The organism is Alteromonas aestuariivivens, from assembly GCF_003367475.1.
Lineage (GTDB): Bacteria > Pseudomonadota > Gammaproteobacteria > Enterobacterales > Alteromonadaceae > Alteromonas > Alteromonas aestuariivivens.
This window is the reverse complement of sequence record NZ_QRHA01000011.1, coordinates 1-57671: the sequence shown is the minus strand read 5'-3', so window position 1 is coordinate 57671 and position 57671 is coordinate 1. Positions and strand designations below refer to the sequence as shown.

The 57671-nt window shown below is 50.5% G+C and carries 57 protein-coding genes and 1 tRNA gene (1 of these 58 running past the window's edge); 29 read left to right on the top strand and 29 right to left on the bottom strand.

From position 1 onward, the window contains the following. The 3 genes from DXV75_RS14290 to DXV75_RS14280 all read left to right on the top strand — a co-directional run. Window positions 1-783, top strand: the final stretch of a protein-coding gene (locus tag DXV75_RS14290; RefSeq protein WP_115594107.1) for an HDOD domain-containing protein. It extends 894 nt beyond the left edge of the window; only the last 783 of its 1677 coding nucleotides appear in the window; the start codon falls outside the window, past its left edge; its stop codon occupies window positions 781-783. 216 nt (window positions 784-999) lie between these two features. Continuing rightward, window positions 1000-2007 (top strand): isocitrate dehydrogenase, encoded by a 1008-nt coding sequence (locus DXV75_RS14285; protein WP_115594106.1) that lies wholly within the window; start codon window positions 1000-1002, stop codon window positions 2005-2007. A 134-nt stretch (window positions 2008-2141) separates the two neighbouring features. Next, window positions 2142-2459 carry a ComEA family DNA-binding protein gene (locus DXV75_RS14280; protein ID WP_115594105.1) on the top strand — a complete coding sequence of 106 codons (318 nt, stop codon included), beginning with the start codon at window positions 2142-2144 and terminating at the stop codon, window positions 2457-2459. Between the two features lie 57 nt (window positions 2460-2516). On the opposite strand, the gene galU is transcribed toward DXV75_RS14280, so the two are convergent. The 5 genes from galU to wecA all read right to left on the bottom strand — a co-directional run bounded on the left by galU (window position 2517) and on the right by wecA (window position 7737). Further along, window positions 2517-3410 carry a UTP--glucose-1-phosphate uridylyltransferase GalU gene (galU, locus tag DXV75_RS14275; RefSeq protein ID WP_115594104.1) on the bottom strand — a complete coding sequence of 298 codons (894 nt, stop codon included), beginning with the start codon at window positions 3408-3410 and terminating at the stop codon, window positions 2517-2519. Window positions 3411-3414: 4 nt separating this feature from the next. After that, window positions 3415-4755 (bottom strand): UDP-glucose dehydrogenase family protein, encoded by a 1341-nt coding sequence (locus tag DXV75_RS14270; protein ID WP_115594103.1) that lies wholly within the window; start codon window positions 4753-4755, stop codon window positions 3415-3417. A 68-nt stretch (window positions 4756-4823) separates the two neighbouring features. Next, window positions 4824-5684 (bottom strand): glycosyltransferase family 2 protein, encoded by an 861-nt coding sequence (locus tag DXV75_RS14265; protein WP_115594102.1) that lies wholly within the window; start codon window positions 5682-5684, stop codon window positions 4824-4826. Then, window positions 5681-6568 (bottom strand): glycosyltransferase, encoded by an 888-nt coding sequence (locus DXV75_RS14260; RefSeq protein WP_342767314.1) that lies wholly within the window; start codon window positions 6566-6568, stop codon window positions 5681-5683. The genes DXV75_RS14265 and DXV75_RS14260 overlap by 4 nt, the downstream gene beginning before the upstream one ends. Before the next feature lie 98 nt (window positions 6569-6666). After that, window positions 6667-7737, bottom strand: coding sequence for a UDP-N-acetylglucosamine--undecaprenyl-phosphate N-acetylglucosaminephosphotransferase (gene wecA, locus DXV75_RS14255; protein WP_115594101.1), 1071 nt, complete (start codon window positions 7735-7737; stop codon window positions 6667-6669). A gap of 325 nt (window positions 7738-8062) precedes the next feature. On the opposite strand from wecA, the gene DXV75_RS14250 reads away from it, so the two are divergent. The 8 genes from DXV75_RS14250 (at window position 8063) to galE (ending at window position 16028) form a co-directional block, all read left to right on the top strand. After that, window positions 8063-8503: a hypothetical protein gene (locus DXV75_RS14250; RefSeq protein WP_147291838.1), complete on the top strand. Its 441-nt coding sequence runs from the start codon at window positions 8063-8065 to the stop codon at window positions 8501-8503. After that, window positions 8503-10320 (top strand): polysaccharide biosynthesis/export family protein, encoded by a 1818-nt coding sequence (locus DXV75_RS14245; protein ID WP_115594099.1) that lies wholly within the window; start codon window positions 8503-8505, stop codon window positions 10318-10320. The genes DXV75_RS14250 and DXV75_RS14245 overlap by 1 nt, the downstream gene beginning before the upstream one ends. 2 nt (window positions 10321-10322) lie before the next feature. Further along, window positions 10323-11102, top strand: a complete 780-nt coding sequence (locus DXV75_RS14240; protein ID WP_115594098.1) for an ABC transporter permease — start codon at window positions 10323-10325, stop codon at window positions 11100-11102. Then, a complete protein-coding gene (locus DXV75_RS14235) occupies window positions 11099-11749 on the top strand; it encodes an ABC transporter ATP-binding protein (RefSeq protein WP_115594097.1) in 651 nt (216 codons plus the stop codon). The genes DXV75_RS14240 and DXV75_RS14235 overlap by 4 nt, the downstream gene beginning before the upstream one ends. Before the next feature lie 30 nt (window positions 11750-11779). Then, complete coding sequence (locus tag DXV75_RS14230) at window positions 11780-12895, top strand: KpsE/RkpR family capsule polysaccharide export protein (protein ID WP_115594096.1); 1116 nt, start codon at window positions 11780-11782, stop codon at window positions 12893-12895. Window positions 12896-13094: 199 nt separating this feature from the next. Next, window positions 13095-14621, top strand: a complete 1527-nt coding sequence (locus DXV75_RS14225; RefSeq protein ID WP_115594095.1) for a peptide MFS transporter — start codon at window positions 13095-13097, stop codon at window positions 14619-14621. Between the two features lie 88 nt (window positions 14622-14709). Beyond that, complete coding sequence (locus DXV75_RS14220; protein WP_115594159.1) at window positions 14710-15012, top strand: DUF6170 family protein; 303 nt, start codon at window positions 14710-14712, stop codon at window positions 15010-15012. Further along, window positions 15009-16028 (top strand): UDP-glucose 4-epimerase GalE, encoded by a 1020-nt coding sequence (galE, locus tag DXV75_RS14215; RefSeq protein ID WP_115594094.1) that lies wholly within the window; start codon window positions 15009-15011, stop codon window positions 16026-16028. Before DXV75_RS14220 ends, galE begins: the two co-directional genes overlap by 4 nt. Before the next feature lie 74 nt (window positions 16029-16102). Here galE and DXV75_RS14210 read toward each other — a convergent pair whose 3' ends face one another. From DXV75_RS14210 to ccmA, 10 genes are read right to left on the bottom strand one after another with little or no spacing between them, the layout of a single operon-like run. Further along, entirely contained in the window at window positions 16103-16963 is an 861-nt protein-coding gene (locus DXV75_RS14210; protein WP_181898437.1) for an MlaA family lipoprotein, read from the bottom strand. Then, on the bottom strand, window positions 16960-18207 hold the full coding sequence (ccmI, locus tag DXV75_RS14205) for a c-type cytochrome biogenesis protein CcmI (RefSeq protein WP_115594093.1): 1248 nt from the start codon (window positions 18205-18207) through the stop codon (window positions 16960-16962). Before ccmI ends, DXV75_RS14210 begins: the two co-directional genes overlap by 4 nt. Next, a complete protein-coding gene (locus tag DXV75_RS14200) occupies window positions 18207-18623 on the bottom strand; it encodes a cytochrome c-type biogenesis protein (RefSeq protein ID WP_115594157.1) in 417 nt (138 codons plus the stop codon). Before DXV75_RS14200 ends, ccmI begins: the two co-directional genes overlap by 1 nt. Window positions 18624-18648: 25 nt before the next feature. Continuing rightward, complete coding sequence (locus DXV75_RS14195; RefSeq protein WP_115594092.1) at window positions 18649-19266, bottom strand: redoxin family protein; 618 nt, start codon at window positions 19264-19266, stop codon at window positions 18649-18651. Beyond that, window positions 19263-21266 (bottom strand): heme lyase CcmF/NrfE family subunit, encoded by a 2004-nt coding sequence (locus tag DXV75_RS14190; protein ID WP_115594091.1) that lies wholly within the window; start codon window positions 21264-21266, stop codon window positions 19263-19265. The genes DXV75_RS14195 and DXV75_RS14190 overlap by 4 nt, the downstream gene beginning before the upstream one ends. A gap of 3 nt (window positions 21267-21269) precedes the next feature. Then, entirely contained in the window at window positions 21270-21734 is a 465-nt protein-coding gene (gene ccmE / locus DXV75_RS14185; RefSeq protein ID WP_115594090.1) for a cytochrome c maturation protein CcmE, read from the bottom strand. Window positions 21735-21761: 27 nt separating this feature from the next. Next, window positions 21762-21989: a heme exporter protein CcmD gene (ccmD, locus tag DXV75_RS14180; protein WP_115594089.1), complete on the bottom strand. Its 228-nt coding sequence runs from the start codon at window positions 21987-21989 to the stop codon at window positions 21762-21764. Next, a complete protein-coding gene (locus tag DXV75_RS14175; RefSeq protein ID WP_115594088.1) occupies window positions 21979-22737 on the bottom strand; it encodes a heme ABC transporter permease in 759 nt (252 codons plus the stop codon). The genes ccmD and DXV75_RS14175 overlap by 11 nt, the downstream gene beginning before the upstream one ends. Beyond that, window positions 22737-23405 (bottom strand): heme exporter protein CcmB, encoded by a 669-nt coding sequence (gene ccmB, locus DXV75_RS14170; protein ID WP_115594087.1) that lies wholly within the window; start codon window positions 23403-23405, stop codon window positions 22737-22739. Before ccmB ends, DXV75_RS14175 begins: the two co-directional genes overlap by 1 nt. Further along, window positions 23402-24031, bottom strand: coding sequence for a cytochrome c biogenesis heme-transporting ATPase CcmA (ccmA, locus tag DXV75_RS14165; RefSeq protein WP_115594086.1), 630 nt, complete (start codon window positions 24029-24031; stop codon window positions 23402-23404). The genes ccmB and ccmA overlap by 4 nt, the downstream gene beginning before the upstream one ends. A gap of 186 nt (window positions 24032-24217) precedes the next feature. Between ccmA and fliK the strand changes: the two genes are divergently transcribed. Together fliK and DXV75_RS14155 are read left to right on the top strand one after the other, a co-directional pair. Beyond that, window positions 24218-26254: a flagellar hook-length control protein FliK gene (fliK, locus tag DXV75_RS14160; RefSeq protein ID WP_115594085.1), complete on the top strand. Its 2037-nt coding sequence runs from the start codon at window positions 24218-24220 to the stop codon at window positions 26252-26254. Then, window positions 26251-26562 (top strand): EscU/YscU/HrcU family type III secretion system export apparatus switch protein, encoded by a 312-nt coding sequence (locus tag DXV75_RS14155; protein ID WP_115594084.1) that lies wholly within the window; start codon window positions 26251-26253, stop codon window positions 26560-26562. The genes fliK and DXV75_RS14155 overlap by 4 nt, the downstream gene beginning before the upstream one ends. Window positions 26563-26673: 111 nt before the next feature. On the opposite strand, the gene recA is transcribed toward DXV75_RS14155, so the two are convergent. After that, on the bottom strand, window positions 26674-27714 hold the full coding sequence (gene recA / locus DXV75_RS14150) for a recombinase RecA (RefSeq protein WP_115594083.1): 1041 nt from the start codon (window positions 27712-27714) through the stop codon (window positions 26674-26676). Window positions 27715-27888: 174 nt separating this feature from the next. After that, on the bottom strand, window positions 27889-28407 hold the full coding sequence (locus tag DXV75_RS14145; RefSeq protein ID WP_115594082.1) for a CinA family protein: 519 nt from the start codon (window positions 28405-28407) through the stop codon (window positions 27889-27891). Window positions 28408-28652: 245 nt separating this feature from the next. Here DXV75_RS14145 and mutS point away from each other — a divergent pair, with 245 nt between their 5' ends. The 9 genes from mutS to DXV75_RS14100 all read left to right on the top strand — a co-directional run bounded on the left by mutS (window position 28653) and on the right by DXV75_RS14100 (window position 41581). Further along, window positions 28653-31193 carry a DNA mismatch repair protein MutS gene (gene mutS, locus DXV75_RS14140; protein WP_115594081.1) on the top strand — a complete coding sequence of 847 codons (2541 nt, stop codon included), beginning with the start codon at window positions 28653-28655 and terminating at the stop codon, window positions 31191-31193. A 167-nt stretch (window positions 31194-31360) separates the two neighbouring features. Continuing rightward, window positions 31361-32992: a CTP synthase gene (locus tag DXV75_RS14135; RefSeq protein ID WP_115594080.1), complete on the top strand. Its 1632-nt coding sequence runs from the start codon at window positions 31361-31363 to the stop codon at window positions 32990-32992. 61 nt (window positions 32993-33053) lie between these two features. Continuing rightward, a complete protein-coding gene (gene eno, locus DXV75_RS14130) occupies window positions 33054-34346 on the top strand; it encodes a phosphopyruvate hydratase (RefSeq protein WP_115594079.1) in 1293 nt (430 codons plus the stop codon). 167 nt (window positions 34347-34513) lie between these two features. Then, a complete protein-coding gene (locus DXV75_RS14125; RefSeq protein WP_115594078.1) occupies window positions 34514-35185 on the top strand; it encodes a hypothetical protein in 672 nt (223 codons plus the stop codon). Between the two features lie 301 nt (window positions 35186-35486). After that, window positions 35487-37046: a 2-isopropylmalate synthase gene (gene leuA, locus DXV75_RS14120; protein ID WP_115594077.1), complete on the top strand. Its 1560-nt coding sequence runs from the start codon at window positions 35487-35489 to the stop codon at window positions 37044-37046. Next, window positions 37047-38144 carry a 3-isopropylmalate dehydrogenase gene (gene leuB, locus DXV75_RS14115; RefSeq protein ID WP_115594076.1) on the top strand — a complete coding sequence of 366 codons (1098 nt, stop codon included), beginning with the start codon at window positions 37047-37049 and terminating at the stop codon, window positions 38142-38144. Between the two features lie 9 nt (window positions 38145-38153). Continuing rightward, complete coding sequence (gene leuC, locus DXV75_RS14110; protein ID WP_115594075.1) at window positions 38154-39554, top strand: 3-isopropylmalate dehydratase large subunit; 1401 nt, start codon at window positions 38154-38156, stop codon at window positions 39552-39554. A 3-nt stretch (window positions 39555-39557) separates the two neighbouring features. Then, window positions 39558-40169 carry a 3-isopropylmalate dehydratase small subunit gene (gene leuD / locus DXV75_RS14105; protein WP_115594074.1) on the top strand — a complete coding sequence of 204 codons (612 nt, stop codon included), beginning with the start codon at window positions 39558-39560 and terminating at the stop codon, window positions 40167-40169. A 215-nt stretch (window positions 40170-40384) separates the two neighbouring features. Next, window positions 40385-41581, top strand: coding sequence for an HD-GYP domain-containing protein (locus DXV75_RS14100; RefSeq protein ID WP_115594073.1), 1197 nt, complete (start codon window positions 40385-40387; stop codon window positions 41579-41581). Window positions 41582-41596: 15 nt separating this feature from the next. Here the strand turns inward: DXV75_RS14100 and DXV75_RS14095 are convergent, their stop codons facing one another. Both DXV75_RS14095 and DXV75_RS14090 read right to left on the bottom strand, forming a co-directional pair. Beyond that, entirely contained in the window at window positions 41597-42667 is a 1071-nt protein-coding gene (locus DXV75_RS14095) for a general secretion pathway protein GspB (RefSeq protein ID WP_115594072.1), read from the bottom strand. Continuing rightward, entirely contained in the window at window positions 42660-43571 is a 912-nt protein-coding gene (locus tag DXV75_RS14090; protein WP_115594071.1) for an ExeA family protein, read from the bottom strand. The genes DXV75_RS14095 and DXV75_RS14090 overlap by 8 nt, the downstream gene beginning before the upstream one ends. 139 nt (window positions 43572-43710) lie before the next feature. Between DXV75_RS14090 and DXV75_RS14085 the strand changes: the two genes are divergently transcribed. Genes DXV75_RS14085 through hemW form a run of 4 tightly spaced genes read left to right on the top strand, consistent with a single transcriptional unit; the run spans window position 43711 to window position 47841 of the window. Beyond that, window positions 43711-44829 (top strand): tRNA nucleotidyltransferase/poly(A) polymerase-related protein, encoded by a 1119-nt coding sequence (locus DXV75_RS14085; RefSeq protein ID WP_115594070.1) that lies wholly within the window; start codon window positions 43711-43713, stop codon window positions 44827-44829. A 59-nt stretch (window positions 44830-44888) separates the two neighbouring features. Beyond that, entirely contained in the window at window positions 44889-46100 is a 1212-nt protein-coding gene (srmB, locus tag DXV75_RS14080) for an ATP-dependent RNA helicase SrmB (protein WP_115594156.1), read from the top strand. Window positions 46101-46106: 6 nt separating this feature from the next. After that, the gene (rdgB, locus tag DXV75_RS14075) at window positions 46107-46709 is read left to right on the top strand and encodes an RdgB/HAM1 family non-canonical purine NTP pyrophosphatase (protein ID WP_115594069.1); all 603 of its coding nucleotides are present in this window, start codon (window positions 46107-46109) and stop codon (window positions 46707-46709) included. Continuing rightward, on the top strand, window positions 46702-47841 hold the full coding sequence (gene hemW / locus DXV75_RS14070) for a radical SAM family heme chaperone HemW (RefSeq protein WP_115594068.1): 1140 nt from the start codon (window positions 46702-46704) through the stop codon (window positions 47839-47841). The genes rdgB and hemW overlap by 8 nt, the downstream gene beginning before the upstream one ends. Before the next feature lie 35 nt (window positions 47842-47876). Here hemW and DXV75_RS14065 read toward each other — a convergent pair whose 3' ends face one another. The 7 genes from DXV75_RS14065 to DXV75_RS14035 form a co-directional block, all read right to left on the bottom strand. Continuing rightward, window positions 47877-48665: a YggN family protein gene (locus tag DXV75_RS14065; protein ID WP_245953240.1), complete on the bottom strand. Its 789-nt coding sequence runs from the start codon at window positions 48663-48665 to the stop codon at window positions 47877-47879. A 99-nt stretch (window positions 48666-48764) separates the two neighbouring features. Beyond that, window positions 48765-49274, bottom strand: coding sequence for an Lcl C-terminal domain-containing protein (locus DXV75_RS14060; RefSeq protein WP_115594066.1), 510 nt, complete (start codon window positions 49272-49274; stop codon window positions 48765-48767). A 6-nt stretch (window positions 49275-49280) separates the two neighbouring features. After that, entirely contained in the window at window positions 49281-50984 is a 1704-nt protein-coding gene (locus DXV75_RS14055; protein WP_115594065.1) for an Lcl C-terminal domain-containing protein, read from the bottom strand. A 63-nt stretch (window positions 50985-51047) separates the two neighbouring features. Beyond that, a complete protein-coding gene (locus DXV75_RS14050) occupies window positions 51048-51539 on the bottom strand; it encodes a PAS domain-containing protein (protein ID WP_115594064.1) in 492 nt (163 codons plus the stop codon). 2 nt (window positions 51540-51541) lie between these two features. Then, entirely contained in the window at window positions 51542-52537 is a 996-nt protein-coding gene (locus DXV75_RS14045) for a response regulator (RefSeq protein ID WP_115594063.1), read from the bottom strand. Between the two features lie 218 nt (window positions 52538-52755). Further along, the gene (locus DXV75_RS14040) at window positions 52756-53664 is read right to left on the bottom strand and encodes a LytR/AlgR family response regulator transcription factor (protein WP_181898436.1); all 909 of its coding nucleotides are present in this window, start codon (window positions 53662-53664) and stop codon (window positions 52756-52758) included. A gap of 14 nt (window positions 53665-53678) precedes the next feature. Further along, window positions 53679-54014: a DUF3718 domain-containing protein gene (locus tag DXV75_RS14035; RefSeq protein WP_115594061.1), complete on the bottom strand. Its 336-nt coding sequence runs from the start codon at window positions 54012-54014 to the stop codon at window positions 53679-53681. Window positions 54015-54254: 240 nt separating this feature from the next. Here DXV75_RS14035 and DXV75_RS14030 point away from each other — a divergent pair, with 240 nt between their 5' ends. Further along, a complete protein-coding gene (locus DXV75_RS14030) occupies window positions 54255-54914 on the top strand; it encodes a hypothetical protein (protein WP_115594060.1) in 660 nt (219 codons plus the stop codon). A 22-nt stretch (window positions 54915-54936) separates the two neighbouring features. Here the strand turns inward: DXV75_RS14030 and DXV75_RS14025 are convergent, their stop codons facing one another. Beyond that, window positions 54937-55266 carry a hypothetical protein gene (locus tag DXV75_RS14025; protein ID WP_115594059.1) on the bottom strand — a complete coding sequence of 110 codons (330 nt, stop codon included), beginning with the start codon at window positions 55264-55266 and terminating at the stop codon, window positions 54937-54939. A 117-nt stretch (window positions 55267-55383) separates the two neighbouring features. Continuing rightward, window positions 55384-56208, bottom strand: a complete 825-nt coding sequence (locus DXV75_RS14020) for an MbnP family protein (protein WP_115594058.1) — start codon at window positions 56206-56208, stop codon at window positions 55384-55386. 278 nt (window positions 56209-56486) lie between these two features. On the opposite strand from DXV75_RS14020, the gene DXV75_RS14015 reads away from it, so the two are divergent. Beyond that, window positions 56487-56563, top strand: a tRNA-Ile gene (locus DXV75_RS14015). Between the two features lie 83 nt (window positions 56564-56646). Here DXV75_RS14015 and DXV75_RS14010 read toward each other — a convergent pair. Further along, on the bottom strand, window positions 56647-57321 hold the full coding sequence (locus tag DXV75_RS14010) for a hypothetical protein (RefSeq protein WP_115594057.1): 675 nt from the start codon (window positions 57319-57321) through the stop codon (window positions 56647-56649). 94 nt (window positions 57322-57415) lie between these two features. On the opposite strand from DXV75_RS14010, the gene DXV75_RS14005 reads away from it, so the two are divergent. Beyond that, window positions 57416-57671 (top strand): transposase (locus DXV75_RS14005; protein WP_147291837.1); only part of this gene is annotated, 256 nt, incomplete at its 3' end.

Sequence of the window (57671 nt, the reverse complement as noted above, 5' to 3'; positions counted from 1 at the left end):
AACGCAAACATAGACACCATCGCCAGCAAGATAATTCAACATACAGAGTTGGCAGATTTCCTGATGTCATCTGCCTCCCGGGATAACCGATTACAGTTAGCGGTAAACGACATTAAACAGGCAATCATGACATTCGGTCTGGAAAGAATTAGCGACATGCTGATCCAGCGGGCTTTGTCGACACGGTTGCATCAAAAGTACTTCCCACTTCGAACGGTCTGCGCTCATCTGGAAACCATAATTGCTGGCGTCGCATCTCAATTGGCGGCACTCTCGCCTCACAAAGTTTCCCCACAGAACACATCACTGCTCGCCACGTTCAGCACTGCACCGCTGTTTACCCTTCCCGCACTCAAGCTCAGCAAGACCATTCAAGTCAGCAACAAGAACACATATGATATAAATACACTGGCACTTCAGCATCACACCCAAACCATAGGGCAGATGGCGGTGGAGCTTGCAAGGGGATGGCAACAGTCCGACTGCTTCATTGGTATATTGAGTCAGTGGGGTAAGCTGCCTTCTCACTGCCCAAAGGCATATCGCGTGGCTTACAGCATTTTGATCATAAGTGTTTGTTGGTCACGCAAGTGGTTATTTGGTATACACGGGCAGTGCCCGCAAACCGATATTGCAGTTCAGGAAGCATTGTCATTTTCCGGTTTGAATAACCAAACAGAGATGATAGTGCTCGCCACAATGAGCCACCTGGTATTCAGCCCTGAAATTGATGGCAAATTAAGCGCTATTTCCCGCATTTATTCCGGAAATAGCGTTTACTGAGGGCATAATCCCTACCTTCACTGTGACTCCTCAGCGGGATTGGGCTAAAATAAGGCCCTTATCGCTATCCGCCATACGCGCTTTTTACAGCGAGACCGTCTGGTCTGACTCCGCATATCTCATGCCTGGGTAGCGTTTTCATTGAATTCAGGTTCAATGAATCAATCAGTTACACCTAACGAATTAACTAAAATAAGTTTCAGAGGATCCTCCCAAATGACTCAGCAACGCATAACTGTCATTCGCGGTGACGGCATAGGCCCGGACATCATTGATGCGACACTTAAAATTCTTGATAAAGTAGGTTGTAATTTTACCTATGATTTTGCCGACGCCGGTCTGGTCGCGCTGGAAAAGCACGGAGAACTGCTTCCTCAGGAAACACTGGATCTGATTGCAAAAAACAAAATTGCGTTGAAAGGTCCTTTAACAACACCGGTGGGTGAAGGGTTTACATCGATTAACGTTAGTCTGCGCAAACAGTTTAAACTCTACGCCAACTTACGGCCTGTGATTTCCTTCAAAGGCACTAAAGCACGCTACGAAGACATCGATATCATCACAGTACGAGAAAATACCCAGGGCATGTATTCCGGCTTGGGCCAGGTGGTTTCCGAAGATGGTACTGAAGCCGAAGCAATAAGCAAAATCACTCGCGACGGAGCAGAGAAAATCGTCACTTTTGCTTACGAACTGGCGCGCCGGGAAGGCCGCAAAAAAGTTACCGCGGTACACAAGGCCAACATTCTCAAGTCCACGTCCGGACTGTTCCTGAAAGTGGCCCGGGAAGTTGGAGAGCGTTATCCGGATATCGAGTCAACCGAGATGATTGTTGACAACACATGTATGCAGCTGGTTATGAACCCGCATCAGTTCGATGTGATTGTTACCACCAACCTGTTTGGTGACATCATTTCCGACCTATGCGCGGGTCTGGTTGGTGGGCTGGGTATGGCACCGGGTGCCAACATTGGCGAGGATTGTGCAATTTTTGAAGCCGTACATGGTTCTGCACCTGATATTGCCGGCAAGAACCTCGCAAATCCAACCTCAGTCATTCTTGCCGCCATACAAATGCTTGAATACCTGAAAATGGCAGACAAAGCAGAAAAGGTGCGCAGCGCTCTCAAAGATGTTATCGAAAGCGGTGATCGTACAACCCGCGATCTCGGTGGCGAACACGGAACTACCGAATTCACGCAAGCGGTACTGGAACGTCTCTAAACCTCTCTGGGGCACACACTGTGCCCCAAAAAACTGTCCAAAAACTGATCTCCCGGTTGAGTTTAGCCACCGCGTCAATTTCCTAAACTGTAACCGTACGCAATGTACGCTTAACAACCACATGAGGAATCAACATGAAACTACGGATAGTTCCCCTGCTCATTACGAGTCTGACTACCTTTTCCAATCTGGCAAGCGCAGCCACCGAAGTAACCGTTCCAATGCCTCCGGATGCCTCGTTACTCGAACAACGTTCGATGACCTTGAACCTCAATACTGCCAGCGTTGAGGATCTTATGGCTTTACCCGGAATCGGTGAAAGCAAAGCCCGTGCAATCATTGAGTACCGCACGCGAATGGGAGGGTTCGTTGAAGTTGAACAGCTGACTGAAGTAAAAGGGATTGGCGACAAACTGCTGGAAAAACTAAAAACACTGGTCAGCGTGTACTGACCCAGGCTAGCAGCAGAATAAAGGCTCCTATTCGGAGCCTTAAATCAAAGAACGTTGTTACCCGTTTAACGAAGCAAGATACTGCTTAAACTCTTCGCCCAGTTCGGGATGCCGCAAAGCAAACTCAACATTGGCCATCATATAGCCAAGTTTACTGCCGCAGTCATGGCTTTTGCCCTTCATATAGTAGGCGTCTACCTGTTCCAGTTTCATCAGAGCATCGATAGCGTCTGTCAACTGGACTTCTCCACCTGCACCGGGGGGCGTAAACTCAAGCAGATCCCATATTTTTTCAGAAAGCACGTAACGACCAACAACGGCGAGATCCGACGGCGCTTCATCTAAATCGGGTTTCTCGACCATCTGATATATTTTTGCTGACTGACCTGGCTGGATCTTTGCCCCTTCCAGATCAACGATACCAAACTTGGTAATGTCCTCTTCAGGAACCTGTTCCACCATCACCTGACTGACCCGGCTGGTGTTAAATTTTGCCACCATATCCGCAAGGTTGTCTTTCTTCGGATTACTGGCCACATCGTCGATGATTACGTCTGGTAATACAACGGCAAAAGGAGCATCGCCAATCAACGGGCGGGCGCACAATACGGCATGACCCAATCCATTTGCGTGGCCCTGACGTACCTGCATTATGGTTACGTCTTTAGGGCAAATTGACTGCACTTCTTCCAATAGCTGACGCTTAACCCGCTTTTCCAGCGTTGCTTCCAACTCGAAAGAAGTATCAAAGTGGTTCTCAATACTGTTTTTACTGGCGTGGGTAACCAGAATAATCTCTTTCACCCCCGCAGCTACACATTCGTTAACCACATACTGAATTAACGGCTTGTCCACTACCGGAAGCATTTCCTTGGGAATTGCTTTGGTTGCGGGCAACATTCTGGTACCTAGTCCCGCTACCGGGATAACCGCTTTTTTCACCTGACTCATAGCTTTATTGTCCTTGTACTGATAAACCACGTCCTATTGCGTAATAATGCAATCCATATTCCAACATACGTTGCGGCTCGTACAGATTTCTACCATCAAACACCACCGGTTCACTGAGCGACTGCTTGATAAGTTCAAAATCCGGCGCCCTGAACGCCTGCCACTCGGTACAGATGACCAGAAAATCTGCGCCAGCCAGCGCAGACTCTTTGGTCCCCATTAATTTCAGATCATCCCTGCTGCCATAAATCCGCTGGGTTTCCTCCATGGCTTCGGGGTCATACGCCTGAACTGTAACGCCAGCCACCCACAGCTTTTCCAACAATACACGACTGGGGGCTTCTCTCATATCATCAGTATTGGGTTTAAACGACAAACCCCACAACGCAACGGTTTTTCCTCGTATATCACCGTCAAAATGACGCATGATGTATTCGAACAATTTTTCCTTCTGGGCATAGTTCACCGCCTCTACCGCTTCCAGAACCCGTGCTGCGTAGCCCACGCCATCTGCACTGCGGATAAGCGCCTGCACATCTTTAGGGAAACAGGAGCCGCCGTAGCCGCACCCCGGATAAATAAACTGATAGCCAATACGGGGATCTGAACCAATCCCACGTCGAACATTTTCCACATCAGCGCCGAACAGTTCAGCCAGGTTGGCAATCTCGTTCATAAAGCTGATTTTGGTCGCCAGCATACAGTTTGCTGCGTATTTAGTCAGTTCCGCACTGCGGATGTCCATCGCAATGACTTTATCATGATTTCGATTAAACGGTGCGTACAACTCACGAAGTTTGCTTTCTGCTTTAGGATTGTCTGTACCAAGAATGATTCGGTCCGGACGCATGCAGTCGTTCACTGCTGCGCCCTCCTTGAGAAATTCCGGGTTCGAAACAACGTCGAAGGTATCAGTCTTGCCCAGTTGGGTCAAAGTTGCCGATAATTTGGCTTTTACTTTGTCTGCGGTCCCAACCGGAACGGTTGATTTATTGATCACAATTTTGTGACTTTGCATATGAGTGGCGACGGTCTCAGCTACAGCGAGGACGTATTTTAAATCCGCCGAGCCATCCTCATCAGGTGGAGTGCCCACTGCGATAAACAACAATTCACCGTGTTCAACGCCGGCTTTGGCATCAGTAGTAAACTGCAGGCGACCAGAGGCATAATTTTGCTGAACCAAAGGCGTTAAACCTGGTTCATAAATTGGAATAATACCGCTCTTAAGATTGCTGACTTTTGATTCGTCAACATCTATACACATCACATCATGCCCGACCTCTGCGAGCACAGCAGCCTGAACCAATCCTACATAACCAATGCCAAAAACTGTGATTTTCACACGATTTCCTTTCTATTTAGCAGCCTTGATAAATGTTGACTAAGAGATTCCGACAAATCTGTAATGCCCTAAACCTTTAATTTACCGCGCTTGTCCGTCAAACCGTCAATCAACCCTCGCCGGAAAAAATCGCCCCGTTGCTTACCATCAGGAAAAAAACAGCGATTCACCATCCAACGCAGGGGTAATGCGCTCAAATGACGTAGCTTCCAATAAAGAGGAACGTAGCTACGCCGTGAAAGTATAAGCACATTACGTACCTGATAATACAGTCTGATTGGCGCTCCGCGTTTGAAAGTTATTCCCAGGTAACGATGCCGGGCATCGCCCTGTCGATGCAACATGGGTACATCCTGGCACTGAATAACGTGATATCCCGCTTTTCTTGCCCGCCAGCACCATTCATGGTCTACACCATCAATAAATAACGCCTCTTCCTTCTCACCAATCTGTAAAAAGGTTTTGAGCTTAAAAAGCATACCTGACGCAATGATTTGACTGACAGAGATAAGATTCCCCCTGGTATCAATCCTGCGTTGAACACGCGCATGCACGGGCTTACCGTTGTACTCGCACACGATACGGGGGCCAATCACAGCGACTTTATCAAACAGCTTTTCTGCCTGAAGAAAATTCCGCGCCAAACCACTAAGCATCTCCGCTGACAGTTGGCTGTCCTGATCCAACAACAAACCGTATTCCAAGCCGAGTCCAACTAATTTGTGTAAGCCCAGATTCTGCGCAGCTGCAATGCCAATATTTTCCGAACAATGAATATAGTGAACCGATGGGCTGGCAGAAAAATCTTGTGGCACGGGGGAGTTGTCCACCAACACCACAGCCCAGTTGACCGCGTTTATTTGTGTGATCATTCTGTCTAAGTGAGTGCGATCCGGATGATACAGAATGACGACTGTTCCAACTTTCAATGTTTTACGTACTTTTCCAGCAATAGCCGATCCAATTTATAAGCCAGCTTTACCATTTGAGCCGGCATCAAACGTAAAACCAGCACGCCACAGGCGTAGCCTAAATTCCAGGCAGAATATTTCCTCAGGCTCTTCATGGCAAACATCCTGGCTTTAAATTCATTAAAAGACTTTCCCAGTCCCCGCCTCTTATAAAAATCATTAACCCGTCGAAACTTGAGAAGTTTATCCTTTAGATTTCGAAACAAGTAGCCATTCTGCGCCAGTTCAATCCAAAGAAAATAATCCTGTGTATTTCGCAGACTGGAATCATAGCGAAATCCATCGTGAAAGACATCGTAGCGAATTGTCACTGTAGGATGGTTCATGGAGCACCGACGTGGAAGCATACGCACAATCTGTAAATGAGATGCAGGCATGACCCGGGCACCGACCTTTTTGCCGTTTTCATCAATTTCTGTCAGCGATGATCCCAGGATTGCAATGTTTTTGTGATGTTCCAGATAGCCAATTTGTCTCGCAAGACGATTTAGTGTCGCCACATCGTCTGCATCCATACGAACAAAATACCTGGGAGACAGCGTGAATCCCCACTCAATTGCATGATTCATGGATTGAGCCAGGCCAAAATTTTTATGATTCTTCAGTAAAACGAGCCGATTATCACTCTCAGCAAACGACTGAATAGTTTCATAAAGGCTAGCCCCAATTTCTCCGTCTATAACGATTATCAAAGCGAATTCGGTATACGTCTGCCCAATAATGCTGGCTATCGCCTGCTCCACCCAACCGGGATTGTCTTCACGGTAAACAGCCATGGCAACCACCACATCCACCTGGTGGAAAGGAAGGTCTTTTTTAATAATGGAATAGGTTACAGACAAAGGCCCCGCCGTGTTTTTAATTGAGTTTGTTAGCTAGCCAGGCAAGATATCAGACTTTTGAACTGGTTGCCTGCACAATTCCAGTGCAGGCGATAGAGCTATGCCCTATTTCGGGTATAACGTTTTACTTTACGTATAACAGTCCAAATGTTTTGGATGATGTAACTGTAAAAAAACAGCAGAGCAAGAAACGACCAAAACATGACCGACTCAGGTATTCTGTATACTTCGCCCATGATACCGACCATACAATAACAGGCACCTATCACAAGAATGGCAATCAATGCCTGCCGTGAAGTTAAGCCCGCACGCATAAATATGTTGTGCAGGTGTTTGCGGTCCGGCTGCAATACTGACTGCCCTTTGCGAGCACGACGATACATAATGGCGGCCATATCCATCAAGGGCAAACCGATAAGCCATACGGCTGTAATAGGACGAAACGCAGCATTATCGCTTTGCGTGTGGTCAACCAGCAACCAGACAATGGTCAGCCCAACAAACATACTGCCGGCGTCACCCATAAATATTTTATTGCCCTTAAACCCCTTCCAGCTCAAATTAAAAGCCAGAAACGGAACAATTGCGGCGACAATGATTAATGGTTCCATAATAGCGCCACCGTTACCTGAGGCCACTAAAAATCCGACGACGGTGAGCAGTATAATTAAACTCATTCCTCCTGCCAGACCGTCAATACCATCAATCATATTGAACGCATTGATCACACCCACAACACAAACAATAGTGAAAAAATAACCACTCAACCCAAGCAATATTTCACCGCTACCGAGCAGATTTCCAAGGGAGGTAATATAATTCTGTGCACTCCAGGCCATGATTGATGCCACGCCAAACTGGCACATCAAACGACCTTTAGCACTGAGATCAAAGCGGTCGTCCATCATTCCCAGCAGTACAATGAATGCGGAAGCTGTAAAAAACAGAGGGTTGTTTTTCATCCACACATCGGTGACAACGCTGGCCACCAACACAGCCATGAAAATTGCCACCCCTCCGGTTAGAGGCACCATACCGACGTGATGTTTGCGAATACCGGGTTGATCAACCCAACCAAACTGATGTGCAAGAGGGGTCATTACGACCAGAAGAATTAACGCGACAAAAAATGCCGTGAATAACGGTACGAATTGCAAATAATCTAACATGCTGAACAAATTCCCTTGATACCTGGCGATTCTATTCGCTGCCGCTGCAATTCTGCCGTGATATAACGAAACAAACTTAACCAATCCATTAATGCTACAACTTCCATTTTCCTAACCTGACAGAGTAGGCGAGCTCCCACCTGGCTAAATGCAAGGTCTGAAACCAGGGCCTATAATAGTAAACTAAACCGACACTGACTACCCTCAACAACTAAAAATCCCCTGAGTTTGCGAAGAATCCTGACCAAACACTCAATTTTTCACCAATCATTTACATGGCCATGATTTATCATCTGTAAATCATGTAATTTTCGAAGATTATGTTATGCTAGGCGCCGATTTGCTATATGGACATCTCGCATTAATGTTTCGAAAACAGCCCATTGAACTTGCCTTACTTTTTCTAGCAACCAGTTTACTTGCTGCTTGCGCCACTCAACCTACGCAGGTAAAGGCCGATATCCCTCTGGTTCACAGCTACTACAAGCAGGTTTCCGAACAATACAATCTTCAGCAAGCAAAAATTATTCCATTGGAAAATCCAGTTACCGGCCAGGCCATTCTCATAGACCAGCAACGCTTCGAAGTCGGACCGGAGTATTTCTCAGCTCTCGGCCAGCTGTGCTTTAAACTCCACCCAGTTTATCAACAGGCCTCGTTATCAAGCCCATCCCGTTCAATCTGCAAAACGGACGATGGCTGGATGGCGCTGGCGCCGCTCGTCACTTTCCAACCCCATAATTCAGACGGATTTCAGCAGCAATGATGCGTATTAGTGTTTTATTACCCATTACTCTCCCACTGATTATTGGTCTTACTCTGGTTGGAGGTTTGGCTTCGGCGCAATCACTTGAGCAACTCCAGCAACTGCAACAGGCACGTCAGCAGGCCGGTAACTCCAGTCCGGCACCTAACATTACGCCCATCGAGTTACAGGGTCAGCGCACTCTTCCAGCCAGTAACCCAGGGCAGGCTCAGGTTGGCCAGTATGTGTCGCAACCCAGATACGGTCAGACGCTCCCCGGCGAGGCCACTTTCGAAACGGTCTTTCCATTGCAGGAACCCATGACCAACCCCCCGTTTGCTGCCAATGTGTTCATAGGTGGGTTTGAATCCGAGCGTACCTCTGGCCTCAATGACAACTACCTGGTAGCACCCGGTGATAAAATCTCCATTTGGATGTGGGGGGCGGTTAGTTATTCCGATGTGGTCACGGTCGACAATCAGGGCAATATATTTATTCCCAACATAGGCCCAATTTCCATTGCCAACACCCCGGCAGGCACAGTCAATCGTACGGTAACTTCACGCATCAAACAGATTTACACCCAGGACGTCAATGTCTACGTCAATTTGCTTACCTCTACTCCGGTTTCAGTCTACATCAGCGGCCCGGTTTTGAGACCCGGTCAGTATGCCGGGTTAGCCTCAGACAGTGCACTGTATTTTCTCAAACGCGCAGGCGGAGTGGATTTCCGCCGTGGAAGTTTTCGAAACATTGACATTCTGCGCGCAGGTGAAGTCATTGCCTCAGTGGATCTCTATCAGTTTGTAAAGTCCGGAACCGTGCCGAATGTTTCGTTCAAGGATGGCGATGTCATTCTGGTGCATCCTATCGGCCACACGCTGGTGGTCCAGAATGGCGCCCGAAATGCGTTCACATTCGAATTCAAGCATGAAGAATTAAACGGTGAGGTTCTCACTGAATTCGCCCGACCGACAGACTTTATCAACCATGTGTCGATAACGGGTGTGCGCAATAATGAACAGTTTGCCCGCTATCTTACGCTCGACGCGTTCCGCTCATTCAATCTTGAAGCCGGAGATTTGGTCGAATACGTGGATGATCACGAACCACAGGTGTATCGCATCAATATCGCGGGTTCAAATGCAGGTGCATCACAAATTATGGTAAACAGAGGCACTCGCCTGTTGGAAGTCCTCAATTACGTCGAAGCCGACCCCAAACTGTCTGATATTGACAACATTTTCCTTTTGCGGGAAAGCGTTGCTGCCAAACAGCGGGAAATCATAGAACAGTCACTACAACGCCTCGAGCGCAGTGTATTCACTGCCCCAATCAGTTCAACCGGTGAAGGCTCTATAAGGGTACAGGAAGCACAGCTGGTATCCGATTTCATCCAGCGTGCCCGCCAAATTGAGCCATTAGGAAAAGTAGTGGTGTCTGAGCGCGGCGAGATTGCCAACATTTTACTCGAAGCCGGCGACACTATTTATATTCCCGAAACTACCGACCTGATTCATGTCGGCGGTGAAGTGATGATGCCACAGTCAGTAGTCTACAACCCGGACGCACGCGCAAAAGATTATGTCGCCTGGGCCGGTGGTTTTACCCAGCGCGCTGACGACGAGCGTATTATGATCCTGCGAAAAAACGGTAACGTTGAGTTCGACACCATTGACGACGGTTTCTGGGCTGGAGGTAAAGGCAGGCTTGGAATACAGGCGGGTGATCAAATCGTGGTTCTGCCTGCGATTGATGCAAAATCCTTGCAGGCGATTAAAGACATTACCCAAATCATCTATCAAATTGCCGTTGCCGCGAACGTCATTCTGGACTGATTGTGATCACCGTTCGCGAACAGCTACACGCTTGGAAAAGGGTCATATTTGCGCTTTTTTTGCGTGAACTGCAAAGTAAATTCAATGACAAATTTGGTTTGAGCTGGGCCTTTGTCGAACCCTTTGTATTTGTTTTTGTTTTATCTTTTGCACGAAGTTTCGTTAGTGGCGGGGACGTTCATTCGATCCCCTTATTTGTATTCATGATGATTGGCCTGATGGGGTTGCAGAGTTTCCTCACCGGCATGGGTGCGGTATCAAACTCAATAAAAAAAAATAAACCACTGTATGCATTTCGCCAGGTCCATCCAATCTCAGCAGTGCTGACCTCAGGGTTACTTGAATTTACGATAAAGCTGGGGGTTCTGGTTCTGATGGCTCTTGCGCTTTTTTTACTGCACCAGACCTTTGCAATTGCTAATCCATTGTTGCTAATTACAATCTATTTATCGTTGTGGATTTTGACAATATCCGTCGGTATGTTGTTTGCGATCGCAGCATCGTTTGTTGCTGAGGTCGACAAAGTCAAGGCTATGCTACAACGGCCATTGCTGTTTATTTCCTGCGTTTTTTTCAGTCTGCAGGACATTCCTGAGCAATACTGGCACTGGTTCACATGGAATCCGTTGGTGCATGCTATCGAACTGGCACGCTATGCCTGTTTTGAGACCTATGGCAACAATGGGGTTAGCCTGAACTACTTAATTGGCGTAACCATAGTTACCCTGTTTTTCAGCCTTGCTGCCTATCATATCACCTGGAAAAGGTTGCTAGCCCGATGATACGAATCAGTAACCTGACCAAAAGCTATCCCAGTCAACTCGGGCCGCAATATATTTTTCGTGATCTGAATTTCGATTTCCCCACCGAGAACAACGTCGCGATTCTGGGTAAAAACGGTGCGGGTAAATCAACGCTTTTTCGCATGCTGGCCAAAAGTGAATACCCGGACAGAGGTCGTATCATCACCAACCGTTCCATGTCCTGGCCGGTAGCTCTGCAAACCGGCATCCACCCGCAAATGACCGGACGGGAGAACACCCGTTTTATTGGCCGAATCAATAATGTAAAGTCTCTTCGTCAGTATGAAAAGCGTGTACAGGAATTCGCTGAGCTGGGTGGTAAATTTGATTTGCCGGTCAAAAACTACTCTTCAGGCATGCGCGCAAAGCTGGTGTTTGCCTGCTGTATGAACATCGATTTCGACATTTACCTCATCGACGAAGCGACATCGGTTGGCGATCCAACCTTTCGCCGCAAGGCCAAGCTGGCGCTGGCGGAAAAAGCCAAATCGGCAGGGGTAATTATGGTTAGCCACGAACTCGATCAAATCCGTGAATTTTGCCATTCTGCGGTGCTCATCGAAAATGGCCAGCTTCACTATTACCCGGATTTGGAAGAGGGTATAAAAGTGTACATGGCAGACTAACCTGCATTAAAAGAATTTAGGAAACCTCTAGTGCAAGATAACTACAAAAAACTCATCGCGCTGTTTCGCCGCCATTCCATTCTGGTGATTGCGGTTCCCTGGTTGCTGTATGCATTGTACCTGATACTGCTGGCTTCAGCGCAATACGAAAGCCAGAGTCAGCTGATCATTAAATCCACCGAGAGCGGCAGTAACTTTGACCCGTCGTCTTTGCTGATGTCAACCGTAACCGGTTCAGCGGCGACAAGTGAAACCCATATAATCAAAGCGTTCGTGCAGTCTTCTGACATGCTCGTTTATCTGAATGAAACGCTTGATTTGCAAGCCCATTACAGTAGTTCAAATGCAGATATTTTCAGCCGCTTGCCGAAAAATGCCACGTTCGAAGATTTTTATCTGTTTTATCTGGAGCACGTGGATATCAGTGTCGATTCTACTTCATCGGTGATCACGCTCAAATCCGTTGCATTTTCCCCTGAAATGGCACAAAAAATTAACTCCACAATTCTGAGCCGCTCCGAAGCCTTTATCAACGAAATCAACAATAACCTCGCCAAGTCAAAGCTGAAATTTGCCCAGGGGGAGCACGATCTGGTGCAGGAAAAGCTCAAAGATTCGAAAACACAGTTACTCGCTTTTCAATCCCAATACAACGTATTGGACCCCACGGCTGAAGGCGCGGCATTTCAACAAATTGCCCTTTCCCTTGAGGCCACTCTGGCCCAAAAGCAGGCAGAGTTACAGACCATGTCGTCCATGATGTCAGACTTGGCACCGGATATACTGAATGTCAAGCGACAGATAAGGGCGCTAAAAAATCAGATTGAAGATCAAAAGGCCAAAATTAATACCTCTGACAACCCGGAAGCTGCGCTTTCAGTCAGCGAACTTATGGCCCAATACAGCAACCTGAAAATTCAGATGGAGCTGGCGTTACAGGCCTACTCATCCTCACTCATTACACTCGAAAATGCTAGGGTTGACGCCTATCAACAACTGCAACACCTTGTCACCATATCTGCCCCGCAACTGCCGGAAGAAAACAAGTATCCCCAGGTAGGGTACAATCTCACCTTGTTTGGTGTACTGCTGCTCATGATGTATGGTATTGCCCGTATCATCATTGCGACAATAAGAGAATTATAAACGATAGCTGCCGGACAAAAATCAGGCAGCTTTTTAGCCCAACCGCAGAATTGGGAGCCATTTAGTGCTCCCCGCTTGTGTATCCCCAAATCCTTTAGTATAACGGCTTATCCTTTGCCGAGTCTGGGCCCGATGCCTTTGCTGTGCGCTACCCAGGCCTGTGAAGCAATAAACATATAATTAAAAATAGGTAGTTATTGTGACAACAAAGACATCTAACGACACAAGATTTTTTGGCCATCCAGGGGGCCTTCAAACATTGTTCTTCACCGAAATGTGGGAACGAATGAGCTACTACGGTATGCGTGCTCTGCTGGTATTGTTCATGACAGCAAGTCTTCAGCAGGAGGGCTTAGCCTTTACCGTTGCTACCGCAACCGCGATTTACGGATTATATACCGGAGCCGTGTATTTCATGGGTCTCCCCGGCGGCTGGATAGCTGACCGGTTGCTGGGTGGTCAAAAGGCCGTGTGGTATGGCGGCATTATTATTATGTGTGGCCATATCGTGCTGGCCATTCCCTCCAACAGCACTTTCTTTATTGGCCTGATTCTGGTGGTACTGGGCACAGGGCTACTCAAACCTAATATCAGCGCCATGGTGGGTGAACTCTACGATGAGCATGATCCGCGCCGTGACAGTGGATACACCTTGTATTACATGGGCATTAATATTGGCTCCGTAATTGGCTATATGGTGTGCGGCTGGTTGGCACCCAACATGGGATACCACTGGGCATTCGGAGCCGCAGCAGTGGGAATGGCCATTGGCTTGATACAATACCGCGCGACCAGTATTCGTCTGAACAACGTAGCCAACCAGCCTACAGTTCAAATTTCCGATGCGACAAAGAAAAAAAGCTGGCTGGGCATAGGTATATTCCTGATTGCGCTCGCAGCAGTAACTACCATGGCAAGCCTCGGCAAACTCACCATCAACCCGGTGGAACTGGCGAAGTATGTTGCTGTAGCATTTACGATCATCTTTTTTATGTATTTTGGCGGCATTTTCTTTTTTGGCGAGCTCACTGAAAGCGAGAAGAAGCGCATGGGTGCGCTACTGCTTATCTGCGTTGCTTCCGCCTGTTTCTGGGCAGGTTTTGAACAAGCCGGTTCATCGTTGAACCTGTTCGGTCGAGATTACACCGACCGTCTTATTGGCTCATTTGAAATTCCACCTGCCTGGTTCCAGTCTGCCAACGCATTTTTCATTATCATTTTGTCACCTTTTTTTGCAGCACTTTGGATCAATCTGGGTAAGCGTATGATCGATCCGTCTTACGGTGCCAAGTGCGCTATTGGCCTGATCATCATGGCCAGTGGCTTTATCGTCATGTTCTTTGCCGCACAATTTGCTGCCAGTGGCCTCAAAGTCGCGCCGTACTGGCTGGTCATGACATACTTCCTGCACACTGTTGGTGAACTGTGCCTCAGCCCGGTTGCGTTGAGTGCCGTAAGCAAACTGTCGCCAAAGCGATTTGCGGGCCAGATGATGGGCGTATTCGTACTGACTTACTCCATAGGCAATGTCATTGCCGGATTGCTGGCAGGCAGTTTTGATCCTAATCGCCTCGACGAAATGCCGAATCTGTACATCCAAATCAGTCTGTTCAGCATCGCCATTGGCATTGTTATCTTCCTGCTTTCACTGAAAACCCGCCACTGGGAAAAGCTTGCAGAAAAAACGCCACAGGATGAACCGCATCCGGTTGCGCAACAGGGCTAACCACCCATAACCGCAGCACGGGTTTCATCTCGGCGGATATTCACCTACAATGGCCACGATTGTCGTGGCCATTTTTTTAAGAGCATACATGGCGTTATATTTTAGCAGCCGCAAGATTCCTCAGTTGAAAGGCTTACCCCTGTCTGAACGGGCTGAAAGGCTAGAGGCTGCATCCAAACAACTGTCTGTGCCAGAGAAAACCCTGCTGAACATACTGAAACTGTGTGTTTTTGTACCGGTGTTTGCACTGATTATGCGGGTCGCGACCGACTGGACATCTTTGTTATGGGCCGCAGGGGTATTTTTGCTTTATCCTCTGCTACTGAAACCGATACAGTATTCGTTGAGCGCAAAATACTTGCCCCCAAGATCTTCCAAGGAGAGAACATGAAAACCATTTTAGTCACCGGCGGTGCAGGCTATATAGGCAGCCATACCAGCCTGCAATTGTTGGAGCAGGGTTATGAAGTCGTAGTACTGGACAACCTGGCAAACTCCAGTGCAGAGTCACTGCGCCGGGTAGAATCACTGACAGGAAAAAGTGTCAGTTTTGTGCAAGGCGATATCCGTGACAATGCCGTACTGAATGATATTTTCAGCGAGCATAAAATCGACGCGGTGATCCACTTTGCCGGTTTGAAAGCAGTAGGTGAATCCGTACAAAAACCGCTTGAGTACTACGAAAACAACGTGTACGGCACCCTGACACTGTGTAAAGCCATGGCTAAACATAATGTAAAAAATCTGGTGTTCAGTTCCTCTGCCACTGTATATGGTGATCCGGTCACCCTGCCCTTACAGGAAGACATGCAGACCGGCCAGCCGACCAATCCGTACGGCATGTCCAAACTGATGGTTGAACTGGTACTGAAGGACCTTTACGTCTCCGATGACGCCTGGAACATCGTACTGCTTCGATACTTCAACCCGGTGGGCGCACATCCATCTGGTCAGATTGGTGAAGATCCAAACGGCATTCCCAATAACCTCATGCCCTACATTTCCCAGGTAGCGACCGGTAAACTGGAACAACTGAGTGTGTTTGGTGATGATTACGACACCAAAGACGGAACCGGCGTCCGCGATTACATTCACGTTGAAGACCTGGCGAACGGCCACTTAAAAGCTCTGGACAGGCTCAGCCTGAACGCCGGCCTGGACCTTTACAACCTGGGTACTGGCCAGGGCTATTCCGTACTGGAAATGATCGCCGCATTCGAAAAAGCTGCGGGTAAATCGATAGCTTATCGTATCGCTCCACGCCGAAGCGGGGATGTGGCTTCCTGCTATGCCGACCCTACCAAAGCGGCAAAAGAACTCAACTGGCACGCTGAGAAATCGCTCGACGACATGTGTCGTGATGTATGGAACTGGCAGTCACAGAATCCGGCAGGCTATCCTAAATAGGCTTCAGACCTTACAAGAAAGGGAGCTTTATTATGCTCCCTTTTTTATTCAACAAATTTAAAACCCATTCTGGGTTAATTATCCTGAATCGGATCCTCAGGCAGCTTAAGCTCTTCTTCAGTCGGTTCAGGGAACTCCAGGTCTTCCAGCATTGACTCGAATTCCTCAAAATCTTCCAACTCAGATTCTTCGATGGCCTTTTCACTGCTGGCACCATCGGTTACCCGGAATTCAAGGTTTTCAAAATACGCGTTTTTAATAAATGCGTAATCATCAACAGCCTGCTCCAGTTGAGGCTCCAGCTCAATCACAGCTGCCCGATCTTCCAAGGCATCTATTAAAAAGCGAGCTATGGTGTAAGGACCGGTCAACAATGCTGCAGGCGAATAAAAGCCATCCACCACATCACCGGTAAAGCTTCGAGGATCACTGGGGCCCAAAGCGGGAAGCATCAGATAGGGGCCTGTATCAACGCCCCACTTTCCTAACACTTCCCCGAAGTCTTCACGCTGCCGCGCTATTCCCATCCGCTCCGCAACGTCAATGGTACCTAACAAACCAACCGTAGAATTAATGACAAACCGCGCCAGGCTGTCCATGCCGTGATCAAACTTACCTTGCAGCATGTTATTGATGAAACTCCCTGGTTCCTGCAGATTTTCCACCGCGTTCAATAACCCGGTTCGGGCGAACTGGGGCATGACCGCGACATAGCCAACAGTGATTGGGCGCAGGATATAAGCGTCCAGTACCTCCCAGTTAAAATCCCACATTGTCCGGTTTACGGACTCGAGTGGATCTCGGGGATCACCCTGCTCATTACCGGTCTGCTGTACTTCCACCTGCTCAGTTCCGTTACGGGACGCACAGCCAGTCAGACTGACTGCAACAAACAAAGCTACCAGTAATGCAGCGAATCCTGCTTTTCCTGTCACTTCAATTCCTCGCTGATTACTATTGACGTAGGTAACAATTCACCCGATTTCACCGCCGAATTTAATTCTCCCTGCAGATCTCCAGGTTGCGCTGTGACATTTTCGTCACTGGATATACGGGCGACCAATCGGGCTTCTTTGAGGGAGTCCAGGCTATAGCTTGGTAACATGGCATTGGCAGCAGACAGATTAATGGTGATTGGGAAGCCTACTAACGGCATTTTCACTACCGCCGCTGGCATGCGATTATCGCTGAGCGCATCCTGCGCAAACACAATCAAAAACCCGTTTTCCGGTAACCTGCTTTGCAACTCATCGCTCAGAATAACCTGAATGGTAAAACCGGTTTCACCAGGAATGTCTGCATCATCTGAACCACCATTCGATTGCTCTTTTAACTCGGCTATTCGTGCCACCAAGCCCAAACGCATTTCACTGTCTTCAGGCAACTTGTCTTTTACTTGGGCAAAATACTGCTCTGTTTGCTCCAGATCACCCAGTTGGGCGGAAGCCACAGCCATGATCAGTGCCAGATTATCATTTTGGGGATTCTGTGTGAGCAACTCTGCCACAATTGATTGCGCTCTGCGTAATTGAGACTCCTCACCGGTTCCCATTAATAACTGTGCGTAGGTCAGTCGGAAACTCAGGTCATCAGGGCTGATGGCCAACGCCTTTTCCAAAGACTGGATCGCCTGTTGCTGCTGCCCCATTGCCATCCACAAACGGCCAAGCATCATCCAGCCCTGAGCATCGTCCGGAGCATGACGCAATCGCTCGCGGATCGCCAGCGAAAGGTCGGTTATATCTTTCTGGGTAAAGGAATCACCGCCGCCATTGGCTAAATGAGTGCTTAATCGCGGTAAAGCTTGCATTGCTTCCTGCGCTCGCTCAACCATACTGAGTTGATTGACCTGATAGTAAACACCCACACCTGCTGCGACAGCAAACAACGCTCCAAGAAACAGTGGCAAGCGGGCTTTTCCTGGCTGGCTGGATGACTCGCGGTACTCGTCTACCAGTGCAAGTTTCAATTCATCACTGGCCTGACGTTTGTCATACTCTGAAATTAGCCCTTCACTGGCTTCCCGTTCCAGTTCCTCCAGTCTTTGCCGAACAATCTGAGTGTTGGTTAAGGCATCCCGCTGCAAGGCATTGCGGGAAAACAACACCGGTAATATCACCAGCAACCCCACTAATACCAGCAAACCCGAGGCAATCAGGTAAAACATCCACCAGGCCATTATTTATCCTGCTCCAGTAATTTTTCCGCTCTCGCCAGTTTGGCTGCCATGTCCTCGGGCATAGCAGGTTTTCGCCGCACAACCACATAAATCAGTGCCGCTGCGGCGAACAAAATCGGCAGTGCCCACAACCAAAAGGTCGCAAGCGTAACCGGAGGCCGATAGTGGACAAAATCGCCATATCGGGCTTTCATGTAGTCGATTACCTGCTGCTCGCTTTTGCCCTGTTGCAGCAAGGTATAGACCTTACGTCGCATGTCGTGGGCGATCATGGCGTCCGAATCGGCAATGTTCTGGTTCTGGCACATGGGGCAGCGCAATTCCTCTGTCAATCTCAGGTATGCCGCCCTTTTTGCCGGGTCATCAAATGCAAAGTTATCTTCCACAGCAGGAACAGCCCAACTGCTTAGCAGCATCACGAGCAGAATCAATATTGGTTGCTTATTCACCTTCACCTCCTGCCTGTGACGCTTTTAAAGAGGAAAACGTCTGCGCCTGAAGCTGGTCGTACAAGGGGCCTACTTTGCTTGCCCAAACCCGCTCGTTGATGTCACCGATATGATGCATGCGTACAATACCCTGCTTATCAATAACAAAGTGCTCAGGCGCACCAGTCACCCCCAAATCCAGCGAGGTATCGCGATAAACATCAAAAATATTAAACGAATAAGGATTGCCATAGCGCCCCAGCATTTGAGTAACTTCGGTCTGAACCCTGTCGAGGGTTTTGGTACCAAAATCCGGGTCCAGATCCTGATCAAAATACAAACCGACAAACTTCACACCCTGCTGGCTGAGCTGGGTCAGATACGGCAGCTCCACCGCACAGGTTACGCACCATACTCCCCATACATTGACAATGGTCACGTCACCTTTGAAAACCTCGGGGGTGTAGATTGTTTGTGGCTGCATCAAATCCGGTAATTCAAAATGTGGCAAAGGTTTACCCACTACCTGCGAATCCAGCGCACGGGGATCTGAAAACAGGCCCTGAAACAAAAACACAACCAGCAATGCAAAAAGCACCAACGGAATAATCACTAAAGGCATTTTCTTCATGCACGTTCTCCGGCAGCCAGCCCATCCGATATCCTGCCACTGAGATGCTTCAGCCTGGCCACCTTTGCCAGACGATAACGCCGGTCAGCGACCGAGCATATTCCGCCCAAGGCCATAATTGCAGCACCGCCCCAAATCCAAATTACGAACGGTTTGATGTAAATACGTATTGCCCAGGCACCATCGTCCAGCGGCTCCCCCATGGCAACAAAGAGATCACGCCAAATGGTTGAATGTATGCCAGCTTCGGTCATGGGCATTCTCTGTACCAGATACATCCGTTTCTCAGGCTCAAGGTGCACGATTCTTTCGCCATCCTGATATACATCGAACACACCCACGTCGCTGTGATAATTCGGCCCTTCAACCTGCTTTAGCCTGTCAAAGCGGAAGGTATAGCCACCCAGCTCAACGGATTCCCCAGGTAGCATCCTGACATCTCTTTCAACCTCATAGTTGGACACCAGGGTGATACCAATCAGGGTGATGGCGAACCCGACATGCCCAAGTACCATGCCCCAGTGGCTAGGCGTGAGCTGGCGCAACCGCACCAGCGCTGGTTGTTGAGAAGGCATAGCCGTAACACGTTGCATGACTTCCAGAACCGTGGTCACCAAAATCCAGAAGGCCATAACCAAGCCCAGCATCGCCATGTAACGAGGCGTGTCGTACATAAAATTGACCAGCACACCGGCGCTGAGACTCAACCCAAACGCAACCAGCAACTGATTTTTAAGCGCCGCAACGGGCTGGTGTTTCCAGCGCGACAGCGGTCCTAATCCTAAAAACAAAACAAAAGGAACAATCAGGACGGTAAACATCTGATTGAAAAACGGCGCACCAATGGAAATCGAACCCAAACCGATTTCCTTGTGCACCAAAGGTAATAAAGTTCCCAGTAACACCACCAGAGTGGCAGCGCACAGAAACACGTTATTGCCCATCATCAATACTTCGCGGGAAAACATCTGGTAGCGCCCTGGGCTTCTCAATTGCGGAGCTCTTAGCGCATACAGCAGCAACCCAAATCCAGACAAGACCACCAGAATTCCGAGTATAAACAGGCCTCGCGCCGGATCGCTGGCGAACGAATGCACAGAAACAATCACACCGGAACGCACCAGGAATGTACCCAGCAAACTGAGAGAAAACGCCGCAATCGCCAGCAGCACAGTCCAGGATTTAAACACCTTGCGCTTTTCGGTAACGGCCAAAGAGTGCATCAGTGCAGTACCCACCAGCCAGGGCATAAACGATGCATTCTCAACCGGGTCCCAAAACCACCAGCCGCCCCAGCCAAGTTCGTAGTATGCCCACCAGCTGCCCAGAGCGATTCCGACAGTCAGAAACCCCCAGGCTGAAATCACCCAAGGACGCGACCAGCGCGCCCAGGTTGAATCGAGCTGCCCGGATATAAGGGCGGATATGGCAAACGCAAAGGCTACTGAAAAACCCACGTACCCCATGTACAGCATGGGTGGGTGAATGATCATGCCAAAGTCCTGCAATAGCGGGTTAAGATCCCGCCCGTCTACCGGAAAAAATGGCAGCATGCTGTCAAACGGGTTAGAGGTGAGCAGCATAAAAAGATAAAAACCGATACTAACCAGTCCAAGTACAGACAACACCCTGGAAACCATCGGCTGTGGGATCCCTCTGCTGAACAGGGCCACCGCAACTGTCCACACCGACAGCATCAGTACCCACAATAAAAACGAGCCTTCATGGCCACCCCATACGGCAGTAAATTTGTAGTATACCGGCAGCTTGCTGTTGGAGTGCTGGGCTACATAGGCCACACTGAAGTCGTCAGTCACAAATGAATAGGTTAAACAGCCGTAGGCAAACAGCGTAAGTAAAAACAAGCCTATTGCCAGAGGTTTAGCGGTTGCCATCAGGCCATCATGCTGCCTGAACGCCCCCCACATAGGGTAAACCGCCAGCAGAATGGCAGTGACCAGAGCCAGAGTAAGAGCAATATTGCCAAGTTCAGGGATCACCGTTTATTCACTCCCGTTTGCGGGCTTCACGTGCTTTATGCCCTTCATCTTTTCTGCCAGCTCAGGTGGCATGTATTCTTCGTCGTGCTTGGCCAGCACTTCCTGGGCCTGGATAGTGCTATCGTCTACCAGCACACCGGTAGCCACTATGCCTTGCCCTTCCCGAAACAGATCCGGCAAAATCCCACTGTAACGCACCGTCACTTTGGGCCCGGTATCGACCAAATCAAAACTGACCGCAAGGGTCTGACTGTCGCGGTTCACCGTGCCAGGCACCACCATTCCGCCTATTCTCAGGCGCTGGCCAATTTGAGGGCGCTGCCCGTCTTTACCTTCGATGATTTCAGACGGGGTGTAGAACAAGTCAATGCTGTCGGTTAACGCATATAACATCAGGCCAGCCGCACTGACCACTAATAAGCCGACGGCTGCCACTATTGCGAGACGTTGTTTTCTTCGTGGATTCATCAAAATGTTACTCTGGATACCTGTGAACTATTTTGCGTCCAGCCCGGCGGTTTGAACCGGCTCGTTCTGGCGGGCTTGCCGAATACGTGCTCGCCGGGCACGCTCCTTAAGGACTTGCTGCATTAATTGAGTGTGTTGCCGGGCACTACCCCAGGCAATCGCTAGCATGGCGATAAAGGTCACTCCGAACGACAGCCATACGTAAAGCGCGTAGCCGCCCATACTCAAAAAGGCCTGCCAACTGTCAAACTGCATTTCGGCCTCCCAGTTCCTGTTGCGCCAGTTCTACCACCCAGGGGCGCTGTATCTCACGGCGCACTATCTCATTACGCAAACGCATCACCGTGACTGCTGCGATAAAAGCGGCAAAACCCAGCAGGTTCAGTAACAGGGGCCAAAGCATTTCCGGTGCAATGGAAGGTTTGTCGAACTTGCTGATGGTGGCCCCCTGATGCAGAGTATTCCACCATTCAACGGAATAATGAATGATGGGTACGTTCACAACGCCAACCAGGGCCATTACCCCAGCAGCCTTACCCGCCTGCTGCTTGTCTTCAAACGCGCTGTAAAGGGCTATGACCCCAAGATACAAAAACAGCAAAATCAGTTCAGAGGTCAGTCGGGCATCCCACACCCACCAGGCGCCCCACATAGGCTTTCCCCAAGCTGCACCAGTAAACAGGGCAATAAACGTCATAACCGCACCGATCGGCGCCATGGCAATCATGGCCATAAATGCCGTGCGCCATTGCCAGACCATTCCTACCAGTGCTGCTACTGCCATGGCGACATAGGTACTCATCGATAAAATTGCGCTGGGCACATGAATGTAAATAATGCGAAACGAATCACCCTGCTGGTAATCCTGAGGCGCGAAGGCCAGGCCCCAAATGGTCCCAACCACCAGTGCAACCACCGCCACTCCCCAGAAATAAGGCTGTAAGGTCTTGCATAATTGGTAGGCGTTTTCGGTTTTAGCGTAAGGATGTAGCCATTTCCACATCAGTTTTGACTCACTTTCAATGAATAACCTATGGCAAACGGAGCCGTTGCCAGTGCCAGCATTAACATGGCCCCTATAATAGCAAGTTGAGCCCGGTAAGGTAATTGCAGTGCGGCAGAATCCACAGCTGACGTGGCGAAAATCAACAATGGGATAAAGACCGGTATCAATAGCAGTGCCAGCAGCAAGCCACCGCGCTGCAGGCCAACAGTCAGCCCTACTGCAATTGCCCCCACCAGCGACAATAACGGTGTGCCCAGCAACAGCGTAGCTACCAGAGCCACATACATATCAAAGGTCAGATTCAAAAACATTGCCAGCAGGGGCGACATGAGCAGCAGAGGCACAAAGCTCACCAGCCAGTGGCACAGGACCTTTACTCCCACTGCCAGAAACAGCGGGATACCGCTCAACATCATCTGTTCCAGTGAGCCATCGAGAAAATCTTCTCTGAACAACCTTTCCATACCCAGTAGCGATGACAGAATGGCTGCTATCCAAATTACCCCCGGGCCAATCCGCTGAAGAGTTTCTGGGCCGGGACCAATCCCCAGAGGAAATAATGTGACCACCATCAGCAAAAACATTAACGGCTGAACCAACTCGGATTTTTGCCGGTAGGCCAGCGCCAGATCGCGCTTAAACACGCCGTTCAACAATGCATTCAAAAGCGATACTCCAAATCCATACAACGCAACGGCCCGGCGCGCTCAGACAAAGGCTGGTGTGAAGTACACATGATGGCGCCACCATTGCGAACGTGGTTATTGAAAGTATCCTCCAGCAATGCAATGCCGCTGGTATCCAGTGCGGTAAAAGGCTCATCCAGCAGCCAGTAAACCGAAGGTTTGAGCCACAATCGGGCCAGCGCAACCCGCCTTTGTTGCCCGGCAGACAAGTAACGCACGGCAACGTCTTCCAGCCCTACAAGCCCCAGCAGTTCAAGTACTTCATATAACCGACTTGTTGAAACAAGGAGCTGACTTTGCGCCAACCAAAAGGTGAGATTCTCAAGCGCAGTCAGGCCTCCGTTAAGACCTGCTTTATGGCCAAGATAGACGAGCTGTGTACTGTAATCGCGATACACCGAATTCAGTGGCTCACTGTGAAACAGCACTTGCCCGGATTCCGGCTGACTTAAACCTGTGAGAATCCTCAACAAACTGGTTTTCCCCGCTCCATTCGGGCCTCTGAGATAAACCAGCTCGCCAGGAAGAAGCGAAAAAGAGAGTTGGTCAAATAGTACTCTGTCCTGCTTGATGCAGGTCAGATTATCCGCAACCAATCCTGACAAAACGTCTTCCTTTTAAACAGTTAACCCAAAACGCGCAAAGTGTACCACAGCTACCGCGTATTGTGCCTACCGCATTACCACTTGCAGCCAAGATCCCCTATTATAGGTGGGCCTGACGTCCGGGTACGAGTTTCTTCACAGTGTAATCGGGCTTTACTAATTCCCGTTGTAGCCGATAAAAATAACATGAAGCTGAATATTCCCGTCCTCCAGTCGCTATTTTCTGCCCCCTCCAGTGCAGAGGCACTTCCATTAAACAGTCCGTTGGGTAAAGAGCTCCAGGCCCTGACACCAGTTGTACTCAATAAATTGCCCAAAGAAATCCTGCAGCTTATCGTCTCACCGGCGAATGAAAAAGTTTGGTATATCCAACAACCTGCAGGGCTGAACCTGAGCGCCAGGGGCCGCTACTTTCTCGCCGGCACGGGAGAAAACAGCAAAGCGATTTTGTTGTCAGCCAACCAGGCCCAAACCGCCGCAAAACTGAGTCAGCAACAAATGACTTCATTGATGAAACTGCTGACCCAGTATTACAGCAATGGGGCAAATCTCAGCACTTTTTCCGCAACCGGCAAAATTCTGGCGATCAAAGGCAGTCAGCTTGAAATCGGGTTTGAACAGCAAAAACCGGTGCAGTTTCCACTTCCTGCGCAAGCTAAACCCTCTCGGTTGAAGGCTGGCAGCCCTGTTAACTTGACACTTCAAAGTAAACCTTCCGCCTCCTGGGCTCTGGAGCTTAACCAGAGTCCGAAGCAAACTAACGCATCAGAAGCAATGAGGTTACAGGTTCCCAACCGGCACCCACTGGTGCACTGTATCCTCAAACAAAAGCTGGATTCAGGCCTGGTTCTGCCTCACAGGCAAGGTCAAGCGCTTGCCAGCGCATTACACCCAATAGCACCTAATATGCCGAAGGCAGAGCCTAACTCGATCAGTGAATGGCAATTGAGCAGTAATAAAAACGTACTGAAAATCAAGCAGGTTTCAGCCACTCCCCTGGCACAACTGCAACTACCGCAAGCACTGCAGGGAAACGTTGCTAAACTCGGTTCACAGCAATCTATAAAGCTTGCAAACCTTGGCTCGGTGCAAAACCTGCCCGAACTTTTGCTGAGTGAGTCCCTAAAACAGGTTTTGGCGGAGCCTACAAGAATAACTACTGATATAGGTAAGCGCTCGGCTACCACATCTCCTGTTCAAAATGTTGATGCACAACGCGTATTGATGCAGCAATTCAAGGTTTTGTCCAACACCCTGCTGGCCGAAACAGGGTCTCCCCGCCAGGCTTTGCAGCAGTTGCTCAATGGCCTGTCGCACCCAGAACATTTACCATCAGCGGAAAGCCGCCTTCTGGCTCAAAACATTGCCACCAGTTTGAAAAGCGGCTTTTCGGAGCAGGCAACCGAAAATTCGGGACTAGCAGAGACCAAGCCTGAAGGTAAAATTTACAGGCAGGTAAAGCATAGTGAGTACTCACAGCAGTTATCAACTTCCGTGCAATCTTTATTGTCAGCACCGACGTTACCGATAACCGCTCACGCTCTGCAAAATCCTGCCAACTCATCCGCTTTTCTCTCTGGTTTACTGACGTTGCTGCAGGTAACGCTTTCCGGGCGGGCATTAAAGCATGCCTCACCTAACCCAGCACGTTTACAGCAGTACGAATCTTCACTCAACACGCTAATCGGTGAGATGGCTTTGGTTCCGGAACCTAAACGTGCGCAGGTAGCGAGAGAATTTAGCCAGATGGATCAAAAGCTGAATATTCTCAAGGATCTAAAAACATTACTTGCTAACCATCAGCAACACAAACTGGCCCAAGCGGAAAGCCGTCTGCAGGGTCAGGAAAACTTCTATTATGTGTTGCCGATTGCACAGGGTAATCAAACACCGCCGGAGCTACTAATCCGTCGCGATTCATCCCCTAATAATTCTGCGCAAAGGGAAACGACAGGCCAATCAAACTGGCATCTAACCATGAAGCTGGATGTGGCAGAGTTAGGTCAGATGCTCGCCAAAACCCGAATTAGCGGCGAAAAAATTGACCTGAATCTCTACACCTCTACTGATGCTCTGCTGACGCGGGTATCTGATACGCTACCATTATTGACCCGACGACTCTCAGCCCTAGGGTTGGAAGTCACCAGTACCTCCTGTCAGAGGGGGCGTATCCCTCCTTCTTTACAGGACAAACCCTATCAGCTGTTTGAGGCCCAGGCATGAAAGATAAAATCAAACGGGCAATCGGTTTGGCTTACCGCCCTTCGGATAAGAAGTCAGCCCCAAGGGTGGTATCGAAGGGCTTTGGTGATTTGGCTGAATCGTTGTTGGAGCAAGCAAAAGAAGCCGGGATACTCATTCACGAAGATCCGTATCTGAGTGAGATGCTTGCCACCCTGGATATGGGTCAGGAAATCCCCGAAGCCCTGTACCATGTGATTGCCGAACTGATTGCCTATTCGTATATGTTGCAGGGCAAACAACCCGAAGGCTGGCAGGGGCAACTTCCCAGCCTGGATACCAAAGCCTGAATCCGATTTTTGGTATTGTTAAATACAAAAAACCCGCTTAACCAGCGGGTTTTCTTGCAGGCAGAGCCCTCGAAATTTACCTAACCGTTACAGACCGGGCAGTCTGTCAACTTAGGACAAAACTTCCTGTGACTCACCGCCGGCCTCTTCCACTTTCACCGTTTTGGATAACAACAGTTCCTCACGGATTTTTTGCTCAATTTCAGCAGCAATTTCAGGGTTGCTCTTTAGGAAGTTGATCACGTTAGCTTTCCCCTGTCCAATACGATCACCCTTGTAGCTGTACCAGGCACCGGCTTTGTCTACCAGTTTCTGTTTCACGCCCAAATCAATCAGTTCGGCTTCTTTGCTGATCCCTTCACCATACTTGATCATGAATTCGGCTTGCTTGAACGGCGGAGCCACTTTGTTTTTCACAACCTTAACGCGGGTTTCATTACCCACAATTTCGTCGCCTTCCTTCACGGAACCGATACGACGAATGTCCAGACGTACCGAAGCGTAGAACTTGAGCGCATTACCACCGGTTGTGGTTTCAGGGTTGCCAAACATCACGCCAATCTTCATCCGGATCTGGTTGATGAAAATACACAAGGTATTGGAGCGCTTGATGTTACCGGTCAGCTTACGCAGAGCCTGAGACATCAAACGGGCCTGCAGACCAACGTGGGAATCTCCCATGTCGCCTTCAATTTCCGCTTTTGGCGTCAACGCTGCAACCGAGTCAACAATCACCACATCCACAGCACCAGAACGCACCAGCATGTCGCAGATTTCCAGCGCCTGTTCACCGGTGTCCGGCTGAGAAACCAGTAAGTCATCAATATTTACACCCAGTTTTTCGGCATAAACCGGATCCAGGGCGTGCTCAGCATCCACGAATGCGCAGGTTTTGCCTTTCTTCTGAGCTTCTGCGATAACCTGAAGAGTCAGGGTGGTTTTACCGGATGACTCCGGGCCGTAGATTTCCACTACCCGGCCACATGGCAAACCGCCTATGCCCAGTGCAATGTCAATGCTCAGTGAACCGGTAGAAATCGCTTCAATATCCATGGCCTGGTTGTCACCCAAACGCATGATGGCACCTTTACCGAATTGCTTTTCAATTTGACCTACAGCAGCAGAAAGCGCTCTTGATTTGTTATCATCCACGGTAATATCCTCTGGGATTGGGTGGTCAGTGCACTCTGCGTCATTCTCTGGTAAAATCAGGAACCCGCGATGGTACTGAACAATGTGACTGTATCGTATGGCTGCATACTATACTGTATAATTATACAGTTTCAAGCCCAACGACGAATTTTTTATGCAGTGTGCCCCATCTGGCTAACGGTGTTCAACCAGCCATTGGTGCAGAAAACTTATCGCATAATCCACTGCCTGGCTGCGCACCTGTTGCCTGTCACCTCGAAACCATTTTTTGCCACACTCAACCTCACCATTCAACCAGAACCCAAACCATACCGTACCGACCGGTTTGTCCGCTGTACCACCACCGGGCCCGGCTATGCCGCTAATGCTTACTGCCAGTTGGGCGCCGCTTTGTTTGGCAACCCCGTGAACCATCGTTTCAACCGTCTGTTGCGATACTGCACCGAATTCCGACAGGACCGATTCAGGTACACCAACGGCCTGTTCCTTCGACGAATTGGAATAGGTTACCCAGGATTGATTGAACCAGTCTGAACTGCCTTCTACAGACGTCAGCGCAAATGCCAGCCCGCCCCCGGTGCAGGATTCAGCACAGCTTAATGTCCAGCCCCTTTGCCTCAGTTGCTCACCGATGGAAACAACCCGCTGCCGGGTGGGTAAGGAAACACTAACGGTAGAAATTCCCTGACTCATATAAAATTCCCATGCCAAAATTAATGGAGTTTATACTAGCAGCGCACACCAAATGGTTCGATATTCGTGCACGCTTATTTCTTTGTACAGAAGCACACAACCCGCTACTGAAATTGGTATACTGCACAATTCTCGGTTCCACTGCTTCATTTGCTTCATTGCATCCGGACTGAAGAGTGATCAGAGACACTGTTTTGTAACCAATCCATACCGAAGTCGAGGTCTGTTTGGAATCACACACTCCCATGATGCGCCAGTATCTGGCAATTAAGGCACAACACCCGAATATTCTGCTGTTCTACCGAATGGGCGATTTTTACGAATTGTTCTTTGAAGACGCCAAACGCGCAGCGCAGTTACTGGATATTTCATTAACCGCACGGGGTAAATCCGGCGGAGATCCCATTCCCATGGCAGGGGTGCCCTATCATGCAGTGGAAAGCTATCTGGCGCGACTGGTCAAAATGGGGGAATCGGTCGCTATCTGTGAACAGGTGGGTGACCCGGCGACCAGCAAGGGGCCGGTAGAACGTCAGGTTCAGCGCATCGTCACCCCCGGCACCGTTACCGATGAAGCCCTGCTGGAAGAGCGCCGAGACAACGTATTGGCGGCAGTCTGCGGTCACAGCATGCATTACGGTCTGGCCACTCTCGACATTACCAGTGGGCGCTTTCTGGTTGGTGAATACCACAGCGATGAAGAACTGTTGGCCGAACTGCAACGCATAAACCCGGCCGAGTTGCTGTATCCGGAAGGCTTTTCTAGCCTGGCTCTGATTGAACAGCGTAAAGGAATCCGCCGTCGCCCTGACTGGGAATTTGACGCCGAAACTGCGGCAGGCCAGCTCAACGAACAGTTTCAGACCAAAGAACTGAACGGCTTCGGTGTGGCCAGTTTCAGCAAAGGGCTGGGCGCTGCCGGCTGCGTTTTACAGTATGTAAAAGACACGCAACGTACCGCATTGCCTCACATACGCCGCATTCAACCGGAGCAAAAAGACAGTCGTATTCAGCTCGACGCCGCGACCCGCCGCAATCTGGAGCTGACTCATAACCTCTCCGGCGGCACTGACAATACCCTGTTCAGCGTGCTCGACACCACTGCCACTGCTATGGGCAGCCGCCAGTTGCAGCGATACCTGCATGCGCCCGTCACCGACAGCCACGAACTGGAGTTGCGTCAGGATGCCATTGAGGTACTGGTCGCCGCTGATTACCAGGCTGTCACCGATTTGCTCAAACAAATTGGGGATATCGAGCGGATCATGGCCAGGCTGGCACTGCGTTCTGCCCGCCCGAGAGACTTTGCGCGCCTGCGTAATGCCTTGAACCTGTTGCCGGAACTGCAAAGTATTCTTGGCCCTTTTAACAACACGCTGCTGGACCAGATCACCCAGTCCGCTGGTACCTACCCTGACCTGCAGGAACTGTTAAATGACGCGATTGTCGAAAACCCACCAGTGGTGATCCGCGACGGTGGTGTGATCAAACCCGGTTACCGCGCTGAGCTGGATGAACTCAGGGATCTCTCCCAGGGTGCTACGGATTTTCTGGCTCAAATGGAACAACGAGAGCGGGAACGTACCGGCATTGCTACACTTAAGGTGGGTTACAACAGAGTGCATGGCTTCTTTATAGAAATCAGCCGGGCAGCCAGCGCACAGGCGCCAGCAGATTATATTCGCAGGCAGACACTCAAGAATACCGAGCGCTACATCACTCCGGAACTAAAGGAACATGAAGATAAGGTGCTGACCAGCCAAAGCCGAGCGTTGGCTTTGGAAAAGCAGTTGTACGACGGACTGTTCGACGCAGTATTGCCACAGCTTAACAACTTAATCGACAGCGCCGCTGCCCTGGCCAAACTGGACGTGATCCAATGTCTGGCGGAACGCGCCGACACTCTTGAGCTTTATCGCCCGACCCTGACCCACGGGCAGGCCATTCATTACCGTGAGGGGCGTCACTTGGTGGTAGAACAGGTACTGGATGAACCCTTCATTGCCAACCCGCTGCAACTGGACTCCGACAACCGCATGCTGATCATAACCGGGCCAAATATGGGGGGTAAATCCACCTATATGCGCCAAACCGCACTGATCGTGCTGATGGCATATATTGGCAGTTTCGTACCGGCACAGGACGCGGTAATTGGTAAGGTGGATCGTATATTCACTCGCATTGGTGCATCGGACGATCTCGCCTCCGGCCGTTCCACCTTTATGGTAGAAATGACCGAAACAGCTAACATCCTGCACAACGCCACCGCCCATTCACTGGTACTGATGGATGAGATCGGTCGGGGTACATCCACCTACGACGGGCTGTCACTGGCCTGGGCCTGCGCCTGCTACCTGGCCAGCCAAACCCAGGCCTATACCCTGTTTGCCACTCATTATTTTGAACTGACCCAACTGCCACAACTGCAGGAGGGCGTCACCAACGTTCATCTGGATGCCGTTGAGCACGAAGACACGATTCGCTTTATGCACACGGTAGAAAGCGGCGCGGCGAGCAAAAGTTATGGCCTGCAGGTAGCGCAACTGGCCGGTGTACCCAAACCTGTGATCCAAGCAGCACGGAAAAAACTGGCTGAACTGGAAAGCATTAAAGGTAACGCCGCCAATTTTACCGACACGATTTCTGCTACTGCACAAACCGAGTTGGTGTTCAACGACGTACCTGGCCCGTTGCAATCGGCAATGGATAAAATCAATCCGGATGAACTTTCACCACGGGAAGCCCTTGATCTTATCTATACCCTTAAGCGCCTGAGCCAGTCCTGACAAAGGCTGCTGCGTTTTTCAGCATCGCTTAGGAATTCCCCCGCAGGCAGGCAAATTCGTTGTTTGCGGGCTACTCTTTGGGTATACTATTGCGCCGTCCGAGTATGGCGTGGCTTTTTGCCGTGCCAAGACACATTACCCATACAATCCAACGCCTTAGGTTTCGCATGACAAATTACATTTTCGTCACCGGTGGTGTCGTATCATCGCTAGGTAAAGGTATTGCTGCAGCTTCACTGGCAGCTATCCTGGAAGCGCGTGGTCTCACCGTTACCATGTTAAAACTGGATCCGTACATCAACGTTGATCCGGGTACTATGAGCCCCATACAACATGGTGAAGTATTTGTGACCGATGACGGAGCGGAAACAGATCTGGATTTAGGCCATTACGAGCGCTTTATCCGTACCCGCATGACCAAACGTAACAACTTCACCACCGGTCGTGTATATGAGGAAGTGCTCAAACGGGAGCGACGCGGGGACTATCTGGGTGCAACCATTCAGGTCATCCCGCATATCACTAATGAAATTAAGCGCCGGGTTATTGAAGGTGCCGCTGGTCACGATGTGGCCATCGTCGAAATTGGCGGAACCGTTGGGGATATTGAATCCCAGCCATTCCTGGAAGCCATTCGTCAGCTGGGCACAGAACTTGGCCGCGACCGCGCCATGTACATGCACCTGACCCTGGTACCATACATGCCCGCCTCCGGTGAAGTGAAAACCAAGCCTACCCAACACTCAGTAAAAGAATTACGCTCTATCGGTATTCAGCCAGACATTCTGGTGTGCCGCTCTGTTGGGGCACTCCCGGCAAACGAACGTTCCAAGATTGCATTGTTTACCAACGTAGCAGACAAAGCGGTTATCTCTCTGAAAGACGTTGACAGCATCTATCGCATCCCCGCAGCGCTAAAAGCCCAGGGGATGGATCAGCTGGTGGTAGACCGATTCCGCCTTGAATGTAAAGAAGCCGATCTGACCGAATGGGAACAGGTGCTTTACGCAGAATCCAATCCCACCGGTGAAGTGAACATTGGTATGGTTGGCAAGTATGTAGAGCTGCCAGATGCGTATAAATCCGTAAACGAAGCGCTCAAGCACGCGGGCCTGAAAAACCGTCTGCATGTGAACATCCACTACATAGACTCTCAGGATATTGAGAGCAAAGGCACACAACTGCTGGAAAAGCTGGACGCCATTCTGGTTCCTGGCGGTTTCGGTGAGCGTGGCATCGAAGGCAAAATCGCCGCTGCCCGCTACGCCCGTGAAAACAAGGTTCCCTATCTTGGGATTTGTTTAGGCATGCAGGTCGCCCTGATTGAATACGCCCGTAACGTAGCTGGCATGGACAAAGCCAACAGTACCGAGTTTGACGCCCAAACCCCCTATCCTGTGGTTGGCCTGATTACCGAATGGCTGGAATCCGACGGCAGCACCGAAGTACGCGATGAATCTTCCGACCTTGGTGGCACCATGCGCCTGGGAAGCCAGTTGTGCCACCTTATCCCGGGTACCAAGGTGCACCACATTTACGGCAACGACGAAATTTACGAACGTCACCGTCACCGTTACGAAGTGAACAACAACCTGCGTGACCAAATCGAAGCAGCCGGGCTGAGAGTCAGTGGTTTGTCCACTGATAAACGACTTGTGGAAGTGATTGAAATACCAGACCATCCTTGGTTCGTTGCTGGTCAGTTCCACCCCGAGTTCACGTCGACGCCTCGGGACGGCCACCCGTTGTTCACAGGTTTTGTGGCGGCGGCCGGCAAATACCAAAAAGAAAACCACTAATTTCTATAAATGGGGCACCTAACCTCCCGTGGGTTCCCCAAACAATTGTTGAGGAAAAAACATGGCGAAGATCACTCGCATTATCGGACGCGAAATTCTGGACTCGCGCGGCAACCCCACTGTAGAAGCAGATGTGTATCTGGACAGTGGTGTAATGGGCCGTGCCACTGCACCTTCCGGCGCCTCTACTGGCTCCCGCGAGGCCCTGGAACTGCGTGACGGCGACAAGTCCCGTTATCTGGGCAAAGGTGTACTGAAAGCCGTTGCCGCCGTCAATGACGTAATCGCGCCAGCCCTGCTGGGTCAGGACCCTCTGGCTCAGTCCGACATCGATGACATCATGATCAAGCTGGACGGTACCGAGAACAAAGAAAATCTCGGTGCAAACGCCATTCTGGCGGTGTCTCTGGCAGTAGCCAAAGCCGCTGCCGCAGAGAAAGGTGTTGCACTTTACGAGCACATTGCCGATCTGAACGGCACCTCCGGCCAGTATTCCATGCCGGTTCCCATGATGAACATCATCAACGGTGGTGAGCATGCTGACAACAACGTCGACATTCAGGAATTCATGGTACAGCCCGTGGGTGCAGAGAGCTTCAAAGAAGCCCTGCGTATGGGTGCGGAAATTTTCCACAGCCTGAAAAAGGTGTTATCTGCCAAAGGTCTGAACACTGCCGTGGGTGACGAAGGTGGCTTTGCACCTAACCTGAGTTCAAACGCCGAAGCGCTGGCTGTAATTGTTGAAGCGGTGGAAAAAGCCGGTTACACCATGGACAAGGACATCACCCTAGCACTGGATTGTGCCGCTTCTGAATTCTATAAAGACGGCCAGTACAACCTGTCCGGTGAAGGCAAAACCTTCGATTCTGAAAGCTTTGGTGACTACCTGGCCGACCTGGCCAACCAATACCCGATTGTGTCCATCGAAGACGGTCTGGACGAAAGCGACTGGGATGGCTGGGCCAGCCTGACCAGAAAAATTGGTAGCAAGGTGCAATTGGTTGGAGACGACCTGTTCGTAACCAACACCAAAATTCTTAAACGCGGCATCGAAAACGGTATCGGTAACTCCATCCTGATCAAGTTCAACCAAATCGGCTCACTTACCGAAACCCTGAACGCCATCAAGATGGCCAAAGACGCGGGCTTCACGGCTGTTATCTCTCACCGTTCCGGTGAAACTGAAGATGCCACCATTGCCGATCTGGCTGTTGGTACCGCTGCGGGTCAAATCAAGACCGGCTCCCTGTGCCGCTCTGACCGTGTTGCCAAATACAACCAGTTACTGCGCATTGAAGAAGCTCTGGGCAGCGCCGCGGTATATCCGGGTCGCAAAGCCATTAAGGGCCAGTGAGCATAGCTTATTTAGCCGATTGATATAATAAAGGCCGGCAGCCAAAAACTGCCGGCTTTTTTGATCTTTGATGTCCGGCATTACCCTTCCTGAACTAAAGCAAGCTTGGCGGCAATGCGGTTTTGCTGGTACCTTAGCAAAATCACTAACCCAAATTTTGCGTTTTAATGGTGCCCGGCCCGGATCCCCTTTCTTCACAAACCGATTTTTTCGCTAACCCAGGCGAATCAGTCACGCAGCAGCCACAATTTGCCGAGTTGTGCAATGCGTTGTATGAGCGGGAGCTGCGCTATCTGGCCAACCAGGGTCCTTCCCAACCACGGCTGTTGAAGCGCCGCCTGAGTGGCTTAAGCCACCACGTAAAACGTGCCGCCTACTTCCTCGCCAGCAACAGCTACCCGATTGATGTCGACAGCCATAACGCCAGCTGGCAGGCCCGTCAGGCAAACCGAAGTCCGGCCCGCACTGCCGATAGCGACAAAACCGCGGAATGGTTCAGACGCTACGCCCAGCATGGGCTGGTAGTGTGTATTCGGGTTCAGCAACTCGACAATGAACATATTGAGTTGGATTCGATAGATCGGGTACAAACGGAAAGCCGCTCGCTACACGTAAACAAGCATGGCTGGTTCAGTTTTGACGGCGAATATCTGGATACGCCAGATTCAGCTAACACCCAAAAGCAGTTATTGAAACCCTCAAAACCGGTGATGACCGCTGCCTGCTGCGGCCACAGTTGGAACCACAAAGGGAAAATTTCACCACGGGCACTAACCTTGAGAGAAATGCTGCTTTCCACCCAAATTGACTGGAAACATTTCCGGCTCCCCACAATTTAAAAATCTCGTTCATCAACCCGGGGCCAACCAAAACCATTATAACTAATTGTTATATCGGAACCCGTAAACAATGGTTGACCTCAGAGGCCGGCATCGTTACATTGTCAAACCACAAACGGCGCAGATTAAAACAGCTTTAAAAAGGCATTAACAAAATGATGCAAAGCGTTCTACTCACTCTTCTACTCCTTATGGCAGCGAGATTGCACGGGTAGATTGCGCCAACGAATGACTACAAAAAAACCCGTGCTCAGCACGGGTTTTTTTTTAATTAACCAAAAACAATACACGAGTGACAGCCATGACCAACCAGGTAAAAATCTTTGATACCACCTTGCGTGACGGCGAACAGGCATTACCTGCCAGTTTGAGTGCCAAAGAAAAACTGCAGATTGCGCTGGCACTCGAACGTTTGGGTGTCGACATCATTGAAGCCGGTTTTCCGGTTTCCTCCCCCGGCGACTTCCGTTCAGTGCAAATGATTGCCCGCGAAGTAAAAAATTCCATCGTTTGCGGCTTGTCTCGGGCCCTGAAGCCGGACATAGATGCCTGTGGCGAAGCACTGAAAGTGGCTGAACAATTCCGTATTCATACCTTTATTGCCACCTCCGACATACATGTGGGCGCCAAGCTGAAAAAGTCCCAGGAAGAAGTCGTCGAAATGGCGGTGAACGCCATTAAACACGCCCGACGTTATACCGACGATGTGGAATTTTCCTGTGAAGATGCCGGGCGTACCCACATCGATTATTTGTGCCGCATGGTGGAAGCCGCCATTAACGCCGGTGCCACTACGGTAAACATCCCCGACACCGTGGGTTACACCACACCTACCGAATTTGGCGGCATAATTCAGCAATTGTTCAACCGGGTGCCCAATATCGACAAAGCCACCATTTCTGTACATTGCCATAACGACCTGGGCCTGGCCGTTGCCAACTCGCTGGCGGCAGTGGAACAGGGTGCCCGCCAGGTGGAATGTACTATTAATGGCATCGGTGAACGGGCCGGAAACTGTTCGCTGGAAGAAATTGTCATGATCCTGAAAACCCGGCAGGCCATGCTGGGGATGGACACCAACATTGAGTCCAGCGAAATTTTTCGCACTTCCAAGCTGGTCAGCCAGTTGTGCAATATGCCGGTCCAGTCCAACAAAGCAATCGTAGGTGCCAATGCGTTCAGCCACTCTTCCGGTATTCATCAGGATGGCGTTCTGAAAGCCCAAAACACCTATGAAATCATGACCCCTGAGAGTGTTGGCATTAATAAAAACAACCTCAACCTGACCTCCCGTTCCGGCCGCCATGTCATCAAACATCGCCTGAATGAGTTGGGCTATAAGCCAGAAGATTATGATCTGGAAGCCGTTTACAGCGACTTTTTAAAACTGGCTGACAAAAAGGGCCAGGTGTTTGACTACGACTTGGAAGCACTGTTGTTCTTTGACCAGCAAAAGCACGATCAGGAACACTACCAGTTGCAGTATCTGCACGCCAATTCCGGTCGCAACATCATTCCAAGTGCCACCGTCAGCCTGACCGTGGGCGATACCCTGGTTACCCAGACCGCCATCGGTAATGGCCCGGTAGACGCGGCCTTTAACGCCATCATCACCATTCTGGGGCATGATGATTTGGAAGTGGTCGACTTTAAGCTGGATTCAAAAGGTGAAGGCGCCGATGCCCTTGCGCAGGTCAGCGTGATCGCCGAGTACAAGGGCCGCCGTTTCCACGGCATAGGCCTGGCGACCGACATTGTTGAAGCCGGCGTGAAAGCCCTGATTTATGTAATGAATAATACCTATCTGGCCGATCAGATTGATCAGCAAAAAAACCAACAAGAACGTGTTGCAGGAGTATAAATGAGCCAATTTAACATTGCGGTGCTGGCTGGAGACGGCATCGGGCCGGAAGTCATGCAGGAGGCCAATAAGGTCCTGGATGCGATTGAAACCAGATTCGATGTCACCTTCAACCGAAACGCTTATCCGGTAGGCGGCTTCGCTATCGATACCGAAGGTGAAGCACTGCCGCCGAAAACCCTGGCAGGCTGTGAAGCCGCTGACGCCATTTTATTTGGCTCTATTGGCGGCCCCAAGTGGGATACCCTACCGCTGGAAAAGCGCCCGGAGCGCGCCGCACTTCTGACTCTGCGCAGCCATTTTGATCTGTTCAGCAATCTGCGCCCGGCACGCATTTATCCTGGTCTGGAGCATCTTTCTCCGCTTCGTGCCGACATTGCAGCCAGCGGCGTCGATGTACTGGTTGTGCGCGAGTTGACCAGCGGCATCTATTTCGGTCAGCCCAAGGGGATGCAGGGCGAAGGTGAAGAAGAATTTGCCTTTGATACCATGCGCTATTCCCGTCGCGAAATCCGTCGAATAGCGATTGCCGCGTTTGAAGCAGCACAGAAGCGCCGGGGTAAAGTGACCTCGGTCGACAAAGCCAACGTGCTGGTTTGCAGCCGTTTATGGCGTGAAGTTACCGAAGAAGTTGCAAAGCAATACCCCGATGTGGAACTGGAGCATATCTACATCGATAACGCCACCATGCAGGTGATGAAAAACCCGGCACAATTCGACGTGATGCTGTGTTCAAATCTGTTTGGCGACATCATTTCCGACGAGTGCGCCATGATGACTGGCTCCATGGGGCTGCTGGCCTCTGCGAGCATGAACGAAGATGGCTTCGGCCTGTACGAGCCCGCAGGCGGTTCGGCCCCGGACATTGCCGGGCAAGGCATTGCCAACCCCATCGCCCAGATCCTGTCTGCAGCCATGATGCTGCGCTTCAGCCTTAATCAACAGGCAGCGGCAGATGCCATTGAACAGGCCGTAGTTCGCACGCTGGAAGACGGCGTACTGACTGGCGAGTTGTTGAACTCAGACCAGCGCCATAACGCCGCATCGACTGCCCAGGTTGGCGATGCAATTGTGAAACACATTTTGAGTCAGGAGTAACCGAACATCATGGCCAAGACCTTATACGATAAAGTGTGGCAGGCCCACATCGTCGATCAGATTGGTGAAGACAGCCTGATCTACATTGACCGCCACCTGATCCACGAAGTGACCTCTCCCCAGGCGTTCGCTGGCCTGAATGAAAAAGGCCGTAAAGTACGCCGCCCGGACCGCACCATTGCGACCATGGATCACAGCATTTCTACCCGTTCACTGGCGCTGGACGCCTGCGGCCCGCAAAACCAGCTGCAACTGCAAACGCTGGCCAAAAACTGTGACGAACACAACATTCAGCTGTTTCCCGTAGGCCACCAGAAACAGGGCATTGTCCACGTTATGGGCCCGGAGCAGGGCCTGATTCTGCCCGGCATGACGGTTGTTTGCGGCGACTCCCATACTGCAACCCACGGTGCCTTTGGCGCGCTGGCGTTCGGTATCGGCACCTCGCAGGTAGAGCATGTTCTGGCCACCCAAACCCTCAAGCAAAGCCGCGCCAAAACCATGCAAATTCGGGTTGACGGCAAGCTGGCCACCGGCATTACCGCCAAAGATATTATTCTGGCCATTATTGGTAGAATCGGCCACGCCGGTGCTACCGGCCATGTGATTGAATACTGTGGTGAGGCCATCGAAAGCCTGACCATGGAAGAACGCATGACCATCTGCAACATGAGTATCGAAGCCGGTGCCAAAGCGGGTATGATTGCCCCTGATGAAACCACCTTCCGCTATCTGGAAGGACGCGAATATGCGCCCAAAGGGCAAGACTGGGAAGCCGCAATTGCGTACTGGAAAACCCTCAAAACCGACGAGGGTGCACAGTTCGACGCAGTTGTGGAATTGAATGGTAATGACATCGCTCCGCAGGTTACCTGGGGTACCAATCCGGGTCAGGTAATGGCCGTAGACGCGCCCGTCCCGGCTCCTGAGGACTTCAGCGATCCCATAGAACGCGAAAGCGCCAAAAAAGCGCTTGCCTACATGGGCCTGAACGCCGGTGACAAACTCAGCGATGTGGCCGTCAGCCATGTCTTTATCGGTTCCTGCACCAATGGCCGGATTGAAGATCTGCGCGCCGCCGCACACATTGCCAGCAAGGGTAAAGTGGCCGATTCGGTAACCGCCATCGTGGTACCCGGCTCCGGCCAGGTAAAGCGTCAGGCAGAAGAAGAAGGCCTGGACAAAATTTTTGAAGCGGCTGGCTTCGAATGGCGCCTGCCGGGCTGCTCCATGTGTCTGGGAATGAACGACGACATTCTCACCGCGGGTGATCGTTGTGCCTCCACCAGCAACCGTAACTTTGAAGGCCGTCAGGGTCGCGGTGCACGCACCCACCTTGTTAGCCCTGCCATGGCTGCAGCCGCTGCGCTTCGCGGGCATTTTGCCGACGTAAGAGACTTCCAGGAGTAGAACATGAGCACAGAACACCAAGGTTTTTCCGTTCACAAAGGCCGTGCCTGCCCGCTGGATCAGGCCAATGTGGATACCGACCAAATCATACCCAAGCAGTTTTTGACCGGGGTAACCCGTGCAGGCTACGGCAAACACCTGTTTCACGACTGGCGTTATCTGGATTTGCATGAGCAGGAGCCCAACCCGGAATTTGAGCTGAACAAACCTGAATATCAGGGCGCCTCAATTCTGTTGGCACGGGAAAACTTCGGCTGCGGTTCCAGCCGTGAGCACGCCCCTTGGGCACTGGCAGATTTTGGTTTTGCCGTGATCATCGCCACCAGCTTCGCCGACATTTTTTACGGCAACTGCATCAACAACCAACTGTTGCCGGTAGCCCTGAATTCCGCTCAAATGGACCAGTTGTTTGCCGCCGTTGCAGCAGATCCCGGTGTCGAAATCACCGTTGACCTGCCTGCTCAACAGGTGGTCGCAGGTAGCCTGACATTCGGCTTCGAACTGGCCGAACACCACAAAAACAACCTGCTTAAAGGGCTGGATGCCATTGGCCAGACACTGGAACTGGCACCACAAATCGAAGCCTACGAACAACAGCAACCAGCCTGGTTGTAGTTGTCAACAAACACATAAGCTCACAAAGGGCGCCGTATGGCGCTCTTTGCATTTTGGTTGCCAATAGAGTCAATATCCCCGCACTTTTCTACTTTTGAATAACCGCTTATAAAATCAAACTTATCCACTTTGTACATCTCTGTGATATTATCCGGCCTATCTGGTCCGACCCTATCCACAGCATCACTCTTTGCAGTTTTAAGAGGTAAGTTTCAATGCTCAAGAACATTTCCATTGATGAACTGAAACCGGGAATGTATGTCAATCAGGTCATACGCCAGTCCGGACGACTTAAAATGCGCTCCAAGGGTGTGGTAAAAACCCAGTCAGTGGTAGAAATGCTCAAAGCCAAAGGGATTCTGGAACTGGAAATTGACCTTTCCCGCAGTCAGATGGCCACTCCCGAAACAACACTGGCAGCCGATAAAAAGCCCCTCCAGAAAGCTGCGCATAAGGCCAGGCTGTCACCATCGCAAGCGCTTAATGCCGCTAACGAGCTGCACCAGCAAGCGGTCAGCATTCAGCGCGGACTGTTGCGCGCATTAAAAAATGGCGCCGCTTGCGACATGGAATCCGCTACAAAACTGTCAGGCCAAATCATCAGCAGTGTACTGGAGAACCCCAGTGCCCTCTCATGTCTTGCACACATCAAGGACAAAGACCAGTATTTACTTGAGCACTCTATTAACTGCTGCATTCTGATGGCTATATTTGCCAGCCATCTTGGCTATGATCAAGCAACAACAGAGCAGGTCTGTCTCGGTGTCTTGCTCATGGATTTGGGCATGTCGGAAGTACCTGATGCCCTGCGTTGTCAGGGTACAAAACTGTCGGCAGAGCAATGGCAACAGATCCAGGCACACGTCACCAAGGGAACAGAAATGGTTGAGACGGCCGGTTGCGTACCGGAACTGGTTCTGACTGTCATCCAGCAACACCATGAACGACAAGACGGCACGGGTTATCCGGCGGGCTTAAGTGGCGATGAGATCTCAGAATTCGCCCGCATGGCCGCCATCGTCGACTCCTACGACGCCATGATCTCCCAGCGCAGCCATCAGAATTCTGTCACGCCCGCTCTGGCACTCAAACGCCTGACCAAGGAAAAAGGCCTGGATCAGACGCTGGTCAAACAGTTCATTCAATGTCTGGGCGTGCATCCGGTTGGCTCATTAGTGAAGCTGAAAAGCGGTAAGCTGGGCATTGTTACCCAGCTTGGTAAGAGCGACCTGCTAAAGCCGGTGATAATGACCTTTTATAACGTAAACGCTGGGCATTACAGCGAAATCAAACAGCTTGATCTGAGCCGTGCTGACGACGACATTGTCAGTGTGGTTCGACCGGACGAATTCGGGATTAACCTGCCCAAATTTTTCCGCGACGTGTTCCTGCATCAGATACCGGACAAATAATTAACGGGTGGCGCTTCACCAGTCGGTCAACGCCGCCATACTGAATATTTCTCCGTGGAACGAAAGAATCACCCGCTGCGCTTCAATATTCACAATCTGGACTTCCTTGGTGATCCAATCCCCTTCTCCCAGTTGGTTTCCATTAACCCGCACCCAGCGATCTGCAGAGCGTGATGCGTACATATGGGCACTGAAGCTCATGGATGGCAGCCGTGTCAGTGTGTTCACCGGCAGTTGATCAACCCTTGGAACATCTTCGTAAACATTGACTCGCGTATTCCTAATGGGGTCAGGATCCTGCTCCGCCTTTTCCAGTTCCGCCACCGCTTCGTTGAACCGGGCCATCAGCTCAGGTGAAACTTTAACTGCTCCTTCTTCGGGTTGCCGATTGATGATTTGCCCTTCGGAAACTGAACTCTCCCGTTGCACTTGCTGAGGTTCAGCATAAACGGGCTGCGAACTGACTGGCTCCCGCGCCATGCGGGCAAGCTGCTCTTCGGCTTTTACTTGAGCAACCTCATCCTGCTGACTTGCCAAATCGTCTTGGGGGATGGCTGGTTTGTGTCTGGCGGTCACAGTCTCGGCTACGGGTGTGTGCTGCTTAGGAGCGGTGGCCGCTGCCAACGGGGCTGGCCTGTGCGGTTCGAAAACACTGACCAATCCTGGCCACCAGTTCTGAGGTGTGGCGGCTGTATAACCTATTCCAACCCCACCAGCGATCAGAATTGCCACTACCAGATATTGCCTGGCATACACTTTCCACACGGACGGCAGCCCCTGTACCGTGGGTAAAAACAGACTGCGGTTGAACTGATCAGAGAGACTGCGATCAAAACTTGCCGAAGTATCATGATGCCCCCGCAGCAACGCCTGCGTCTGGGTTTTGGGCCGCACATTCACCGCAATTTCTACCGTTTGTTCCGGGTCAATCTCGACTTCCTGCACGCCCATTTCCGCCAGCCCCTGAACCATGGCGCTACTCGATACCAGCCCGGATTTGCGAATTTTAACCGGGCCATTCTGGCGGGTGATATGTTCAATGACCATTCCTGGTCTTAACTCACTGATGGCGATCCGCTCAGACATACCATTTCCCCAGTCCAAACCCAATCGCTATCGAGACCACAAAAAGCGCAGCCAAAATCAGTGAATACTCGCCCTGGATGCGTTGGGATACGACATCTTCCCCAAGGATCTGCTCTGCAGCTGCAATAAAGATGGGCTTTTTTACTTCAGCATGCTGTTTGGTGAAACTCAGTGTTAATGCTCTGTCACACAACAAATTGATCACTCTGGGGATCCCCCCCGTTATCTGATGAATTGCCCGTAATGTAGCCTTACTGAAAATACTCACATCCCCACCGGCAACACCCAAACGGTGCGCAACGTAAGCACTCACTTCCGGTGCGGTTAGCGGCAGTAAGTGATAACGGGCGGTGATACGCTGGGCAAGCTGCCGCAATTCATTGCGCTTGAGCAACTGCTGCAATTCAGGCTGACCAATCAAAACGACCTTCAACAGTTTTTCGCGGTTGGTTTCCAGGTTGGTCAATAACCTCAGTTGCTCGAGCACTTCCGGCAACAAATGCTGCGCTTCATCAATCATAAGCACGGTGTTAATACCGGCGTCATGATTTTCCGCCAGCTTGGCCAGTATGCAATCGGTAAAGTATTTAAGGCTGGCTTTGCCGCCATCATAGCCAATACCCAGCTCATCGCAGACCGTCGCCAGCAATTCAATTGCCGACAAGGTAGGGTTAAGGATCACGGCAACCTGGGTATTGTCCGGCAACTGCTGCAACAGCTTTCTTGATACCGTGGTTTTGCCTGTTCCGACTTCACCAGTAAGCATGACAAAGCCTCCGCTTTCCCTTAGCCCAAATGTCAGGTGCGCCAGGGCTTCCTTGTGACGCGGGCTCATATAGAGGTAGTCCGGGTTAGGAGCGATCGAAAACGGGTTATCACTGAGGCCAAAATAGTTCAGATACATTCAGAGCTTAAGATAATTGTCAGACGCGAGTTAAACTAACGGCAGTATCAGAGGATGTCAAAATCTTCCGCTGAATTCGCCACAGTCACCTGATTCTCAGGCATAATACTGCGGGGTTGATCCAATTTACAGGGGTGACATGCAGGTATATTTGGTTGGTGGTGCAGTACGGGATGAACTACTGGGCCGCCCGGTATCTGACAGAGACTGGGTGGTAGTGGGCGCCACCCCCCAGAAAATGTTGGCGCAGGGGTTTACCCAGGTCGGTAAAGATTTCCCGGTATTTCTGCATCCGAAAACCCGGGAAGAATATGCGCTTGCCCGTACTGAGCGAAAAGCAGGCAAAGGTTATACCGGGTTTGTTTGCGACGCCAGCCCGGAGGTCACACTGGAACAGGACCTTCTCAGGCGCGACCTTACCATCAATGCCATCGCCAAAAGTGCATCAGGATCCATCATAGACCCCTATCACGGCCAGGATGACATCAGGCACAAGTGGCTTCGCCACGTCTCGGACGCATTTATTGAAGACCCATTGAGAGTGTTCCGGGTTGCCCGCTTCGCCGCTCGCTTCGCCCATCTGGGTTTTAATATCGCCCCGGAAACACTCAACCTCATGCAGTCGATGGCCTCGAGCGGTGAACTGAAAGACCTTTCCGCCGAGCGGGTCTGGCAGGAAACCCGCCGCAGCCTGATGGAGTCATCTCCACAGGTTTATTTCTCGGTTTTGGCCGAAGCCAACGCATGGCAGAACTGGTTTTCTGAGTTGCCGCAGCATGATGGGCTGCGATCCCAATACCTCAAACTCGCAGCAGAACAACAGATGTGTGAGGAACAGCGAATCGCCCTGCTGTGCTGTAACCTTTCGCCCGATAAGGCAATGGCCTGGTGCCGGCGTCTGAAAGTTCCAAATTCGGCTGCCGCAATGGCAAAACTGGCGTCCAGATTCAGCTCCGGCTGGCACACCCTGCCCTCATTCAACGCAAAAACAATGCTGACACTGTTCAACGACTGTGATGCATGGCGCAAGGAAGCTCGTTTCTTTTCACTGTTGGCAGTGTGGCAAATTGTAGCCGAGAGTCATAACGTTGACGGTCACACGCTAAAAGCCATCGTGGGCAATATACACAAAGCGCTGACCGCGGCTAAAAAAATCGATATTGCAGCTATACTTTCAACGGGTGTACAAGGGCCTGCCATCAAACAGGCCATTGAACACGCCAGACTTGAGGCTATTGAAAATATCCTCGGTAACTAGGGTGTGTTGCCACTTTGGGTGGTACAATGCGCCGCATTCTTGCCTTGACTGATTTACCTATGACATTTGAACAACTTGAGCTTGACGATAGCCTTTGTCAGGCAGTAGCCGACATGGGCTTTACCAAACCCACCAGCATTCAGTCTCTGGTGATCCCTGCTGCCATGGAAGGGCGGGATATTCTGGCGTCGGCACCTACCGGTACAGGCAAAACGGCAGCCTTCCTGCTGCCTGCCTGTCAGTACCTGCTCGACTTTCCCCGCCAGGAGCCCGGCGCTACCCGAATTCTTATCCTCACCCCTACCCGTGAACTCGCAATCCAGGTTTACGAACAGGCGTGCCAGATAACCCGCCATACCGAACTGGTGTGTGGTGTGATTACCGGTGGTATCAACTACGGAACAGACAAGGAAACTCTGGGACAAAACCTCGACATCCTGGTTGCCACCCCAGGGCGCTTGTTTGAGCACGTTGAGAAAGAATCGGCCGATTGCCGTGCTATTGAGTGCCTGATCCTCGACGAAGCAGACAGAATGCTCGATATGGGATTTGCCGGTATCGTAAATCAGATCGCGGCCGAAGCCCGTTGGCGCAAACATAATATGCTGTTTTCTGCGACTCTGGAAAGTGGCGGTGTAAAACGGTTTGCCAAAGAGATCCTCAATGATCCGGTTTTGCTTGAAGCCGACCCTTCACGCAAAGAAAAGGCAAAAATTCACCAGTGGTACCACCTGGCCGACAACCTGGAACACAAACGTGCTCTGCTTGTACACATTCTGAAAAACCAAGTTACCAATGCCATTGTGTTTGTGAAAACCCGTGAACGCCTCCAGGAACTAAAGGGTTTTCTCGACAGCCAGCAGATCCCCGCGTGCTGGTTACAGGGCGAAATGCCACAGGATAAACGCAATGCAGCGCTGGCCAGGTTCAAGTCGAACGAAGTGCCTATTTTGCTGGCTACGGATGTTGCAGCGCGTGGCATTGACGTGCCCAACGTTAGCCATGTAATCAACTACGACATGCCCCGAACCGCTGACATCTATGTGCACCGGGTTGGGCGTACTGGCCGAGCTGGTGCCAAGGGTACAGCCATTTCGCTGGTAGAAGCGCACGATTTTGAAATGGTGGGTAAAGCCAGCCGCTACAGTGGCGAAACTCTTAAAGCCAGGGTCATTGACGAACTCAGGCCCAAAAACAAGACCCCAAAAGTCCCTAAAAAGAAGAAAAGCAAAAAGTCGGCGGCAAAAAAATCACCAAAATCCAGAGGGTAATTGCACATGGCATTTCCAGACAAAATCGTGCTGGCGTCGGGTAACGCCGGCAAGGTTAAAGAATTCTCGCAGTTATTCAGAGACCTTAATGTAACCATCATTCCACAAGGGGAACTGGGCGTTGCAGAAGTTCCGGAAACTGGCACCACCTTTGTCGAGAATGCCATTATCAAAGCCCGCCACGCCGCCCGCGAGACCGGCCTGCCCGCCATTGCAGACGACTCAGGGCTGGTTGTTAACGCACTTGGTGGCGCTCCGGGCATCTATTCATCGCGCTTTGCCGGAGAACAGGCGTCCGACCAGGACAATGTGGCGTTATTACTTGAACGTATGGAAGGTGAACTGGACCGACGGGCGCACTTTCTGTGTATGCTGGTATTCATGCGCCAGGCGGATGATCCGGTGCCCCTGATCAGCCAGGGCCACTGGCACGGCACCATTACCCAGGAGGCCGCTGGCCTTGGTGGCTTTGGTTACGACCCGGTATTTTTTGTTCGTGCACACAACTGCACTGCAGCGGAAATGGACAAGCAGCAAAAAAATGCATTGAGTCACCGTGGACAGGCCATGGCGTTTCTGCTCGAACAGATGAGACAGACTTTTGCGTAATCCACCGCTTGGGCTTTACATCCACATTCCCTGGTGCGTGCAGAAATGCCCCTATTGTGACTTCAATTCCCATGGCATGAAATCCAGTATTCCGGAGCAGGAATACGTCAGTCATTTGCTCGCCGATCTGGCCGAGGATGCAAAACGAATTGGCGCCCGTCCCGTTCAAAGCATTTTTATTGGCGGCGGCACGCCGAGCCTGTTTTCCGAATCCGCAGTGGAAAAACTGCTCAGTGGTGTCCGCCAGCGCATTAATCTTGCTGCGAATGCAGAAATCACGCTGGAAGCCAACCCGGGTACGGTGGAAGCGGGCCGTTTTTCGGGCTATGCCGAAGCAGGTGTAAACCGAATTTCCATCGGCGTCCAAAGCTTTCAGCAGCAGCATCTTGAAGCACTGGGCCGAATTCACGATTCACAGCAGGCCCTGCAAGCCATTCAGCAGGCCCATCTGGCAGGCCTTAACAGCTTTAATACCGACCTGATGCACGGTTTACCCGACCAGAGTCTGGACAATGCACTGTCTGATCTGCACACCGCAATTCAGCAACGCCCACAGCATATTTCCTGGTATCAACTGACGATTGAACCAAACACGCCGTTTTATTCCAAACCGCCTAAATTGCCTGATGACGACATATTGTGGGACATTCAAAGTGAAGGGCACAGGCGGCTCAGTGAGGCTGGCTATCAACAATACGAAATTTCCGCCTACAGCCAGCCCGGAAGTCAGTGTCAGCACAATCTGAATTACTGGCGCTTTGGTGACTACCTCGGCATAGGTTGTGGCGCTCACGGAAAGATTACCGACACGCAACAGGGAACCATTACCCGTACCGTGAAGGTGAAGCACCCAAGAGGTTACATGGAACTAACCCGCCCATACCTGGACCATAGCACCCGGGTTGAAGAGGAAGACCTGCCGTTTGAATTTTTCATGAACAGGTTCAGGCTGGTTGAACCCTGCCCAACTGACGACTATCCTGCACTCACCGGTCAGGCGCTTCCCGATACCATTCACGCAGCGCTGGAAAAAGCGCAACAGCAGGGGTTGCTTGAGATAGACGCAAACTCATGGCAGGTAACGCCATTGGGCAGGCGTTACCTCAATAGCCTGCTGGAGGCGCTGGTTTAACCCGCCCTAAAGCACAGCCCTTCAGTCTGGCCTGATTAGCGATCCGACGTAATAACATTGTAAGGTTCAAACTGCGGAATTGAACGGCGTAGTTTCTCCTCGGTATTGTCCAGCTGCTTGAGCTTGTCACAAAACCACTGGGCCTTATTACGCAGGCTTGATGCCCGAGGCCCGACACCCCGTTCAATCTGTTCACCCACCGCCTCAAGTTGACGGGTGAGTTCCTCTACTTTCTCGGAACTGAGTTCGGTATTGTTGGTATTGATGCCACTGATGGCCGACAGGATCCCGCCGATTGACGTTGAAATGGCTTCTTCGAGCTGAGCTTCAATTTCGCTGTCAACAAATTCATCCACACTCTCCAACGAGCCGGGGCCGATAAAATAATGATTGCTGGCATGCCGGAATTTTTCTTTTACCCTCGCCTTGACTCTCTGCATAGCAGAACGCAGCTTCTCGTAAGACTCGTGATCACTGCCCACCAAGCCTAAATACACATGGTCGATGGTTTCGATAGCGAGATCGACGCCTTCCGTCGCCAAAATGATCATCTTAGGTACTACATAATGCAGGCCCGCGGCGTATTCATGCAGCCAGATTTTCTGTTGATCATCCAGATTCTGCCAGCGCCCCTGAATGAACAACCGGGACTGATCATTGATTTGAACCAGCGTCCGGCTTTTGTCCATCACCCGGATTTGATGCTCATTCACCACGAGACCATAGGCAAAATCGATGTCACAGGTGAACTCTGCCCGGGCACTGAAAGACCAGCAAATCAAACAAAAACAGGCGAGCCGGTTTGAAAAAAGAAGGTTTATCATTTTCATATGGTCAGTGTGTATACCAAGTGAAAAAATTGAAAGTCGGTATGAGCCCAACCAGCTAAAATTCAGGTTAAATTCTCACCCTGCCACATTCTGTTATTCTTCGGTATAGGTGCGGACCAGCCTGACATAAACGTAGCGGTCTTTTTGTTTTAGCGAATGACTGGCATTAAAAAACGCCACCACCCAGGCCCGCTCCGGGTCGGTTGCGGAAGGTGTCGAACTCCAGAAGTCGTCCTCGGGCGTCTGTGGAAACCACTCCGCATTGATGGAAGGGCGAACACATGCCCGTTCTGTAATGCTGGCCAGTTCCTTAATGTTTGGCAATCGCCAGCCTTTCAAATCATCGTGGCTGGCCTGCTGGGCCAACTCCAACGCCTCCTGCCAGGTGTATTTTTCTGCCTCACCCAAACAGGTCGCACCGTTCCAGATCTGGCCCAGCGCACAGCGTTGCCATACCAGCCCCGTTGCGACATGCCAGACTTCCCCCCCGCTCAAATCCGTCAGGCTGTCTGTTGCGGTAGTTTCGGGGCTGTCAGGTAAACACGTTTGAGCTGCCACTCCCAAAGAACACAAGAGTAAAACGGCATTTATCAAAAACTTCACAGTAGGTTACCTCCCCGCCCTGACTAAACGGATCCGGGCAGCGCTTGCCTTGTTAAGGAAACTGTCCACTCCGGAAACAAAATCCAGTGCCCAGGCATTCTGTGCCTGGTCGTTGAGCACGCCGTCAGCACCGGGCTGATTGGTCCAGTACCACAACTCGCCCTCACTGATACGGCCGGTATAGGGAAAATAGTCCGGGTCCAGCATCGCGCCGTCCACAAGCCCAAAATGCATTATGCTCATCAACTCAAAGTGGGTCGGTAATCGCCAGTCGTAGAAGCCACACAACCCCTGGCTGTTGATGGTATCGACAAACGCTTCAGTATTGCATTCACTCAATGTACATACGGCATCGTCGCCGTGCAGTTCGCCCTCAGCCCCCCCATTGTCGGCACTGGCGTACCAGGAATACAGGTTGTCGGTATCCTGTAGCCCGCCGTCGTCGGTTTTGACCTCCCACACCAACCCGGTTACGTTGTCACGCACACAACTCCAGTCTGAGCCGCTGTCATCCTGTTGTTCACCAAATTCATCCAGGCGGGTGAAATCAAAACCCGCGAGGCCACGGCCCGCCTTTTCAATCAAGCCATTACTTGCAATCACATCCTGCCCACGCTGGGCATCCTGACCTGGAAAGGCGTTCTGGTGGGTTTGGGTTATGTCATTGTCAGTTGCCTGTATGCTTATCCCGGTGTCATTCATCACTGGCGTCGGAAACGGCCTTACAGCCACAGTGATCAGCTTCTCTACCCGGTTGTTGTTGGCGTCGGTCACCTGCAAAGTCACAGTAATTTCTGTGAGCTCATCCACTTCCGGTGCCACCGCAAATGTGGACAATGAAGTGGGAGACTGAATCGTAAAATCCAGCTGGCCGTCCGGGATCCACTGCACCTCAAGAGGATGGGCTCCCGGCACCGTGGTTGAGGCTTCGCCGTTAAAAATGATTGGCTCACCACTGAACACGCCCTGATTCAAACCCACATCCACCACAGGCAGCGTTTCCGATGCCGACTGAACGTGAAGGGCCACAGAGCGTCTATCTGTAGCGCCTTCTTCATCCGTAATCGTAAGTTCAAACACCAGCGTCTGGGACTGATTCGCAATCGGGGTAACAAAGCTGAGTGTTGGCTGGTTGGTCACTGCATCGGCCACCACGTCAGTGCCTGACGTCTGCTCCCAGTGCCACGAAGAAATCGGGTTTTGCTGATTACTGGTGTCGGCATCGCTGCTGGCACTGCCATCCAATGTCACCGCCACGCCTGCAGGAAAATAATTGGTCGGCAAGCTGCTCCACTGTGGAACCTGAATGTCGGCAACCGGCAGGGCGTTGTCCGGCACCACAATCACAATCAACGTATCCGAAGCCGTGTTCCCCTGATCGTCAGTAACCCTGACCGTAAAGGTATAGTCAGTTTCTACGCTCACAATAGGAGCGGTAAAGATAGCATCTGCCGCGCCAGTATCAGGGTGGACAATGGATAAGGCCGGTGAGACTGTCCAGCGATAAGTCAATGTTTCACTGTTTCCACTGACTGTTGCACTCAGGGTAGCTACACTCTGCTCAGTCACTTCCCTGTCTGCTCCGGCGTTAATATAAAGCACCGTGGAGGAAGAACTTTCTGCTCCTCCCCCGCAGGCTGAAACCAAACCGGCACAACCAATGGCTATCAAGGCCGTATAAAACCACCGTATTGACGATGAAAACTGCATTTGTTCACCTACAAACTGCTTTTCTGCGGGTCCGGGGAGATTCCACCGTGCCCCAAATTTGTTTCAGACGCGGCTGACGCGTTCCTGTTCTTCCGTTTGCCACACCTGCAACGCTTCCAGCTGCTTTTTCCCCGTTGCCACATCGGTCATGTCATAAATCATCATACTGATAAAGTCGACATTTCCGGTTGAGGACACCAGTGGGGCCAGGGTGATGTTTTGATACATAAAAGGTTCACTGCCGGTAATCGGCCGATAATTATGAAACTTAAACAGGTAGGGGCGCTGCTCCCAGGTCATAAATGCCCGGGTCTTGAGCTCGAATACCGGCTTGGCTTTCTGGCTGAACCATGCAGCGTTGATATCCGGAAACAACTCAAATAGCGTCTTGCCGCGAACCATACTGGGTAACCTGCCACTGTGACTCTCCATGAAGCCGTTCCAGATCCGAATTCGGTAATCCCTATCCAGCACCACAATACCAACATCGACAGATTGCAGCATGTCCATCATCCAGTGAAAAGTCTGTAGCTCCCCTGCATCATCCTGGCTCATTGTCACTCCTCCAGCAAATGCGCCAATTTAGCGTTCATTGTCGCCATAGAATCTTCGGTAAACAGCATAATCAGGTCGCAATGTACGTCGTACCCTTCCAGCCCATAACTGATTTCAATAGCCAGCGTTTTACGCCAGCGCTTTGAAGTAACTGACGTAATTTCGGTAATGGCCTGATGCTGCCCCAGTACCACCGGATGCCCCTGGCTAAACTTCACGTCCATTTGCTGTGCCAGCCCCTCCAGGCAAGTTCCTATCAGGATGCTGGCCGCATCCATCAGCAATTCAAGCTGAACCTGATCGTCGACATCCTGCTGAACATTAAAAATTTTCGCCACGTCATCAAAACTGGAGTCGCTGAGAATACATAAGGCTTCTCCCCGGATCCCCGGCCCGACAAAGCCCTGACAGACAGCGGACACTCTCTCATGACTGTCAATATCGGTAAGCATCATATGCATTTCCGATACTTCAATTAAATTCACGTTCGGGATGGGGAGCTGAACAAACACATTCATGATGCGAGCCAGATGGTCGCCTGCCTGCCCCATGGCTATGTTGGCGATTTCCTGATAACAATCCCGAACTTTGGGGTCCAGTTCACTACAATCTGTTTCTTCGGAGGAACTTTGGGGCGAAAAGATACCGTGGCGTTTAAGAGCTTCCTGGAGTGCATCCGGCCGCACCGGCTTGTGAATGAAATCGATGGCTCCCAATGAGGTAACACGCTCAAGAGCAGCAGGCTGAATGTCGCCGGAAATAACGATGGTGCGGGTGGGAAAGCCAAATTCCCTGATGGCTTTTAATGTCTCATAGCCGTCCAGTACCGGCATATTCAAATCAAGTAAGAGCAAGTCTCCCTTGCCCTGCTGCAACAGGTCCAGGGCTTCTTCGCCGTGGCGGGCAAAATGAACGGAGACCGGCCAATCCTGTGGCAGACATTTGGCAACCTGTTTTCGGGCCACCAGCGAATCATCACACACCAGAACAGAATACATTTGTGAGACTTCAACTCCTCGCATTTCGGTCAGCACCTACTGCAGAACTGCGTTACGGACGCTTGCAGGCAATACTGCCATGTATTGCCGCTTCAAACCAGTGTATCGGCAGGCGCTAGCAAATCTTCAGTGCCTAAGTGGAAAGAGGAATTGAATGCGAAACGAAATTTATGAAGGGCCGCCAGTGCAAATCAGGCTGGTGAGCAGGCCCTTGCTGGCTATTTGTGCTCAGCGTAATTTTGCCAGTAAGCGGTATAGTAGCGGCGACTGATTTTAATTTGGCTGCCATCGTCCATAGCCAGATAATACGTATTGGGAGCCTGGCAGGAAAGGTTCTCCACATGCTGACGGTTTACCACAATTGAGCGACTCACACGCACAAAGTCCTCACTGTCGAGCCGCTTCACCAGTTCTGTTAACGTACTTCGGATTATGTGATTTTCACCGGCTGTATAAAGGCACATATAGTCACCCGCGGCTTCTATCCAGCGAATGTCCGCCGGATGGACACAATACCAGCCCTTGTCAGTACGTACGCCCAGCATCCCTGGACGCTCTGATGATTCACAGCGTTTGCGCAGCATTGAAACCAAATCTTCCTGGCTTACGCCAAGATGCCGGGTCAGCCCTGAGCAAAGCCGCGAGTACTGCGATCGGTTTCGCTGCTTTTCAATACCAGACATCACCCGAGTCAGGCAGTTAGCCAGGCTGGCTTCATCATAAGGCAACTGGAGAAAATCACAGGCTCGGAGTCCGAACGCATCCAGTGCATCGTGATTGCTTCCACCAATCACTACGCAGGGATGATCAATAACAACTGCAGGCGAAAGCCGGTTCAGTGTGGAACAATCGGCAAACAGCACCGCATCAGAGAAACTCACCAAAACCTCAGTAATTGATTGCAAGTCCTCGCACAGAAAAACCTGGGTTACATTTTCATGCTGTTCCAGTACCTCAGCCAGTGCCTGACGGTGAGGACTTCCATCTGACTTAATTACGGCTATCACCGATAAAACATCCCTTTCTACTGGTGGCACTGCATTCGCCACATTTACTGACTCTCTGGAAAAAAGGGCTGCCTCAAAACGAGGCAACCAAGCCTCCAGGGAAGTAGAGTTCGTTTTCATAGCCTGTGGCGTCATTACCGTTTGGCAGTAAGCGTTGTGGAATCTTTGTGCAATCTAGCAGCCAAAAAGTGTCCCGCCCTATCAGAGCCGTGGGTCACAGCAAAAGCCATCATGTCCTGACCATTGCAGACTAACCCCTTTTCCAAGGCTTCATATTTAAGACGGCTTTGCTTCACTGCCCTTTTTAAATCCAATACGTCGTTATCTTTGATGGCCTGGCAAATTTTAATCAGGTCGTTTTCCAGATGAGCTGGGTAAGACGTGGCATTTGCAGCTCCGGTCAGTAAAAAGGCACCCGCTATACTGGCAGCACAAAATCCAAAAGTACGGCGTAATAGGTTGTTGGTCATGGTTGTATCTCCTTAAAATGGTTTGGCTTGGCGGGTGAACATTGCAAAGCCAAGCTGCAGTGATAAGGTAGATAAAAAAAACCAAGCAAACATGCATTAAACGTCTAAATGCCGCTATTTGAGATGGTGCGACAAACCGACAAAATTGGTGGTTAAATGGTCTTTCAAAGACGCGATTAATCGCATGGTGCATACAATTTGTAACATCTCGCCGGAATGGCGGGATTTCAGGGATGAAAGATGCTGGAAGTCAGGGAATACACCAGTGTGTGCGACTACGTGCAACCGGGTGACATAATCGCGTTTGGAGGATACAGTCCGTTTTCACTGTGGGCCAAGCTTACTACTCTCGCCGTGGTAACTCACGTTGCTATCGTCATTGAACCGCAACCAGAAGATGAAACCGGCCACCGCTTCTGCAATCGAATCATGGAAGCAACAGATTACGGCGGTAAACGCGGAGTAATGACAAATCAACTGAGTGAAAGAGTCAGCCAGTACGACGGCGACATCTGGTGGTTACCGCTGAGCCCTGTCGCCAGAGCCCGGTTCGAGAACAACAAACGCGAATTCTATAAATTCATGCTGAGGCAGAAAAACAAAGGTTACGACATACTGCAGTTATTTGGTGCGGCTGTTGATTTTCTGGATACCACCCCGATGCTGGGGCAGCTGACCTTCAACAAACAGGACTTCAGCAGTTGGTTTTGTTCTGAATTAATTGCAGAAGGACTCAGAGCTGCGGGAGTCGTGCGGGACATCAATGCGTCAGAAGTCACTCCAATCGACATTTGCCGCTTTGCCATTTTCAATGACACATATGTTCAGATAAAGGGGCAGTGGAAACCTATTACAGGATTCAACAGCGAACAACCGTCAGGCTGGGGGCTAATCATTTGAGGCCCCCAAAGCTGAGGCTCAATCAGAAAATGCTGTCCTGGTGAATTTTAATGAACAGCGATGTATTCGCTTTGCTGTAATCAATCTTGTATTCCTTGCCGTTCAGTGTCTGAATGAACAATAAAGTTTTTTCATCACCAAACACTTCACCGGTTGTGATATCCACCATTTCCATGTCCAGCATTTTAGCATCGCGCTTGTTTTCCGGAATTTGTCCTTCGTAAGGCTTTATGCCTTTATAGGTGACTAGGATCGGCGGGTTATCATCACCATTGAGGATCAACAAATCCAACTTTCGGACTTTGTGTATTATGGTGTTGCGACCACTCACCAGAAAGGGTTTTTCTGTCATTATTCTCTCCACGCTGGCATACCGTAAATTCAGGCCCGCACAAGATAACAAAGAACGATGGCTTATGCACTTACTTAACGCACTAAGTGGCTGTAATTGGCGTATTTTGTAACCATATTAATTACTCAGGTACACCTTGTCTGGTGCATCCCATCTAATCCAGTCCCGTGAAAGCAGGTTATTCAAAACCTTGGTGCAATTTTGTGCGCTGTTGTGAGCAAGAACGCAATCAGGCTGCTCTTTCAGGTTCGCCCTGAACAAAAGCTGTGACAGTGAGCCCAGCAATTTTAAATCAATCACATTTTGCGCCATTGGCAAATCCACCGTGAGCCGATTGGGCCGTTTGCATACAACCTTTTGTTCCTCGCCTTCCGTGTACTCACACAAACTGCTGGCCAGCCCGAATTCCCAGTGGTGTGTCTCCGCATCTGCTATATTGCTTAAAGCGAGGCGCATAAAATTGTGGCCGAATAGATCAGAGATAAACATATCATCGGTCTGAAATGGTGCAGGCCATTCAGCCTGACGATTTATGTTGTCCGGCAAACCCAGGGTAAAGCGAAGAACCGTAGCGCGGGCCAGCAGATCTGCATTCGCATCCAGTTGCACCCGTGTGTTATTGCTTTGCAGTGCGCAAGCATGATGAAACTCCAGACGAGCCACATCCTCTGTTTGCCACGAAGAAGGTATAAATTTGAGAGGTAGCCATTTGCCCTCTATTTTTATTCTCGGTTCCGTCAGAAAAAAACTGAAAAAATCCAGCGTCCATAAGTCATTGGCAACCTTTACCTTGTATCGGCAATCTCCACTGGGGCTGGGTTGAAGATCGGTAAATACAATCGGTATTTCACCCGCAGCGGGTTTCTCTTCAAAAATCCGCTCACAACCGCCAGACATCAGCAATGCGGTAATCAAAAATCCCAGAATGATAAAGTTTCTCACCCTTTCCCCACTGTTTGTTAGCAGACATGAAGCCTGAAAATACGCCCATCATCTTTGTTTTAATGGTGTTGTGAATGACGAACGTGGTCAAGTATTTAGATAAGCATTAGAGGCTTAGGTTCAGGAAACGATGTAAATTGGCCACAAGCTGAACAAGATTTCACCATACTGTCTATAAGGCGGCTTTGATGGGGTGACAAGGGCAACAAAACTGCTTATACTTCGCCCCGCTCAGTAAAACCATTCGGTGAAGCTGGCAAATTCAAGTAAATTTCTACGGCCCTATAGCTCAGTTGGTTAGAGCATCCGACTCATAATCGGCAGGTCCCCTGTTCAAGTCAGGGTGGGGCCACCATTTCCTTCCCTGCAGCCCTTTAAAAATGAGGACTTTAGGATTTCCGGCGAACTTTTTTACACCTTTTTTTACACCCCAATACGTTAGCATTGCAGGCTCCAGCGTTCAATAAGACGATTTATTGCCTGTCCGTATTCAGGAAATTGCTCCCGAATATATAGATGTTTTCGGTTTTTGAGTTGCACCATTTCATCAATAGTCAGTCCTTCATAGGCTTTCTCTGTATCTGAAGGCGTCCGACCTACGGCCTTCTCTTTTTGCCCGTTTGTCGCGTTAATTTTTTTGAAAAGCCTATCATTCAAATCGCGGATACGATGCTGCGTAAATCGTTCCACTGCTTTCAATTCCATTTTGATGTCATCGACGCTCAACGCCGAATCTTTTTTGATATCCTCAAGAAGCGCGTTCTTCACACGCTTGAAACTTTCGTCGAAATTCGCTCGAGGAAGTCCCCTTCGGTTAGGTTGCGGACTCTCAAAAAGCACCTTTGGGAAACCCTTCCTGTCCTTGCTCACCAACGGATCAGCTTTGAGTTTTTTAATATAAACCTCCAGTACCTTACGGATTGGATCCGAAAAAACATATTCACCGGTCTTTCTGTTTTTATTTTTATGAGCCGCTAACCCCAATAGGTTGTCATCTGGGCACAAGAACTCTACTTCGTAATGCGTAACGGCAGCCTTGCGCATTCCGCTGTCTTCTTGCAGCAGCAAATTAAGCGCAAGCGCGTCTTCTTCCAACTCTACGGCTTTGGCCAAAGTATTGATGTAGGTTTCAAGTGTAGTGGCATAGTGAATTTGGTCACCTAATTAGAGCTGCTATGATAGCAGCATAACAAAATTAGGTGACAAGATGGCAAAGAAGAAAGGCTCGAATTTTAGTCCTGAATTCAGACTGGAGACAGCACAACTGGTTGTTGACCAGGGGTACACGAATAAAGAAGCGGCTGAAGCGATGGGAGTTGGCTATTCAACCCTGGGTAAATGGGTTAAGCAATTACGGGAAGAGCGAGCAGGTAAACCCCCTCAGGCCGCGCCGATGACGCCGGAACAGCGGGAAATCCGCGAGTTGAAAAAGCAAGTTGAACGCCTTGAATTAGAGAAGGAAA

Excerpts from the sequence above, each read along its gene's own strand:
- DXV75_RS14050 (WP_115594064.1), bottom strand. The coding sequence starts at position 51,539 with ATGAGCCAGGATGATGCAGGGGAGCTACAGACTTTTCACTGGATGATG.
- fliK (WP_115594085.1), top strand. The coding sequence starts at position 24,218 with ATGAAGCTGAATATTCCCGTCCTCCAGTCGCTATTTTCTGCCCCCTCC.
- DXV75_RS14065 (WP_245953240.1), bottom strand. The coding sequence starts at position 48,665 with ATGATAAACCTTCTTTTTTCAAACCGGCTCGCCTGTTTTTGTTTGATT.
- DXV75_RS14235 (WP_115594097.1), top strand. The coding sequence starts at position 11,099 with ATGATACGAATCAGTAACCTGACCAAAAGCTATCCCAGTCAACTCGGG.
- DXV75_RS14155 (WP_115594084.1), top strand. The coding sequence starts at position 26,251 with ATGAAAGATAAAATCAAACGGGCAATCGGTTTGGCTTACCGCCCTTCG.
- galE (WP_115594094.1), top strand. The coding sequence starts at position 15,009 with ATGAAAACCATTTTAGTCACCGGCGGTGCAGGCTATATAGGCAGCCAT.
- DXV75_RS14055 (WP_115594065.1), bottom strand. The coding sequence starts at position 50,984 with ATGCAGTTTTCATCGTCAATACGGTGGTTTTATACGGCCTTGATAGCC.
- DXV75_RS14200 (WP_115594157.1), bottom strand. The coding sequence starts at position 18,623 with ATGCTGCTAAGCAGTTGGGCTGTTCCTGCTGTGGAAGATAACTTTGCA.
- DXV75_RS14095 (WP_115594072.1), bottom strand. The coding sequence starts at position 42,667 with ATGTCTGAGCGGATCGCCATCAGTGAGTTAAGACCAGGAATGGTCATT.
- leuD (WP_115594074.1), top strand. The coding sequence starts at position 39,558 with ATGAGCACAGAACACCAAGGTTTTTCCGTTCACAAAGGCCGTGCCTGC.
- DXV75_RS14125 (WP_115594078.1), top strand. The coding sequence starts at position 34,514 with ATGGTGCCCGGCCCGGATCCCCTTTCTTCACAAACCGATTTTTTCGCT.
- leuB (WP_115594076.1), top strand. The coding sequence starts at position 37,047 with ATGAGCCAATTTAACATTGCGGTGCTGGCTGGAGACGGCATCGGGCCG.
- DXV75_RS14085 (WP_115594070.1), top strand. The coding sequence starts at position 43,711 with ATGCAGGTATATTTGGTTGGTGGTGCAGTACGGGATGAACTACTGGGC.
- wecA (WP_115594101.1), bottom strand. The coding sequence starts at position 7,737 with ATGTTAGATTATTTGCAATTCGTACCGTTATTCACGGCATTTTTTGTC.
- mutS (WP_115594081.1), top strand. The coding sequence starts at position 28,653 with ATGATGCGCCAGTATCTGGCAATTAAGGCACAACACCCGAATATTCTG.
- DXV75_RS14040 (WP_181898436.1), bottom strand. The coding sequence starts at position 53,664 with ATGAAAACGAACTCTACTTCCCTGGAGGCTTGGTTGCCTCGTTTTGAG.
- DXV75_RS14100 (WP_115594073.1), top strand. The coding sequence starts at position 40,385 with ATGCTCAAGAACATTTCCATTGATGAACTGAAACCGGGAATGTATGTC.
- ccmE (WP_115594090.1), bottom strand. The coding sequence starts at position 21,734 with ATGAATCCACGAAGAAAACAACGTCTCGCAATAGTGGCAGCCGTCGGC.
- srmB (WP_115594156.1), top strand. The coding sequence starts at position 44,889 with ATGACATTTGAACAACTTGAGCTTGACGATAGCCTTTGTCAGGCAGTA.
- DXV75_RS14245 (WP_115594099.1), top strand. The coding sequence starts at position 8,503 with ATGCGTATTAGTGTTTTATTACCCATTACTCTCCCACTGATTATTGGT.
- galU (WP_115594104.1), bottom strand. The coding sequence starts at position 3,410 with ATGAGTCAGGTGAAAAAAGCGGTTATCCCGGTAGCGGGACTAGGTACC.
- DXV75_RS14285 (WP_115594106.1), top strand. The coding sequence starts at position 1,000 with ATGACTCAGCAACGCATAACTGTCATTCGCGGTGACGGCATAGGCCCG.
- DXV75_RS14220 (WP_115594159.1), top strand. The coding sequence starts at position 14,710 with ATGGCGTTATATTTTAGCAGCCGCAAGATTCCTCAGTTGAAAGGCTTA.
- leuA (WP_115594077.1), top strand. The coding sequence starts at position 35,487 with ATGACCAACCAGGTAAAAATCTTTGATACCACCTTGCGTGACGGCGAA.
- DXV75_RS14030 (WP_115594060.1), top strand. The coding sequence starts at position 54,255 with ATGCTGGAAGTCAGGGAATACACCAGTGTGTGCGACTACGTGCAACCG.
- DXV75_RS14035 (WP_115594061.1), bottom strand. The coding sequence starts at position 54,014 with ATGACCAACAACCTATTACGCCGTACTTTTGGATTTTGTGCTGCCAGT.
- DXV75_RS14175 (WP_115594088.1), bottom strand. The coding sequence starts at position 22,737 with ATGTGGAAATGGCTACATCCTTACGCTAAAACCGAAAACGCCTACCAA.
- leuC (WP_115594075.1), top strand. The coding sequence starts at position 38,154 with ATGGCCAAGACCTTATACGATAAAGTGTGGCAGGCCCACATCGTCGAT.
- ccmI (WP_115594093.1), bottom strand. The coding sequence starts at position 18,207 with ATGGCCTGGTGGATGTTTTACCTGATTGCCTCGGGTTTGCTGGTATTA.
- eno (WP_115594079.1), top strand. The coding sequence starts at position 33,054 with ATGGCGAAGATCACTCGCATTATCGGACGCGAAATTCTGGACTCGCGC.
- DXV75_RS14135 (WP_115594080.1), top strand. The coding sequence starts at position 31,361 with ATGACAAATTACATTTTCGTCACCGGTGGTGTCGTATCATCGCTAGGT.
- rdgB (WP_115594069.1), top strand. The coding sequence starts at position 46,107 with ATGGCATTTCCAGACAAAATCGTGCTGGCGTCGGGTAACGCCGGCAAG.
- DXV75_RS14280 (WP_115594105.1), top strand. The coding sequence starts at position 2,142 with ATGAAACTACGGATAGTTCCCCTGCTCATTACGAGTCTGACTACCTTT.
- DXV75_RS14250 (WP_147291838.1), top strand. The coding sequence starts at position 8,063 with ATGCTAGGCGCCGATTTGCTATATGGACATCTCGCATTAATGTTTCGA.
- DXV75_RS14195 (WP_115594092.1), bottom strand. The coding sequence starts at position 19,266 with ATGAAGAAAATGCCTTTAGTGATTATTCCGTTGGTGCTTTTTGCATTG.
- DXV75_RS14090 (WP_115594071.1), bottom strand. The coding sequence starts at position 43,571 with ATGTATCTGAACTATTTTGGCCTCAGTGATAACCCGTTTTCGATCGCT.
- DXV75_RS14045 (WP_115594063.1), bottom strand. The coding sequence starts at position 52,537 with ATGTATTCTGTTCTGGTGTGTGATGATTCGCTGGTGGCCCGAAAACAG.
- DXV75_RS14145 (WP_115594082.1), bottom strand. The coding sequence starts at position 28,407 with ATGAGTCAGGGAATTTCTACCGTTAGTGTTTCCTTACCCACCCGGCAG.
- DXV75_RS14025 (WP_115594059.1), bottom strand. The coding sequence starts at position 55,266 with ATGACAGAAAAACCCTTTCTGGTGAGTGGTCGCAACACCATAATACAC.
- ccmD (WP_115594089.1), bottom strand. The coding sequence starts at position 21,989 with ATGCAGTTTGACAGTTGGCAGGCCTTTTTGAGTATGGGCGGCTACGCG.